A 46,433-nucleotide genomic window follows, 5' to 3' on the forward strand; every position below is an offset into this window, starting at 1 on the left:
CACCTGCAGCCCATTGCGGCCGATACCCGCGACGATGCCGAACTCGGCGAGATGAGCGCGGACGGCGTTGATGGTCATCGTGCGTTGGCGAATGAACAGCATACGGGTACGATGAAGCATCAGGATTGACTGCTGATCCACTGTTTTGATCGGGACAAACCGCATGTTCGGGCGCGTCACCGCTTCGCAAATGGCCTCGGCATCAGCAGCATCGTTCTTGTTGCGCTTGACGTAAGGTTTCACATAGCCTGGCGGCATCAGCCGAACCTCGTGGCCAAGTTTTGCCAGCTCCCGCCCCCAGTGATGGGCTGTTGCGCAGGCTTCTATGCCCACCAGGCAGGGGTTGAGGCCCGCGAAGAACTGAACAACATAGCGGCGCTTCAGTTGTCGGCGAACGACCACCGTGCCAGTTGCGGAAACGGCGTGCACCTGGAACACCGACTTGGCAATGTCGAGTCCAATCGTGGTAATCTCTTCCATGGATGGCTCCTCCCATGCGGTCCCTAACAACACCGCAAATATGGCACATCGCGATGCCGGCGGAGGAGCCGTCCACAGCATCAAGAGCAGCCACGAACACAGATCGGGGGATGAATTTTACTACCGATTGACGGTCCGGCGAAGACACGGATAGAATGATCTCTCGAGTTTGCTCGCTAGCTTTGATTATTGCGCGATTGGCATCGCGCTCTGAACGAATCTTCCTTTCAAAATCGCTATCAGACCCCATGTCTCGGACCGGGGCCTCAATTTTGCTTTGGAAGGACTCGTCACGGCCACCGGCACAGTTAAATGCTTCCAATAAGGACATGGTTTCATCCAACCTGACAAGCACGGCGCCGATGCAGCGATCTCATCGAAGGCCGGAGCTTTACCAACGCCTGCGCGATAAGCGCGGGTAACCATTCCGCACAGCCAAAGAACCGCAGCACGCGGGTGACCGCAGGTGAGTCCAATGCCATCCTCTCGTGGTCATTGCCGCCTCCGCCACAAGATAGATTGAAGGTAGACAATGAAGAGCTTGGACGAAAAACTTCTTATTATTTTGGGTGCCTTCCACAGCGTTCGATATGGAGTGTCGCCATCCGTCTCACGCGGCGCTGCTGAAAATCATTCCAAAAAACATGGTCTCGCGGGAAGTGAATACAGCCAGACCCTCGAAGCCGCCCTTGGCGCTGGACTTATCGGACTCTCGTCTGACTCATCTCTCTCAATTCGGGCCGCGGGGCGAACGAGGCTAGGCAAACGCTAGCCAAAGCTTGAGTGCGAGGTGGAGGAAACCGCTCGAGCGGTCCGAGACCTCAGCCCGTATCGTCGGCAAGACAGGCCGCGCCATGCAGACATAGCCAATGAGATAAACGTTGAGCGTCTGCGCCCAGACTTCGTCCGAAACCTCTAAGACGGGGACCTCGCGGAGCGTCAGGGCTTCGAGCCGCACGAAGCAATAAACCGGCTTTCGAGAATTCCAAGGAAAGCACTTCTCAGCGAAAATCCCGCGTCTTCACCTTGATCGCATCGAGATGCAGGTAGGGATCGACGATGTCGCGCGGCCGCGGCCCCTTCGGCAGCCCGCGCGGGTCGGGCGCCTGCGACCCATCATGGAACTCGTCCCCTCGCCCGTGCGGCACCGGAAAGCCGGCATCGCGGTCACCGACGCTTGCGAGTTCGGCTGACAGGTCGGTCAAGCGATGGGCGACGAGATGCACGACCTCGCCTTCCCGTTGAATACAGCCATAGACGCCGAGCATGCCAGCGCCGAGAACCACGCGGCGGTACTTCTCGAAGGTCTTGGCCCAGACAACGAGATTGGCAATGCCGGTCTCGTCCTCGATGGTGATGAACATCACGCCCTTGGCCGAGCCCGGCCGCTGGCGGACGAGCACCAAGCCCGCAGCTTCCAACCATTTTCCGTCGCGCGTCAGCATCGCGTCGCGGCAGTTGACGATGCGACGCTTCGAAAGATCAGCGCGCAGGAACGAGAGCGGATGGTTGCGCAGCGTCAGCCCGACATGCCCATAGTCCTCCACCACCTCCCCACCCGAAGTCATGGGCCTCAGCGCCACAAAGGGTTCATCGAGTTCGGCGACAGTCCGGCTTTCACGGGCCGAAGCGGCGGCAAAGAGCGGCAGCGGCTCGTCGCGCAATGCCTTGATCGCCCAGAGCGCCTCGCGCCGCGCCAGCCTGAGCGAAGGCTGAAACGCATCGGCTTCGGCGAGCTCCACGAGAGAAGCGGCCGGCACGCCTGCCCGACGCCAGAGATCATCTACGGTTTCGAAAGGTCGTTCGTCCCGCGCGGCAACGACCGCCGCAGCGTCGCCATTCGCCAGCCCCTTGACCATGCGAAGCCCGAGACGGACGGCAAAGCGACTTTCGTCTCCTGTTGTTTCGAACGTGCAATCCCAGCGGCTTGCGTTCACACAGACCGGCCGGACTTCGACGCCATGGTCGCGCGCATCCCGCACGATCTGTGCCGCGGCGTAAAATCCCATCGGCTGAGCGTTGAGGAGAGCCGCACAGAAGACGTCCGGATGCCAGCATTTCAGCCAGGAAGAAGCATAGGCAATCAGCGCAAAGGAGGCGGCGTGGCTTTCCGGGAACCCGTAGCTGCCGAAACCTTCGAGCTGCTTGAAGGTCTTTATGGCAAAGTCCGGCTCATAGCCGTTGGCAACCATGCCCCGGACAAGCTTCTCGCCGAACTTCGAGACACCACCGGTATGCTTGAAGGTCGCCATGGCGCGCCTGAGCTGATCGGCTTCTCCGGGCGTGAAGCCGGCGCACTCGATCGCGACCCGCATCGCCTGTTCCTGGAAGAGCGGCACGCCGAGCGTCTTGCCAAGCACCTGCTCCAGTTCCGGCTTCGGGTAGACGACCGCCTCCTTGCCCTCGCGCCGGCGAAGATAGGGATGGACCATGTCGCCCTGGATCGGCCCGGGCCGAACGATCGCCACCTCGATGACGAGGTCATAGAAGGTGCGCGGCTTGATCCTCGGCAGCATCGACATCTGCGCGCGGCTCTCGATCTGGAAGGTGCCGAGCGTGTCGGCACGCCTGATCATCGCATAGGTGCGCGGGTCTTCGGCCGGGATGCTCGCGAGATCGAGATTGATGCCCTTGTGCAGAGCGAGAAGATCAAAGCCACGCTTCATGCACGAGAGCATGCCGAGCGCCAGGCAATCGACCTTCATGAACTTCAAGATGTCGATATCGTCCTTGTCCCATTCGATCACCTGCCGGTCGGCCATTGCCGCAGGCTCGATCGGGACGAGTTCGTCGAGGCGGTCATGGGTCAAAACGAAGCCGCCCGGATGCTGCGACAGGTGGCGAGGTGCTCCCATCAGCTGCCGTGCCAGGTCCAGCGTCAGGCGCAATCGCCGGTCAGAAGGGTTGAGATTGAGCTCCTCGGCATGTTTCTCGCCGACGTCCTCGCCCCAGCCCCAGACCTGTGACGACAGCGTCTTCGTCAAGTCCTCAGGCAGCCCAAGCGCCTTGCCGACATCCCGAATGGCGCCCTTCGAGCGGTAGCGGATAACCGTCGAGCAAAGGGCCGCATGATCGCGGCCATAGGTGTCGAACACCCATTGCATGACGATCTCGCGGCGCTCGTGCTCGAAGTCGACGTCGATGTCAGGCGGCTCGCGCCGCTCCTCGGAAACGAAGCGCTCGAAGAGAAGGTCGTTTATGTCAGGGTCAATCGAGGTGATGCCGAGCACATAGCAGACGGAAGAATTGGCAGCCGATCCCCTGCCCTGGCATAAAATGTCCCTTGAGCGGGCAAAACGCACGATAGAGTTCACGGTCAGGAAATAGGGCGCATATTGAAGCTTCTCGATCAGCCGTAGCTCATGTTCGAGGTTCTTTCGGACTTTGGCCGGCAACCCCTCCGGATAGCGCCAGGCGGCACCCTCCCAGGTAAGTTGCGCCAGCGTCTCTTGTGCCGTCAGCTCCGGGTTTGAACGCTCCTCCGGATATTGATAGGCAAGCTCGTCGAGCGAAAATCGGCACCGCTCCATGATCTCGATGGTGCGGGCAAGCGCATCGGGGTGGCGCGCAAAGAGCCGCGCCATTTCCTCGGGCGGCTTCAGGTAGCGGTCGGCGTGCCGCTCACGGCGGAAACCGGCCTCATCGATGGTGATGTTGTGTCTTATGCAAGTAACGACATCCTGCAGGATGCGCCGCTCCGGCGCATGAAAAATCACGTCGTTGGTGACGACCGTCGGCACGCCGATCGACGCTGCCAGGTTGGAAAGCTGGTGAAGACGCCGCTGGTCATTCGGCCGGCGTCGGAGCGTCAGCGCCAGGTAGGCGCGATCGCCGAACGCTTGCCTCAGACGACGCAGCTGCCGCGCGCAGTCCTCATCAGCGGCATCGGGAAGGACGATCGCAATCAGGCCTTCGCCATAGGCAACGAGATCGGACCAGTCGAGCCGGCATTTCGCCTTGCCGCCGCGTTTCTTGCCGAGTGACAGCAGCCGGCAAAGCCGCGCATAGGCCGGCCGGTCGGTCGGATAGACGAGAACCGAGAGATCGCCTTCAAGATCAAGGCGGCAGCCGACGACCAGCCGAACACCGACATCCTTAGCCGCCTGATGGGCGCGCACGATGCCGGCGAGACTGTTGCGGTCGGCCACAGCCAGCGCTTCGATGCCGAGCTTAACGGCTCGCTGAAACAGTTCTTCGCAGGACGACGCACCGCGCAAGAAGGAGAAATGCGAGGTTACCTGCAGTTCGGCATAACGTGGCGTCGTCATCCGAAGATCCCGTGCAGGAACCATTGGAGGCTGCCGGTCTCGCTGTGTTCGCCGTCGCCTGCGCGATAAATCCAGTAGCGCTCGCCGGCGTCGTCTTCGACCTGGAAATAGTCGCGCACGGCGACGAGCTCGGCGTCGCGCTTCCACCACTCGCCGAAGACGCGCTCCGGCCCATCGGCTCGTCTCACCCGCCGGCGCACGCCGCGCCAGGTGAAACTGACCGGCGGATGATCGGGAAGCAGCGCCATCGTCTCGATCGGTTCGGGATGGACAAGCAGGCGCACCGGTCTTGGCCATTGGCCGGGCCAGGTCTGGCCTTCGTCCGGCGCCATCGGCGCGATGCGGTTGATGGAGCGCTCGGGCACGTCGCTTGCAACCGGTGCAAAGCGAAAGAGCCGACTTGCGCCGATACGGTTTCCCAAGATGTCGATCAGGCCGGAAACATCGGCTTCCGGCTCCTCGACCAGCGAGGAAATGACCTGGCTTGCCACAAGCGGCTCGGCATGACTTGCCGTCAGCGACATGATTTCGATCCCGAAGCCCGGATCGATGGTTTCGATCCGATCGGTGATGAGCCGTGTCAGGCGCTTGGTGTCGCGAACAGGGGTCGCGGTGCCTGCGCGGATCGCCTGATAGGTGTTGTCGACACGGTGGAAGAGAAGATCGACGCGCCGCGCGCCGAGCCCCTTTTCCTCCAGTATCCGACAGAGCATGAGTACCAACTTGGCGACATAGCGGGCGATGGTCTCGGCAGCCGCAATCGGTTCACCAAAGGAGCGGCGAACCTCGATGAGATCGGGCGTGCGCACAGGGTCGATGGGCTCTGCAATCTTCCCCAAGGCCTGGTCGAGACGACGGCCAAGCTCGGGTCCAAATCTAAGGGCAAGCGGCGCCCGCGGGACGCCGGCCACCTCGCCCAGCGTGTTGAAGCCCAGCACGCGAAGGCCATTGACGATCGCGGGGTCGAGGCGCAGCGCTGAGATTGGCAGGTTGCGGATGATGTCCTCCTGCGCCCTCGGCGCGACGACAAGCGTCGGACAAGCGACAAACCGGGCGCCGGCATGGGCCGCCCCCCAGGTGTCTGCAACTGCAGCCCGCGCTTCGATGCCGGATCCGAAGAACCGGTTGACCATGCCCGACAGCATCAGGTCTTCGCCGCCATGCAGATGATCGGCACCGGTCGTATCGATCACCAAGCCATCAGGCGGATCCGCGGCAACGATCGGTGCGTAGCGCTGCAGCGCCCAGAGCGCCAGGCGTTCGAGCGCTTCTGCATCAGCCGCCGGATCGGCGTCCATGACGACAAGATTTGTGACGAGCGCCTGGGCCTTCGTGGCAGCCATGCCGGGCCTCAGGTTAGCGGCTATCGCCGCAGCATTCGCCGAGAGCACCACGCGCCGGCGTTTTTCGCGACCGACGAGGACGAGAGGCGTCTCAGCCGGTGGCGCTGCGTCGCCGAGCTTGCGTCTCAGGCGATCCGTGGACCAGCTCGGAAGGAAGAGCGATACGACCCTTGGCATCTGGGGCCTCCACTTCGAAATCTGCACTTTCGCCGGCGCGGCAGCGGATAAGTTCGACGAGCCAACGCGCGCGGCCAACGCCTGGAACCGGCAAGGGGGCAGACGGCAAGACGGACACCCGCCAACGCGTGACCGATGCCGTCGGCTGCCCAAAATCCGAGGCCTCGGCCTGGCGCCGCCAGCGGCGGATCGCAATGCCCATTGTGCCAGACCCTTCGGCCGCAAGCTGCAAGCGGCGCGAGGCGGTCATCGGAAGACGTGCGAGCTCGCCGACGACGGCTCCGAGGCCACCGTGGCGAAGCCCCTCTTCCATGCAGGAGAGAAGCGCCTTTTCGTCGCCAGCCTCCACATAGATGACGCGACTCGGCGCCAGCCCCACCTGGGCCAGCGCCGGTGCGAAGAGATCGGGCCGCGTCACGCACCAGAGCACCTTGCCCTTCGAGCGGGCGGCGATACCAGCCGAAAAGAGTGCCGCCGCGGCGCCGTCGATTGCACCGTTGCCGCCGCCGGCGACCTCATGCAACGAACCGAGTGTGAGCCCACCGCCCGGCAAGCGCCGATCGATCTCGACGACACCAAACGGCAGCACCTGCCGTCCACGGCCGCTTGTGCCCTCGAGGCTCTGGATGCGCTCGCGAAGTGCTGAGACGACGATATTGTCGACTGGACGGGACATTTTGGAAGGAACTCTCCTCAGGGCTATGCATTAGCGCTTCCTGTTGATATGTTCTCTATTTGTTCCTATTTGAGTTGCGAGTCAACGAAGTTCAGAAAAGAGCCTGTTGATTGCGATCCGGACGGCCAGCACGGAGACGCGGCCTCGCGCAGACGGATGCGTCGGCCGCCGGGAACGGCGACAGAGGCGCGCGGGCGCTGGTCTGAAAGACGGATAAGAAAAGCGGAGGACCGGAGCCGATGTGCAATCTCTACAACATCACGACGACACGCGATGCCGTGATCGCATTCACCAAGGCCTTTCGCGACAAGGCCGGCTGGAACCAGCCGTCCTATGATGTTTATCCAGGCTATCAGGCGCCGGTTGTTCGCGTCGGCGACGACGGTCAACGCGAGATCACGCGGGTCACCTGGGGCATGCCCTCGCCGCCGGCTTTCGTGAAGAACTACGATCCAGGCGTCACCAACATCCGAAACGTCACCTCTCCGCACTGGAGACGCTGGCTCGGGCCGACCAGCCGCTGCGTCGTGCCCTTTACCTCCTTTGCCGAGCCGGATCCGGCAGCTAAGGTTCCCGGCGGAAAAGTCCCGAACTCCTGGTTTGCCGGCAACAAGGAGCGGCCGCTGATGTTCTTCGCGGGCTTCTGGACACCATGGAAGGGTGTGAGGCGTGTGCGCGATGGTGAGCGCGAATACGAGCTCTTCGGCTTCCTCACCACATCCCCGAACGAGATCGTCGCTCCGATCCATCTCAAGGCCATGCCGGTGATCCTGACCACCCCTGAAGAGGTCGACCTTTGGCTCACCGGATCCTGGGACGAGGTGAAGCACCTGCAGCGTTCGCTTCCCGGCAATATGCTCGTTGTCGTCGAGCCGCCTGCGCCATCGCCGGGCGAGGAACTATTGCTGTGAGCGAGCCGTGACAGAGACACTCAGGCAACTGCGCAAGGTCATCCACGTCGATATGGATGCCTTCTACGCATCGGTGGAGCAACGGGACAATCCCGAGCTTCGCGGGCTCCCGATCGCCGTTGGCTTTGGCGAGGCCCGCGGCGTGGTGGCAGCCGCAAGCTACGAGGCGCGCAAATACGGCGTCCATTCGGCCATGCCGTCCGTCACGGCCAAGCGGAAATGCCCGGAGCTGATTTTCGTGAGGCCGCGCTTTGATGCCTATCGCGCGGTTTCACAGCAGATCCATGCAATCTTCGCGGAATATACGCCCCTGATCGAACCGCTCTCGCTCGACGAGGCCTACTTGGATGTCACCGAGAACCTCAAGGGAATGGAGGTTGCGACCGAGATTGCAGAGGAGATCCGCGCAAAGATCAGGGCAAGGACCGGGCTTACAGCGTCGGCCGGCGTTTCCTACAACAAGTTCCTCGCCAAGATGGCTTCCGACCAACGCAAACCCGATGGCCTCTTCGTCATTACACCGAAGAATGGTCCGGCATTCGTCGAGGCACTGCCCGTCAAGAAATTCCATGGCGTCGGCCCGGCAACCGCCGAGCGCATGCACAAGCTCGGCATCGAAACGGGCGCCGACCTGAAGGCTCACGATATCGCCTTCCTGCAGCAACACTTCGGAAAATCTGGCCCCTATTTCTACTGGATCGCCCGCGGCATCGACGAACGCCAAGTGAAGGCCGACCGGGTGCGCAAGTCCATCGGTGCGGAAGACACGTTCTCCGTGGACGTCCATGATTTTGAAACCGCGCGAGCCGGTCTCGAACCGCTGATCGAAAAGGTCTGGCGCTATTGCGAGGCGAGCGGCATTCGCGCCAAGACCGCGACGCTGAAGGTGAAATGGGCGGATTTCATGCAGATCACGCGAAGCAAGACAACAGCGGCACCGATCGAGAATGCCGCCGAGCTTGCCGCGGTCATGACACTACTGTTGTCTCCGCTTTTCCCTGCTCCAAAAGGCATCCGGTTGCTGGGTGTGACCCTGTCGTCGCTTGAACCAGCCAGACTCGAAAGCGCGCCGCAGTTCTCATTCGCGCTTTGAGGAAGACGCAAAAGGCCGGCCGCGCCAGCGACCGCGGGGCCCAACATGCTTGGGTACTCTCAGCGAACCATCAGCTGCCGGACACCATGAGCGGTATCGGCAATGCCGTCTCAGCCTCGTCGAGGATTTCGAAGGTGTATCTGCCTGATGCATCGACCCCCACCGAGTAGCTGAGGCGATCTTGCACGTGGTTGTTTTCGTCGAAAGTCAGGATCTTCGGCTTCAAGGAAGTAAGCCGGCTTTCGTCGAGGTAGACCGAGTTGCACATGATGATCTGGTCACCGGGCTGGCAGGTCCGTGCGGCCGCTCCATTGAGGATGCAGCACCTGGACCCGCGTTCACCGAGGATGACGTAGGTGGAGATGCGCGCCCCGGAATTCTTGTTCCAGATCTCGACGAACTCCATCGGCAAGATGCCGGCCTCCTCACAGTGGTCCGGGTCAAGGGTGATCGACCCATGATAGTTGAGGTTCGCCTCGGTGACATAAATGCCATGGAGCTTCCCTGCCACCAGCTTTCTCATGCTTTGTCACGCCTCGCGGTTCTCGCGCCTTGGCGCTGCCGACCGAGGCGGAAATCTTCGCGCTCCGACAATCGCCAAGCGGAAAGATTGGAAAGAAAGCCCCGCCGAGGAAGGCGGGGCAAGGTTCGCACCCAGATGGCTCTCTGAACGCGGGGAAGAAAAACTACATCGGCCAAGCCGATGCACTCAGATACGAACAAAGTCCCCTGCAAGGAAGGTCGCTTTCGGCAATTCCGGTACGGCTTTGCTAATATATCAAACCTGCTCAATGACGACCCCGGATCTCGTGACACTCGGTGCCCGCCACAAACGCGCCGAGTATTCTGATCGCTGCTTACCTGCAGTTTCGAGACGCTTTGCGCGGCAGCGATCAGACAAGCTCTATCGTCCTTCCTAAGTCCGCCGCGGACACCTCGCGATACCTATGGCTGGAGGCCGGCACTAGGTTCCCTCACCGCGTTCTCGCAATCCGTACGGCGAATGTACTAGCCCTGCCCCCCGAGATGACTACTGTATCAACGTTGAAGGGCGGGGCTTCTCGCTGTATAGTTTCCCTTATAATTTATTTTAATTTTTTCAAACCATTAGCCTGCGGAAGGAGGACATTATGCGCCTTCCTGAGATACTTTGGGCGGTTCCGTTATCTGTTCGTTTACAGTCAGGAGCCAACCGCATTTTCGCATCCGTCTACGACGCGCTGGATTTTCTAGAACATGAATGGCCGTTACGGCACGGACAAGGCTATGAACGAGCCGTGATGACGTGCCGGGGCGCATTGAACCATTCGGTTCCATCTGCAGTCGCGCGCGAGGCCTTCATCGGCGCGTGCTTGGAGGCTGGCATGGCAACGTCAGCGGTTGCTGCCCACTACCGTGCGCGCTCGGGACCTCACGGCAACAAGCCATTGGCCTGACAACGCCAATTTGCGCACGAAAACCGCAGGCACCGACGGGCAAGAAAGCCGGGCTCCAAGTCATCGAGTCCCCGGCATTGGAGGTCGTTGTACCACATGTCCGCTCTGCCCCGGTTACGGCGTGCCAGTTCTTCCGACCTCGTGCACGTGTTCCTGCTCTTCGCGGTAGGCTTGTTCCAGGCGGTCGATCTTCGTCAGACGTGCGCTGCTTGTTCGTGCCGCCCGACGGCGTTTGAATCCGATCGATGTCAGTCGACCTTCAGGCCTTGAAGCGATCAAAGGCGGTGAGATACCTGGTCGGAGGGTCAGCATCCCAGCGATAGATTTCGGAGCGAAGATAGCGCAGTTCATCGTCCAGCGCATCTTCCTGAAGCTCGATCCACCACGACTTCGGACGGCCGTCGCTTCCGTCCGACCAACGGTAGCCGCGGGCTTTTAGATGATCTTTCATGTCGAACGGGCTGTTTTCGGCAAAGATGCGCACGCGCGATTGCTGGCTCGCTTCGTAGAGTTCGGCAAACGGCGTACGCGCGTCCTCGGTGCGCGCTTGCGCAAGCACCTCCAGCAAGGCGAAGCAATCGTCGACCGCCCGATGCCCTTCATGAAAATAGCCAGTCTGGCCGATCAGATATCCGAGCTTGGTGCCTTCAAAGCCGCGCCCCGACCAATCGATCTCAGAGACCGAGCAGGCCCATGCCTTTCCGGTGAAAACGGGAGAAAGTGCCTCACAAAATGGCCGATCGAAACCGGCGTTGTGCGCGATCACAAGATCGGCGTCCTCGACGATGGTCCGAAGCTGCGCCAGATCGATCATTTGTCCGGCCACCATCTCATCCGTGATACCGGTCAGCCGCGTGACCTCGGCCGGAATTGGGATGCTTGGTTGCTGCAGACCGCCGTAGACGCCCGTGACAGCGCCGACAGCGCCGGTATCGTCAAATGTGAACGCGACGACACCAATTTCGATGACCTCGTCCTTGCGATGGTTGAGGCCAGTCGTCTCGGTATCGACGATTACGCCTCTTAACAGAAACCCGGGGTGCGGCGAGATCGTCACGGGACGCGGTTCAAGCTTTTTCAGGATGCGGTAGCGCCCGGTTTCACGAAGCACGCGCACCATATCCTCTTCGCTGAGCGCGGTTGGAGGATGTTGCTTCGCCGGCGAACCAACCGCCTTCTGATTTGTCGCATCGTTCGCGACGAACAGATCGAACTGCTGCGTCATTCGTTTAACTCGGAACCACCATAGATCGACTCACCGGCTGCAATACCGGCGCATTCCGCTATAAGCCATCCATCTGAACAATTCAGGAGGAATCACGGAACGGTCGAAATCCTCACCGCTCCTTCATCGCGCTCGACGAGACCTCGGCGAGCGGTACCACGACGGTTCCAAAGCGTTATTCGAGATCTCGCTCCCAGGCCTTAACAAGGTATATGATCCTGGCAAATCCGCTGGTGTCGCCGAACAGAGAACGCCTTGCCCTAGAAGGGCGATACGCTCCTTAGATGCTGTCGAAAGAACGTTTTGAGATCGCGAAAATTGTCGAAGCCGAGGACAGTCGCAAGGCGTGTAACCGTCGTCGCCGAAACCGAACAAGCGGTTGCAACTGAACGGGCGCTGCCGAAAGCGACGAGATCAGGCTTTGCCAATGCCATCCGGGCGACTCGTTCAAGCTGTTTTGGAAGCATAACATCCTTGGATGCGAACATACCCCTAAGCTCGGTCACATCACCAGGGCGTCTTGTTGCCTCATTCGTTTTCATGCCGATTCTCCATTGCCTATCACCGCCACAACGCGGCCGATGCCTATCTCAACGGCACGACTTCGCGAAAGGAGCGAGTGTGCCTTCCCGCTACGCCTACCCGCCCGATCATACCCAAGCCACACAAGTGTCGATGAACGCGAATGAACGGGAGACTTCTGCGGCGAGCCCCGCGCTTTCTCGAACGAGTGGATCGGTGCACTCGAAAGAAAACGCACCACGATATCCAGCCTCTAGAAACACATTAATCTGCCGACACGTGCCACCGCGATCCGGTCGTCGACGAGCACGCGGTGTGCATCGAGGCGCTCGTCAAGCGGCAATGCGGGATCCGAAATCCCTGAGATGTGTACCAGGGCCGTATAGTCGGGGAAAATTGGCCCGCCACCGGCGATCGCATGCTGGGGTGCGGCGTTCCGCAGGCTTGGTAGCGGCCGCGCGCGCCGACGCATCCCTTGCTGCAGCCGACGCGATCCGGGAATGGCCAGACCCTTGAACCTTTGAACTTAGACTGCAGAACGGGGGGCCGTCCCTCCAAGACCAGGAACTTGCGGAGCTTGTCGACGTTTTGAGATGGCAACCGAAAGGCGACAGAAATGGCGATCGAGCAGACGCGTGTTGATTTCGACCACAGTCGGTTTGCCAAGGGCCTGGCGCGCGGATTGGCTGGCGCTCTGCTCTTTGCGCTGCCTATGTTCCTGACGATGGAGATGTGGGAACTTGGGCTCTATATCGATCGATCGAGGCTCCTTCTGGTGCTCCTGGTCAACATCCCCTTGCTCATCCTTCTTGCGCGCCAGATCGGGTTTGAAAACATTTCGACCTGGCATGAGGCAGTGCGCGATGCCAGCATTGCCTATTTCCTGGGACTGTTGGCCAGCGCTAGCGTGCTGTCTGCCATAGGCGTTCTAAGTGTCGAGCAGACTTTGCCCGAGGCGACAGGCATGATCGCCATTCAGACGGTTCCGGCCAGTATCGGTGCATTGCTTGGTCGCAGCGAGCTGGGCAGACGCGACGATGATGACGAGGACGCACAGGACCCGATCGACGATGACACGCAAATTGGCTATGGCGGCGAACTCTTCATGATGGCCGTGGGCGCCTTGTTTCTCGGATTGAATGTCGCCCCGACCGAGGAAATGATCCTGATTTCCTTCAAGATGTCACCCTGGCACGCAATCGCACTCACCGTTTCTTCCATTGTGCTGATGCATGGTTTTGTCTACGCGCTGTCGTTTTCGGGCGGGCACGAATTGGAAGAAGGCACACCCGTTTGGCATGCCCTTGTCCGCTTCACCCTCCCCGGCTACGCCGTTGCCTTTGCGATCAGCTTCTACTGTCTCTGGACGTTTCATCGGCTGGACGGGATCGAACTGACTCAGGCGATCATGAGTACGGTAGTACTTGCATTTCCATGCGCGATCGGCGCTGCAGCCGCGCGGCTCATTCTCTAGGTGACCTATGGCGAAACCGTCGAAATCCCGCTCGATTGAAAGTGGCGAAGGTCACTGGATCGAATGGCTCACAGGGTCGGTCTCAACCATCGGTGTGATAGCCCTGATCGGGTGGGTCGGCTTCGAAGCTGCGACGCAGAGCGATGGAGCTCCCGACCTGTCGGTCAAGACGATCAGCAGCGCGAGCCGGGACGGCGAATATCAGGTCATGTTCGACGTTGAGAACGCGGCCGACCGGACTGCCGCCGACGTCGTCGTGCGTGGCGAGATCACCGCCGGAAACACTGTCATCGAGACGGTCGAGATTACACTCGACTACGTCCCAATGCATTCAAGGACGCGTGCTGGATTGATTTTTCGCAACGATCCCGCCGGGCGATCCCGGATTTTTGCCACCGGCTTCAGCGAGCCGTAGCTTATGGCGACATTGTTCGGGCCGCCAGGAACCTCTTTGAACGGGCAGGGTTAAGGCCGGCAATCGCTAGGGATACCTCGAAGGAGCTGAAGAGCATCGATTTTGGAATGCTCGCGACAAAGAATGCGGATGGCGCGATCTGCAGCCGACCGATGAGCAACAATGGCGACTTGGAGTATGATGGAGCCTCATGGTTCTTCTACTACGGGGACTCGCGCAAGATTGCCGACATCAATGCCGGCCCTCAGGTTGGCGTCACCTATACTACTCAGCAAGCCCGGCATATTCATTGCAATTGAAGGGAACGCCTCTCTCGTCAAGGACAGGGAGATGCTCAAGAAGCACTGGGTGAGCGATCTCGAAAGCGGGAACGTCACGATCCCGTAGGACGGCATGCCTGTTAGTCTCGTTTCGTCGCAGCGTCCCATTGCCTCCGGTTAGGCGCGACCGTTTTGAAGGCGCGCTTCTGCAATCAGCCGATTGATGAAATCGAGTTTGGCTATGACCGGTGGCGAAAGAACGAACGGATACATGTCCCGTTCGCCCATGGATCGCTGGAAGGTGTTAAGTGCAAGGCTGATCGGAACCCAGGCATCCACCAGTTGCTGAGCATTCTGCGCCCGATAAGGGTCAAAATCGACCTCCGCCCCAAGGGCGTGGTGACGGAACGGTTCTATCGATAGCCCGAAGGATCTGGCCGTCTCCAGCGTATCCACAATGTGAAACAGGTGGGCCCAGCATTCGGCAAAATCTTCAGATGGGTGGCTGCTTGCGTAAGCGGAAATGAAGGTATCCTGCCAGTCCGCAACTGGACCGTTGTCGTAGCTTTTCTGGAGCGCGGCCGCGTAGTCGTCGCGCTCGTCACCAAAGAGAGCGCGTGCCTCCTCGAGCAATGCGCCCTTTCGCACCAATTGCTGAAAATAGAAGTGGCCGATCTCGTGGCGAAAGTGTCCAAGCAGGGTTCGGTAGGGCTCCCCCATCGAAACACGAACGGTCTCGCGAACGATGTCATCAGCCTCTGCCGCTCGAAGACTGATCAACCCATTCTGGTGCCCGGTCATCGCAGGGCTGACGTCGCCGCCTTCATCGACTGGATCTTCCAGAAAGTCGAACACCAGCCCGTCTTCCGGGTCGACGTCTCTTCCGGGACACGGAAGGCCAAAGCGTAGAATGGAATAGAACAGGTGGCGCTGGGCAGCGCCAATTCTATGAAACCTTGCGAGGCCCTCCGGGGTATTGGTGTTGGGAATGAGCCGATTGTAACGTGCAGGAATTGCCAGACGAATTGGATCGTCGGCCGCAACTAACCAGTTGCTCCCATCTATGCCTGCGTTGGCACAGAACCGCCAGGTTTCGCCAGGCCGTGAGGGGATGCTCCACAAACCGTCGCCTGCTTCCAAGAGAGTGTGCAGTGTCAATGTGTCTGCAACAAACCCGACCGGGGCATTGTTGGCCCCGACGCTGAAATGATTGTCGAAATAGAGCGGAAACCCGCTGATATCGCATTGGTAAAGCCGCATGCCAAACACCCTTTGCAACGTCGCCGCATCGCTTAACGCGCGAAAAACGAGATCGGGCGAGGCAACTCATCAGATTTTTCCCGTTCGCCTCGCCCGATTTGCAAAGGCTCAGGTGGGGAGCCTTAAGTCGGAGCCCTGCCGGGTTCGACCGGCGAGCGTTGGACCGAGCACCTTGACTAGTCGACCACCCCACCCATGTCCTTCTCATGTCTCCCTATCTGACGCGGCATGGGGAGCTGATCTTGGCCGCTTGTTGCCCACAGTACGACGCATATGGGAGTACGAATGGAGACAATTACGCGCAAGCGCAAACTGCGGTCCTTCCAGCCATTGTGGGCAACCACTCGGAAGATCCAGGTCGCAGCTCAACAGCGCATCCCTGCCAACGTCGTCGACGTGCTGATTGTCGGCGCCGGCATTGGAGGGGCGCTGATGGCCCTGTCCCTTGCCAAGCGAAACATGACAATCCTCGTTGTCGATCGACGGCAACCGGTGCAAGGTAGCACTCTGGCCAGCACCGCGATGATCCAGCATGAGATCGACATGCCGTTGCATAGGCTCACGGCGATGCTTGGGCAAACAAAAGCCCGGCGCGCTTGGCAACGCTCCGCCAAGGCCGTGGAAACGCTAACTTCGCTTGTCGATAATCTTGGGATCGACTGCCATCTCGAGCGGAAGTATTCGCTCTACCTCGCTGGAAATGCCTATGGTGCAAGAGCGCTCGCCACAGAGGCGGAAGCACGCGAAAAGGCTGGCATTTCAGCAGTGTTTTTCAATGCCGCGCAACTGCGCGAAAAGTTTGGGCTGGAGCGAACTGCTGCGATCGCGTCCGCCATCTCCGCGTCCGCAAATCCCGCACAATTAACCGCCGGCCTGTGGCGCGAGGCGCAGGCAGACGGTGTGGCGATTGTAGGAGATACTGAGATCACCGACGTTCGCAGCCTCGATGACTGGAACGCCGCCGCGACATCAAAAGGAGAAATCATACAGGCCAGGCATGTCGTCTTTTGCACGGGCTACGAGTTCCTCGATGTCGCGGCCAACCAAGAGCATCGGATCTTCTCCACCTGGGCGCTTGCAACCAGACCGCATCATCCGAGGCCCCGTTGGCTCAAGGATTATGTGCTATGGGAGGGATCGGATCCCTACCTCTATTTTCGCTCGACTGCGGATGGCCGCCTCATGGTTGGAGGTGAGGACGAAGAAAGCCCCACAGCATTTCAGGACCCCATCAAACTCAAGTCAAAATCCAAAACCTTGCGGGCGAAGCTGTCGGCGCTCCTGAAAATACCGATCGCCGAGCCCGCCTATCAATGGGCAGCGGCCTTCGGCGCGACCGCCGACGGGCTTCCGATAATCGGTTCGGTTCCAGGGCTCAACAATGTTTATGCTGTGATGGGATATGGCGGAAACGGCATCACCTACAGCCAGATCGCCGCGGAGATCGTGTCGTCAGCAATATTGGGGCAGCAGGATCCGGACAGCGAACTTTTTGCGTTTCGCTGAGATCGCGCGGCTTTGTCTTGCACGCGGGTCACCTTCGCAATCGTCTTGTGACTGATCGCAGCGGAGGAGGCCTCTCTCAGACCGAGGCCAACAGAAAGCTGCTTCATCAATGGAACCGTTTACCGCTGAGCCGGTTCTTTCAGTCCGACTTAACCGGAGACTAAAGAGATGGACCATACCAATCACGTGCGCCTTGATCCTTCTGAACTGATACCAGCAAACCTCGAAGGCGCGACGGTTTACGGCGCGGACGATGACAAGGTCGGAACGGTGGATCACCTTCACGGCGTCGGCGCCAACAGCACTGCGATTATAGATGTTGGCGGCTTCCTCGGGATTGGCGCGAAACCGGTCGCCGTGCCGTTGGCGGATCTCGACTTCATGCGTGACGATGACGGCGACGTTCACGCGATCACCACCTGGACGAAGGATCAGCTCAAGGAAATGCCAGAGCACCTCGACTCATGACCCGAGCGCAGTCGCTAGAGCTGCATCATGGAATGTGGCCATACGGTGCAACATGAACATGGCTTCCACCCTCAAAAAAGAAACGGCCTACCCGTCGTCAGGCAGACGACGGGTTGGTTTCGTCAGTGCGCTGGCGGCGCGTCCACCGGCCACCTAAGTGCGGCATATTCCCATGTGGCGGCAACAAGCAGGCTGATTGTCGCGCCAAGAATCAGGGCGTAGGTGGGCAGAAACGAGAACGCTGCCATCAGCAATCCGAGCGCCACTAGGCCGGCTATGTGAGACACAGGCAATCGGCTCACCGCCGACAGCTTCACCCATATGTTCCCAAAGAGGAAGAGTGCCGGACCACCAACCACGACCGACGCTGTCTTCAGGCTGGCATCCTCCTCCGCGTGCGACAGGGAAAAGTCCTGCCCGACCGCCGTCAGAATAATTCCGACGACGATCGGGAGATGCCCATAGGTGAAAAGATTGTGGGCCACAGATTCCGGTCGTGACGCCTTTTCCGCTTTTTCTGCCGCGACCTCCTGTCCGCGATGAAATAGATCCACCACATTGCGACGGTGCTTACAAAGGCGCTGCAGAAGACCGGGAACGTCAGATCGGCATCCATATGCTCGACGGTGTTACGGCCCGTGGTAAGAATGGTTTCGCCCAGACAGATAAGGACGAAAAGGGCGCACCTCTCCGCCAGATGCTCTCCGGAAAGGATGAGAGTTTCCCGGGCCGCAGGCCCAAGACCGGGAACGTTGTAGCGAACGAGAGGGCCTGCATATTCAATTGAGACCGCCGCCGCCCAGGCAACCACCCTTGCCTCGAAGCTCAGGAATGCACCCGCAATCCAGAGAATACCGGAACTGGCCGCCCAGAGAGTAATGCGAAGAAACGTCATCGCGGTCTCTTCGTCCTCGTGGCGGAAGGCGAGCCAGGTGAAGGCTGACCTCCCGACTTGAGTGGCAGCATAGACGCCAGCGAAGGCAAGAGCGTACTCCCCGAAAGCTTCCGGGAGCGCGATCGCCATGAGGATGCCGGCAAACATCAGTGCGAAGAGCATGTAGCGAACCGGCAAGCTGTCCGGCTCCAGCAGGTTCGTCACCCACGTCGTGGTGATCCAGAGCCACCAGATCGCAAGCATGAGCAGAAACGCCTCGCCGACTGTGGCCGAGGTGAAATCGGCAGCGAGTGCGTGGGAAAGCACACAAAAACCAGATCGAAGAACAGTTCGGGAAAACTTGCCTTCGAGTTGTCGCTATCGCGGTCTCGGATCCAACGTTGTTGCGTAGCCTGCCTGCCCATGTCGCGGCTCCTCGATTATCCGAAATGCAATCGGCGCAGATCACTCCGAACCGTTCTATTTTCCGGCAAGGCTCTCGAGAACGTTGGCCCATCTCTTAAAAGGGGCGCCGACCCCGACAAGCGATTATAAGAGCGCAGAATACGCGCACCTCAAACGCTCCTAATCCCTGAAAGTTCCTTGAAAAAACTTCGATTTCCGGCTCCGGTTTGAGGGAACAGATCCGTTGTTGTGCCGTTCAGTCAGCGTGGAAGCCGGTGCCTTGCCGGCCATAGGAGAAACAACCATGATCTTGAAATCTGTCGCTAGCCTCGTCGCCATCGCGGCGTTCACTGCACCTGCCGTTGCACAGACGAATGTCATCTGTGACGAAGCCTCGATTGCCAAGGCCGAACAGCAGATCGGGCAAATCTCCGACGGCGCAAAGAAAATCGAATCCACCAAGGAACTGGCCATGGCGAAAGAAGCCATGACTGCCAATGACGTGGAAAAGTGCAAGTCGCATCTCGAGAATGCGATCAAGGGCATGGATGCCATGTAGGCGCGGCTTCAAGGCGTCTGTTGCCCACCGCCGCAACGCCAATTTCGGAGCCTCCCTACCCCGAATTCGAGGAGGTCGACACGTATTTTTCGAGAAATCGAAATCACTGCGTGAACGGCAAAAAAACTCGGGAACCAAAAAACTCTAGCAAAGTTTGACCGGTAGTGCCTTCCACGGGCTGAAAACAAGGATGTAGACATCATGAAAAAACTGCTGCTCGCCGCGGTATTCCTCGGCGCAACGACCTTTGGCGCGCTCGCGCAGACTTCGACGCCTCCGGCCACTACGAACGGTGACACGCCGGCCGTCGCGACGCCGGACTCCACCAATCCCACCGCCCCGGTCGCCGGGGCAAACAGCTTCACCGAAGAACAGGCCAAGAAACGCATCGTTGAAGCCGGTTATACCGACGTTGCCGGTCTCAAACTCGATAGCGAGGGCGTCTGGCGAGGCAGCGCCATGAAGGACGGAAAATCTGTCCAGATCGCACTCGACTACCAGGGCAACGTGGTCGCCAACTAATCCCAGCAGCGAGGAACCCACATGAAAACCGTTAGTGGACTTTTTGACGATTACTCCGATGCACGCGCGGCGGTGAGCGCACTGGAAGATCGCGGCGTGCCGTCTGACGATATCAGTATCGTTTCTAACAATGTCGGTGACCGGTACTCCAAAGACAGCAATGCCGCGGAGGGCGCAGGCACAGGCGCAGGTCTAGGTGCTGCAGTTGGCGGCATCGGGGGTCTCTTGACCGGGCTTGGCGTCATGGCCATTCCCGGTGTCGGACCTGTGGTGGCGGCGGGCTGGCTTGCCGCAACGGCAGCAGGTGCAGCAGCAGGCGCAGTCGCCGGTGGCGCTGCGGGGGGACTGATCGGCGCGATGACCGAATCCGGCGTTCCCGAAGAACATGCCCATGTCTATGCCGAAGGCGTGCGCCGCGGCGGAGCTGTTGTCACCGCCCGGGTTGATGAGAGCCTCTACGCGGACGCCCAGGCCATCCTACGCCGGGGCAGCTGGGTAGATCCCGAACAACGCCGCGCGGCTTACCTCGAGCAAGGCTGGACAAGCTTCGACGAAAAGCTCGATCCCTACACTCCCGAGGAGATCGAGAAAGAGCGTCTCCGCTACAGGCTTTGACGGGAACCGGGAGGGCTGCAAAAGCGTTTATTACCCAGCCCTTAGAACTCGATTTCGGCCCCGCTCGGGGCCGATTTTTTATTGCTAACTACTGCGCGATCACAATCGCAACGTCAGTCTCGTCCTCTCAACGTGCGACCTCATCGGCCAGCGAGACGACGGGTGGTGCTTGCAGGCGGCCCTCCCGCACCGTTTGCAGCTCTCGGTCGGCGGAGACGGTCGCAGGCCGCATGGCTAGGACTGCGGCGTTCATACGGTCCGTCGCTCTTTTGCGATGTCGGCGCGGTTCATGGCGCCTCGATCACCGTCGCACCGGGTTTCAGTCACTCCGTATTCACCATCTCCGGACCGGCGGTTCGCTATCCATCAAAGACGGACTGCGGCGACTGGCGCGAACTCTCGACAACTCTTTACGTAAGAAACGGCGTCGTATCGTCTAGCTTTGGGTTTTCGGGAAAAGTCTCCAGCAACGGAGCCGTCAATATTGCCCACACCTTCATCCATAAGGGGAGGAAAGGAGGTAACACCCTGACGGGAATGATAAAGGGAGGTAAAGGGACCGGCAGGTTTAGAGGGACCGGGGCAGGCAGCGGCTGTTCGGGAACTATTACTATGAGTAGGATGTAGCGTTGTCAGTGCAGCTGCGAAATGCGGCCGGTAGTTAGAGCCGCGGCGCGGCCAACCGTCCGCCTTGCCAAGCATCGGCAGCCTCGGCCGGGAGACCGACGGCGATACCTGCTTACCATGTGGTGATCGGGACAAAATTCGGCTTCAAAAAGCCGGCCCTCGCCCACGCTTCGCATAGGGGCGAGGACATGCTGGCAGCACTGCAAACGGTACTTTCGACCGAGTCTCATGACTTCAGCCGGCGTCCCGGGGTGGAGAAATTCCTCAAGGACCTTGCAGAGTTCTGCCGGAGGCAGAAAAGCGCGGGGCCGAAACGGAGAAATTGCGCCAGCCCATCATACGCGCCCTCGACCTGGGCGTCGACATCGTCGGCGGCATCCCGCATTTCGAGCGGACCATGTCCGAGAGCATGCGGTCCGTTACCGAACTTTGCGAGATCGCGGCCAAGCGTGGCCTGATGGTCGACCTACATTGCGACGAAACTGACGACCCGCTTTCGCGCCATATCGAACACCTTGCCTATGAAACTAAGAGGCTCGGCCTGCAGGGTGCGCCTTGCCAATGAACTGCTGTCTGTCCAAAGGAGAAGTTTCGGAACCCTATGAGTATCTGCCCGTTTTTCGTTTGTCCTTCGGGCCACATTGATGGCGCGGGGCACTAGTCCGAATTAATGCCGAGTGGATCCAATGGTCGATAAACTGGACGAGCGCGGCGAGCCGCTGTCAGTAACGCATGATGCCGAAAGGACTACTTTCTCTGCCAGGGAAACACGCCAGGCGAGAATGGGCAGGCGCGTGTTTGTGGTGCTTGCGGCGAGCCTAGCCCTCGTCCTGCTTGCGTGGGGGGCGGTAGAACTGACAAGCCGTGGCACCGGAGACCAGTCTAGAAGCGAAGGCAGTGTCACTGCGCTGCAGGCACAACCCAAGTAATCGAGCCGCAGGCGCCAGGTTAGAATTTCACAAAGTGGTGGCCAAGCAAGCGCGCGATCCGGGACAACCGACGCCGCGTTTCTCGTTGCCGAAGATGGAGAAGCAGCTCGAGAATGAGAATGCGCGGCTTATAAAGATTGTCGTGGACCTGACCCTGGACCGCTAGATGCCGCAGGACGCCATTCGGCTCGAAGGCATGAAACAGAACGAAAATTCCACCGAAAAGCAGCAGGGAATTCGCCATTCCATTTTCTCTTGCAGGTTCGTTCCCGTTCGTTTTTAATCCGCCTACTTTCGCCACGAAAGTCAGTCGCGTTTGATCGAGGAGGGTCGACGCGATCAAGACAGACATTGTCGTCTTAATAATCGGAGGAACCACCATGTCAGCTTTCAAATGGACTCTTGCGGCCACATCCACGCTTTCAATCCTTGCTGCTTCCAATGTCTTCGCGGCGACGGAACTTCAATGGTGGCATGCCATGACGGGCGCTAACAACGAAACGGTTGAAAGGCTTGCAAAGGAATTCAACGAGAGCCAATCGGAGTACAAGGTCGTTCCAGTGTTCAAGGGTACCTATGCTGAAACATTGAACGCGGGCATCGCTGCTTTCCGTTCCAAGCAGGCGCCTGCAATCCTGCAGGTGTTCGATGCGGGCAGCGGCGTGATGCTGGGCGCCGAGGGCGCTGTGGTGCCGGTGGCGGACGTTCTTCAGAAGGGCGGCTACGAGTTCAACAAGGATCAGTACCTGCCAGGCATCGTCGCGTACTATTCCAAGGCTGACGGGACCATGCTGTCCTTCCCATTCAACTCGTCCTCGCCGATCCTCTATTACAACAAAGACGCCTTCACGAAGGCCGGCATCGATACCGCAAAGCCACCGGCCACATGGCCCGAGGTCTTCGAGGCGGCCAAGAAGATCAAGGCGAGTGGGGCGGCAAATTGCGGCTTCACATCGACCTGGCTGACCTGGATCCAGACCGAGAACTTCTCCGCCTGGAACAACGTGCCCTACGGCACGAACGAGAACGGCCTTTCTGGCCTCGAAGTCGAACTGAAAATCGACGCTGCGCTCTTCGTCGAGCATTTCCAGTCGATTGCTGACCTCGCCAAGGATGGAACGTTCCGCTATGGCGGCCGCACATCGGAAGCAAAGCAGCTGTTCATGTCAGGCGAATGCGCCATCCTGACCGAATCATCCGGCGGTCTCGGCGACATCGTGAAGTCGGGGATCAACTATGGCGTCGGCCAGCTTCCCTACTATGAAGGCCATGGTCCGCAGAACACCATCCCCGGTGGCGCAAGTCTCTGGGTCTTCGCCGGCAAGAGCGACGGCGAATACAAGGGCGTGGCCGAATTCTTCCACTTCCTCTCGAAAACGGAAACCCAGGCCCAGCTTCACCAGGTTTCGGGCTACCTGCCCGTGACGCTGGCAGCCTATGAAGAAACCAAGAAGTCCGGCTTCTACGAAAAGAATCCGGGCCGGGAAACGCCGATCAAGCAGATGATGGGCAAGGCTCCCACCGAAAATTCGAAGGGTGTTCGCCTCGTCAACCTCCCGCAGGTTCGAGACATCCTTAACGAAGAGTTCGAAGCGATGCTTGCTGGCCAGAAGGATGCAAAGACGGCCCTCAGTGAAGGTGTAACGAAGGCAAACGCTGCAATCAAAGCAGCGATCGGAAACTGAACCTCTAAACGAAATGTCCGCACCGCAAAGCGGTGCGGACTGGTATTCCATGGAGGGGACGTTTCATGCAGTCCGTCGTGTTTCCCAACAAGGTGCTGCCGTATCTTCTGCTTGCGCCTCAGATCGTCCTGACGATCGTCTTCTTCTTTTGGCCCGCAAGCCAGGCTCTCTACCAGTCGGTCCTGCGCGAGGATCCGTTCGGCCTGAAATCCGGTTTCGTCGGACTCGCCAACTTCCAGGCGATCCTGTCCAATCCGGACTACCTGCATTCGCTGAAGGTCACGGTGGTCTTCAGTCTCGCGACGGCCCTGTTGTCTATGGCTCTCGCGCTCCTGCTGGCCACCTCGGCAGACCGCGTGGTGCGGGGACGCAACATCTATCGTACGCTTCTGATCTGGCCCTATGCGGTCGCCCCCGCCGTTGCCGGCATGCTCTGGCTCTTCATGTTCAATCCGGCGATGGGAACGTTCGCCTACATTCTGCGCCGGAACGGGTTTGTTTGGGATCCGCTCCTCAATGGCAACCAGGCGATGTGGCTGGTCATCGTTGCGGCGGCCTGGAAGCAGATTAGCTACAATTTCCTGTTCTTCGTCGCCGGCCTGCAAGCGATCCCGAAATCGCTGATCGAGGCCGCCGCGATCGACGGCGCCCGCGGCAGCAAGCGGTTCTGGACTATCGTCTTTCCGCTTCTTGCGCCCACGACGTTCTTCCTGCTGGTCGTCAACACCGTCTACGCCTTCTTTGATACCTTTGGCATCATTCATGCCGTCACCGGCGGGGGACCGGCAAAGGCCACCGAAACGCTCGTCTACAAGGTTTACAACGACGGTTTCGTCAATCTGGACCTCGGCAGTTCGGCGGCCCAATCAGTGATCCTGATGATCATCGTCGTTGCGCTGACGGCCTTCCAGTTCCGCTTCGTCGAGAAGCGGGTCCATTACTCGTGAGACGCCGATGATCGAAAATCGCCCTATTTCCACCCTGATCAGCCACCTGGTGCTCGTGATCGGGATCCTCATCGTTGCGCTTCCGATCTACTACACGTTCGTCGCGTCGACGCATACGTCGATCGAGATCGTGCGCCCGCCGATGTCGCTCGCGATCGGCGACCATCTGGTGGAAAATTACAAGGAAGCAGTCGGTGGCGGCGTCGAGCGCGTCGTCGGCGTCAGCCTCGAACGGCTGCTTTTCAACTCGACGGTCGTGGCGATCGCAATCGCGGTCGGCAAGATCGTGATTTCCTTTCTCTCCGCCTTCGCGATCGTCTTTTTCCGCTTTCCGCTGAAGATGCTGTTCTTCTGGATGATTTTCATCACGCTGATGCTTCCGGTCGAGGTGCGCATCCTGCCGACCTACAAGGTGATCGTGGACCTAGGCCTGATCGACACCTATGCGGGCCTGACGCTGCCGCTGATGGCTTCGGCGACGGCGACCTTCCTCTTTCGCCAGTTCTTCCTGACGATACCGGGAGAACTGGTGGAAGCCGCGCGCATCGACAATGCCGGGCCGTTTCGCTTTATGCGAGACATCCTGCTGCCACTCTCTGCAACGAACATCGCCGCGCTCTTCGTCATCCTCTTCATCTACGGCTGGACCCAGTACCTCTGGCCCCTGCTCGTCACCAACGACGCCAAGATGAATACGATCATCATTGGGCTCAGGCGGATGATCGACTTCACCGACGCCTCGACCCCCTGGAACTATGTCATGGTGACCGCGATCCTGGCGATCATCCCCCCTATCCTCGTCGTGGTGCTAATGCAGCGCTGGTTCGTCAAAGGTCTTGTGGAGACAGAAAAGTAATGGCTGAGATTACCCTCAAAGACGTCCGCAAGACCTATGGCACGGTGGAAGCGATCAAGGGCGTCTCGCTCGACATCACGGATGGCGAATTTGTCGTGCTGGTCGGTCCGTCGGGCTGCGGCAAGTCCACGCTCCTGCGCATGATCGCCGGGCTCGAAAGCATCACCGGCGGCGATATCCTCATCGGCACGCGCCGGGTCAACGATGTGGAACCGGCCGAACGCGATATTGCCATGGTCTTCCAGAACTATGCGCTCTACCCGCACATGAGCGTACGCCAGAACCTCGCCTACGGGCTGAAGAACCGCAATACGCCGGCCGCTGAGATCGACCGGCGGATAGCGACCGCCGCCAGGACGTTGGAGATCGAACCCTACCTGGACCGCAAGCCGCGCCAGCTTTCGGGCGGCCAGCGCCAGCGCGTCGCGATGGGGCGGGCCATTGTCCGGCAACCGGCCGCCTTCCTCTTCGACGAACCGCTCTCCAATCTGGACGCAAAGCTGCGCGGACAGATGCGTATAGAGATCAAGCGGCTGCAGCGGTCGCTCGGAACGACGAGCGTGTATGTCACGCACGATCAGATGGAAGCGATGACGCTCGCCGATCGGCTGGTCGTCGTGAATGCCGGCCGGATTGAACAAGTCGGTACACCGCTGGAGCTCTACGAGAAACCCGCGACAACGTTCGTCGCCACTTTTATAGGCTCGCCCTCGATGAATCTCTTGCAAGGCAAGGACATGTCGGCGGGGTGGTCGCTATCCCCGGATGTGGTGCGCCCGAATGCCGACTATACGCTCGGCATCCGCCCCGAGGATCTTTCCCCGATACTCGCCGATTCACCCGGTTCGCCATTCGTGGCCACGGTCCGGATCGACGGTATCGAACTAGTCGGGGCCGAGAGCCTCCTGCATGGTCGGCTCAAAAACGGCAGCGAATTGATCTTCCGAGTTTCCGGGCGAGCGCGCAACGAGATCGGCGACGAGGTGAAAGTTGGGGCCGGTGCGGAAGCTCTCCATATGTTCAGTGCAAACGGCCACCGACATGGATAAGTCGTCTCGCAGATTGCAATCGAGCCTGACCACCGCCCCCGATCATCTCGCTCGCTTGGTCGGGCGAAAATCCCGGCCCGACATTCTGCGACTATCGAAAGCGCAATGCTGAAACATCAACTGCTCATCTGGGCCCCTTGATAGGAAATTCGACGCGGTATCCGCACTCTTGCAACTCGGCTTGCCGCACGAAGCTCCGCCGGCGTAATTCGCCTTGTCCGGATGATGGAGGCAGCGTGAGCGAGATAGACGACCTCCTTCGCGAAGAAATTGCCGAACTCGATGCCCAGATCCTCCGCATCAAGAACAGCATGAACAGGGCCGATAGAAGCTGCAGAAGCTCGCAGTGATCACCCGCCTTCGTGACCGGTATAATCGGTCTCTGGGTGCCCTCGAAAAGCGCGGGGCGGCAGCATAAGACCGATCAAGTTCCCCGGTCCCGGCGAAAGCCGCATGAAGTCAATGCAGCTTTGTAACCCTAGCCTCGGCAATGGCCTCCATGAACGCATCTCGCGCTTGCTCCCACGGGTAGGTGCCAAGCATGGCATCCGTGCATTTGTTCAGGGCGTCCAAATAAGCGACGCCATAGTCGACAGGCCAACTCTCGCTAAGCAGCGTAGCTGCCTTGGCGGGAGTCCACACTATTTGAACTCCGTCGAGTCCCGGAAGCTGGATGATCACGCATTCTTTCCAAGTTTCGATCATCGGCGCCTCCGTTTCCTTACTGAATTAACCGCGGCATGCAACCTTCGTTAGCTTCGGTGGCTTGTCATTCTCATCCGGGTTCGGATTGGGAACCTCGTCCGGAAGGACGTCGGGCTCTGGTTCCTCGATGGGGGGCTGCGGCACGTCCGGCGGCATTCCTGGCGGAAATTCGGGATCGGGGGGCCTCGGGATCGGTTCAGTAGGCATCGTTCTCGGCTCCTGTTTAGGAGGTCAACCAATACCGGACTGTGTTTGTTCCCAGATTTGATCGACGTGGCCGCGTGATTAATCTCCATCTCCCATACCCGTCGTCAGGCTGGGAACAGAGAGGCCCCGAGCGCAGCCTCTTACTCACGATCAGCACTTTATGGGGATACTCGATCGCCGCTCGACCTACCCTTGATCATTCACGGCAGAACCGCGGGAGCTTTGACGAGTATTCCCTTCCTCTTCGCGAAGGAGCGGAGTGCGCCGCGCGCCACCCGAACCGGCTTGCGTCGATCATTTGCCAGGTAACACGTCTTTAGGCACCCGCTATTCCGTATTAAACAGGAGCTCATGAAGGCGTGCCACGGCTTCTGGCGCTCTTCAGATAGGTTCGTGCCGACTGGGTCAGCGCGACCACCCAAGGACCGCTGCCTATGCGCAGGGTGGTCGCGACCCTAAAAAGCTCTATTGAGCAGGCGTCGTAGTTGAAGGTTGCGTCGTAGACGGCTGAGTAGTCGACGGTGTCGTCGTTGACGGCTCCGTAGTGGACGGTGTGGTCGTCGACGGTTGGGTGGTTGACGGCTCAGCAGTCGTTGGAGTGGTTGTCGACGGTTGAGATGTCGTCGGCTCAGTCGTGGTCGCCGGCGGTGTCGCAGTTTCCGTAGCCGTCTCCTTCTTCGGCATTAGAAGGACGACGAGGATGATGACCACCACGGCAAGAATTATTCCAATGACGGTATTACGGCTCATGCTTGGCTCCTCTTGGATGCATCCGACTCGCGAATTGTATCACGGCAACCAGAACCGGAGATGAACAGGTCAATCGGGCGAGGGCGAAGTCCGCGCCGAAAGCGATCGCTTCGGCCTTTTTGCTGGGCGTTTAATCTTCCGAAAGTTGCTCTGCCGTAGCTGCGACCTCGGAGTTGCCGAACGTGCCGTCGACGTACTTGAAAACAAGTATGCTCATGATTGAGGCGACTATTGCAATCACGACCATACGCATGTGGCTGACGGGTGGTCGTTGCGATCTACGGCAACACCCTCGACGTCTCGTTGTTCCGTCGTGGGACCGGGAATGTGAGAGGCTCTAGTAGCCAGGAACGATTGCCGGCGCCTCCGGTGGTGCCGGCTCCACTTCCGGTCGGAGCGCCAGAATGCTTAATACCAGGGCGACGAGGATGCAGATGAGTACGAGGAAGGCGATGCCGGCTTTGTCCATGTCCTACCTCAGCCCTTGAATGTGGGCATTACGAGGCACCGGCGCGAAGTACGGCGACCGCGATCCCTTGTGGCAGGAGATCCCCACCTGCTTGCGGTCGATCGACCGATACGTTGAAATTGCATCCGAAACCGAGCTCCTGCAATGATCTCCGCCATCCCCAAATGGGGACAGCTCTTAAAATGGGGGAGCCTCCTCCGAAAGGGTGGAGGTACCCTGGGGCTGCGTGCGGCTACTAGAGGTGAATGCAGCCGCTTATCCCATGCTACCTCAGCGGTCAGCCTACAACTCATCCATTCTGGGTAAAAAAAGGCCCCGCTGAAGCGGGACCTGAGGTGAACCAGCGACCGGCTTTCGCGAGCCGGTCGAGAATTGCGCGCATTGACGACCTCGGTGGGCCCCACATCTAACGGGGACACTAAAAGCAGGCGGGGCCCAGAGGCGCCTCGATCGGGTCGAGGATCGAGACCTATCCAAACCTAGGGCGGCGCAAAAGGTTCCGCCATGGGACCTCAGTCCCAGACCGCAAGCGCAAAGGTCGTAGCTTCGTTGTCGCACCCTACCGTCGCATTAGTTTTCTTCTTAGCCCAAGCAGCACAGCCCTTAACTGCCTTGGGCGAGCAACGGCGCCGGAGCGCCCCCTTGCAGTCAGCAGGGAGCAGCTTTGATGTCGTTGCTCAATTGAAGGATTGAGGATTTGCGAATGTACGAACGACACACCTACGGAACGCCAGAGAGGAAGTTTACGACGGCCCTCCCAATCGGAGTAATGCTTCTATCAATGGCGGTAATCGCTGCTTACCTGCTGATCGGGGGCGCTTTGAGCGACGGCGGCCGTCCGATCGCCACTGTCCTTCCGAAGCTCTCCGTGGCCACTTCGCTATAGCAGCCGGTCCGGCAAAGCCCCTGGGCGGGGTGGCGTCCCCATCCACCTACCCCGCAGCTTAAGCGTCTGGAACATCAAAGAGCGGTCGGTTGTGCATACCACGACACTTTCACATCCCCTCCGCTCTCTATGGGAGAGGTTCTGGCGGGAAGAGATGATGACCTTCGAAGCGAAGATCATCAATGGCTCAGTTTGTTCCGAACCGTTCAAGCATCTTTCGCAACTGGACGTTCTCTTGTTGAAGCCGCTGCGCGAGCAGCCCTTTCAGCCGACGGTTCTCTACCTCGAGCACGGCAAGCTCGTCGTAAAGTACTTCGGGAGCAGCGGTAGTAGTCCTGCTACCAAGGGGACGACCACGGCGCGTTGGCCCTTGGCGCTTCGGCTTATTTTCTGGTGGAATCGTCTTCGTGCGGTTTGCTTCCATCGGCGAGAGGAAAGCAGGACCGGAAACATCCTCGGCGCGAATGTTCTCTTCTGTCGGGGCCGCCGGATCTGAGGTCAGTTCAACGGCGTCGGTCCCAGCGCTCTCGTTCGGGCAAACCTCCGCACTTTGCCCCGGAGAAGGCTCGTCGGGGCGCTGAGCCGGTTCGAACAGTTGCGGCGCTTCGGTCTCCGCCTGGCGCACGAGGGCTTTCAGGTCCGTATCGCCCCAGATGGAAGATGGATTGGTCGTCGTCCGCCGCCGGGCCGATTTGACTTCAACGATAAACTTGCGCTGCTGCCGTTTCATAGGGATCCAACGTTGAAGGCGCGCCATCAGCTTACGACGCGTCAAAGCGCTCAAGCATTTTCTTGAGCTGCATGTTCTGCAACAGCAACTTCTCTGCCAGCCGGCGTCTAAGTTGCCTGATGTCCTCGTCCAGTGCGGTCATCTCATCGACGAATGTCATCGGCGGCTGAGGAGCACTGGAGTCGCCATCTCCATACTCGACGGCATCGGCCACGGCAACATCGCTGGCGCTCGTTTTCCGGCTGCGCCTTTGCTTTTTCATCGGCGGTGGTCGCGGTGGTCCGGCGGGTTCCGGAAGCGCCATGTGATCATCGTCACTTGACCGGTCGACCGTTGGGGTCGGCGCCCGTTCACCGCCGACAGTCGCGGCGTCGAGATTGCCTGCAACCTCGTTCGGGGCTTCCACTATTGGATCGTCAACTTCGCCGACCGGTTCCTCGGTCGCGATTTCACGCGGACTTTCCGGCTCCTTGGCCGTTCGCCGCAAAGACGCCAGTTGGACCAAATATTTCCATGGTGATTTCATATGTGCCGCCACCTTGAGCAATGGCACCGGAATCCTCCGCTGCAGCTCTCGACGAACGGCAGCGAGAATGTGATGAGGAGGGCCGATCGCTTAAATCCAATTCAGCCCCTCACCGATGATCAGGCAAGACCCAGTCGCTTGCGCAGATCGGCGTTCTCAGCTCGGAGTTTTTCGGCCAGCGCCTTGCGGAGCCGAGCGTTCTCTTCTTCAAGCTGACGAAGATCAGCAATGTCGTCGAGGACTGGGACCGGAGCCGGCGTTTCGATCGTTTGCTTTGCCCCACGGGTTTTTCCGGTGCCCTTGGCGACCTTCTTTCCCCTGGTTTTGGCAACGGCCGGCGCCTCTGCCGACCTGTCTGCGCGCTTCCTGCGTCCTCTCACGGGCTGGGCAGCAACTGCCTCCGGTGTTTCAGCAGTTGCGTCCGAAACGACATTTTTCGGCCGCGGTCCTCGGCGCTTCCTTGGCGGCGCTGCTTCCGCCGGTGGCGCCGTCTCTGTGATCTCGGTATTGCTCTCGTCTGCCATGAGTGTTTTCCCTCTCGAACTGATAATCTTTTCCAATGAGCAGCGAGCAGAGTCAACAATCACACCTAGCGAGGTCATCCCTGCTTTTAGCGTGAAGCCGTCGCCAGCAGCGGGAAAGCGTACCAGGTACCGGCCGCGAATGCGGCCAGGGGCGGTCCGCGCTGCACCGCTAGCAACCCATTTTTTGCGGCAACGTACCGGAATCGGGGAAGCAGACCGTCCCTCCCTCGAGCTTGGCGGTTAGCGTACATGAGCAATTTATGTTGGATTGCGATCCCTGCCCGCGCCCAGTGAACCATCTGGCTGCGCTATTCGCCGCGCCTACAAGAGGGGCCTTTCTTCCGGCACATTGGATTAGCAAGCCAAACGTACACAGTGACCCGTAATCTGTGGTATGACTTCCTGCGCCTCCCGACCGCGCGCGGCCGCCATTCTCAGCTTGCTTATTGCAATGCATTGCACTCCTTGAGCGCCGGATCGCCCTAGCGATACGGCAGACGTGTCGAAAGGAGGCCGAAAGCAATGCCAATGAGTAGGAAAAGAGCCCCTTGAGAAACCATCTCAGAGGAGAAGTCCTCAAACACCTGGCCCTCCCGTCGCTTTCGGGACTTCGACTGCGCAAGCGTCTGAATTGTCCCGGTTTGGCGTTCGCGAAGTCGTCGCGAGGATCGTTAGGCGTTTGATTTCGCTCGAATGTCTGCCAGCAATATATTCGCGAGATCGACGAACTGGCCCTGCGGAAACTTTGACAAATACGCTTCAATCATCTCGACGTTACCGGTGTCTCGAACGGTTTCCCAGAATGAAACCTCGATACCAGGGTCGGCGTCGCCAGCCCCCCTTTGGGCAACGCGTGCGGCTGCCAGTTCGGCGAACTGACCCGCCGGGAACCGCTTCAGGTAAAGGAGATACTCAGCCGGGTCGTCGCTCTCCTGTACCGCCTCCCAAAAGGCCAACTCGACTCGACGCACCTCGTCGCTTTTGTCGTCTACTGAGAAGGGCTCTTCGGCAGACGAGGATAGCTCGGGGGTGTCGACGGACGATAGCTCCACATTCAGGCTTGGTTCGGCCTGCGGGTCGAACAGGACGCGGAAGACCCGGAGCGGGCGCGCAATGTTCTTGACCTGGTGCTCACCCAAATCCTCGAAGGTGGTATCCACGCGATCGCGCAGATGATCTCGTACCCCTCTTGTCACGCAGATGCCGCCGGCATCAGCGAGGCCTTCGAGCCGGGCGGCGATATTGACGCCATCGCCGAAGATATCGCCGTCTTTCACCAGAACGTCGCCGATATTGATCCCGATGCGGAAGTTCATCTTCCGGTCGTCGGCAAGCGCCTGGTTGGCACGCCACATCGCCTGCTGAATGGCGATTGCGCAGTTGAAGGCATGGACGATCGATGGAAATTCCGCCAACACGCTGTCGCCGGCGGTCCCGAAAATCTGACCATGGGCGCTTTCGATAAGACCGTCGACAATAGTGCGATGCGACGTCAAAGTCGCAAGCGTCTGCTCTTCGTCGGCATTCATTAAGCGGGAATAACCTTCGATATCGGCCGCAAGGATCGCTGCAAGCTTTCTTTCAAGTGGTGGCGCCTCCATGTGAACGGTCCAATCCAACGCCTTCGTTTCCACTGTGCAGTCGAACCATCAACCGATGGGAATGCAGCTTTGTTCCCTTCCGCAGGCGCTGGGAGCCGGCTATGTTAGGCATGAACCCGATCCGAATGACACGCGCCGCCAGACGCTCGCGCTTACCGCCAAGGCCGACGAAGTGCTGTGGCGATCGAGCACCATTCACCAGACCGAAATCCGTGACATGGCCCCGCGCCAACCCGTCGCGGAGAGCTCGATACCGAAATCGGGGTCGGCGGCCTATTGGAGATTTACAATGGTGACTAAGCGCAAGTTCGAGAGCGATGCCTTCGAAGCGATCCACACCGCCGTCGAAGGTATGTATGCTGCAGGCACCATCAAGGAGACGATGCGGACCTTCGATGAGGCCTGCCTGTTTCGTCCGGCAAGAGCTGACCCCAGGCGAGATCAAGACGCTGCGCGAAAACAATCCCGTTAGCCAGCCGGTCTCGGCGCGCTACCTCAATACCAACGAGTCGACCGTACAAAAATGGGATACCGGCGCGAAGCGGCCGAGCGGACCCGCAATGAGCTGCTCTCGATCGTTCGGAAACAGGTCTTGAGACGCTGTCCTAGAAGGATACTGCCGCGGAAGGCTCAGCGCGCACAGTTGCAGTCGATAGCGGAGCTTGTCGCCCGCACGGTCGGCAAAACGGATGTCAACTACACAATCCGCTCCTGAAGCAAGGGCGCTACGTCGAGTGCGGAACATATCGCGGCACACGACCTCATCAATGCCAACGATTATGCGGCTTTCGAACTCCCAGATGATCCTTCTGTGGCAATGTCAATCGCCCCTCCCTCGTCTCCAAAATCCGCTATTTCGTAGATAAGGAGTTCGACGGTACGTTCTCGCCACGACATAGCCCGCTCGCAGTGCCTGCGTGCTGGCGTTCACGCTATGGGTGCAGATGTCATTGGTTCGTGGTGCCGAATGGCATATCCTGGAATGGACATTCCTGGATTGGCACGGACTGCGATGCGTCAGAAGTCACCGACGACAAAATCTCCGCGAGATAACTCCAGCCCGGTTCTCGCCCGTGAACGAGAGGTCGCCAAGACCGAGGCCATCAATGCTCTTCTCACTCGGCCGATTGCAGTTCTTCCAGCCAAGATTGGCGACCCGATCCGACCCTTTGCACTCGGGCTCTGGGAAGAAATCCGCCCTCTCCTGAAACCGGAATTCAGCGTCATGGCTCTGCGCAAGGCGATGGCAATCTATGTGCATTCGCGGAGCTATCAGAGGGCGGTCGCGCGACCCGGATCCGTCCGCCACGACATCAATGGTACACCGGTCGGTCCTGTATCGGACGCCGACAGGTTGGATGCAAACCAGAAGTACGAGGGTTTCAAGGCGAGCGATGGATCACGCAATCCAAAGTCGGCACCTCCCCTCCCCACCCCGGCGTCAAAGTCGGACGTGATCCGCGCTGGCATCCTCAAGCGGAAGGACACCCCGCGCTAGGACGCGGCCAATGTCGACCCCCCTGTGGACCCGTCTTGCCTTCTCTGGGGCTTCCCGCCGCAACCGCAGAAACTGCGAAGTTGAAACCGTTGACTACGACAAGTCCGCACATTGGATGACTCGCGTTTTCCTCGCCTTGAGCGTTAACTGTGTTGTTCTGGCGGAGGAGGCAAATCATGGCCATTTATCTCACGCGCTTCAGCTACACGCCCGAAACGTGGGCGCGAATGATCGAAAACCCCGAGGATCGCCGAGAGGCGGCACGCACTTACATTGAATCCGTTGGCGGAAAGCTCCATGGGTTCTGGTACGCCTTTGGCGAGCATGATGGTTGGAATCTGTGGGAGGCGCCTGATAATATATCGATGGCGGCAGTCGCTCTTGCTATTGGCGCAGGAGGCGCGCTCAGTTCTATTGAGACCACCGTTCTCCTCAGTGTCGACGATACGATCGAAGCCTTGGAAAAGGCAAAGTCAATTCGGTATCGTCCACCGGGAGCCTAGGGGCGACCCACTGCTTGTCATCACTGAGGAGGGTGGATAGCGACCGGCTCTGTGGCAGGGTGAGGTTGCTTAACCACAAACACCCTACCTTGGAGGCAAGCATGCCTGTTGAAGCTCACCAATCCCAAGGGCCGGCCGCTATCCGGACTGATCTTGGCGCAATCTTCGTCTCGGTTGCCTCTTACAATGCCACCGGCATAAGGATCCGCCGATCTCGCTCGACAAGCTGATTAGTGAACTTCCCAAGGTCAGCGGTCCGCTCGTCTCGGCGCACGACAGCGTGCCGTGCCGTCACGATTGAGAGGCTTCCTCGCCATTTGGGTTTGGCACCGGCGCCTCTCTCGTGTCCCGCGGCGGATGTATCCGTTCATCGGACTTGGGCGTCGAGTCCCGAGGTTCGGGACGGCGGGCGGGCCATGGTTTGGAAGCGCCCTTCTTGGGCGGAGGAATAATTTTCTCAGTCATAAGCTCGTTGCTCGCGCTTTCACTGCAAAAACGAATAGACATAAGTAAAGTTCCGCTCGAATTGAACCTCTCAGCCTTGAAGGGCGTCGACGCAGTGGCTCTGCTACGGGCCTCGATCAACCGCCCTGACATTCGTTTGATCCTGGAAAACGCCGGCATAGCTTTCAGCGATGGCGACTACGCGGGTAGTAGCGAGCCTGGCGTGCGACTGACCAAATGCCCCCGGCGCGAAATTCATCGCCACCTTTTGAGCAGCGCGCGTTAGGAGGATTCATCGAGATCGGCGATTTGGCCGGAAAAAACGTCCCCGCTAAAGCAGGACCGGTAGCCCAATGACCTCGATAGGCCCCCTAACGCGGACACTGATGGGGCCCAGAGGCGCCTCGATCGAGTCGAGGAACGAGAGTATAACCTGGGGCGGCGGAAAAGGATCCACCATCGGACTTCCGTCCCACACGGCCGCGCAAAGGCCCCAGAGTTGCCTGCGCGGCCATTCTTTAGGGCTGCCTCAACCCGTCACATTGGGTCATTTCCCTTCATTGCGTTCGACATATGCGTCTTGCATTTGTCGTTGTCGTTTGAGGCAAGTGCTTCCTTCGCCATCGCCAATTCCTTATTGGCGTAGTCCTTCTTCATCTCGTCTGTCATAGCCTTGACGTCAGTTTCGAGCTTCGACATGTTCGCTTGATCACACACGATATCGGACAAGGCAAAGGCAGAAGGCCCAGCAAGCGCGAGTAACACTGTCGCCGTCAGTAATGTCCTCAGCATCGTTACTTCCTCTTTGACGCGTTGAATGTCGGGCCCAACCATCGAGCGAAAGTGACGTTCCTCGGGGCGAGAACATATCATCGTGATCTGACCTGCCGCCGGTCTCCTTCCTGCTACGTCCGATGTGGCCGACACCGTCGAAGCCCAGCCAATCGCAGACGGTAGGTGGATCGTTGGCGTTCGGTGCGACGCCGTTGGCAGCGAGGTTGATGGGGGTCGATCTTGCTTTCAAATGTGGCCTCGCAGGACACGGAAACAAGTGGTTGACGCAGAGTTTCCCGCCGCTCTCGGCCGTGATAGTTAATTCCTTCGGATTCCGGATAGCCACTTCGGGTTAAAAAGCTACTCTGTGACCACCCATTTGCTGTAACGACCTAAGTCCCAGCCGGTCCGCCAATGGTCTGAGGTCAATTGTCGCGCATTTCGATTACGGCGTATTCTGATTTCAGCCAGGGCGTCTTCGCTTCAGCGCCAAGGTCTAATAACCGGCTCCAGAGCCGCCCGTTCGTCCGGGCCGCTGTGGGCCACTGAAAATTAACGAGGCCGCCTGGGTGAAGCAATGAAGCAGGTAACCCTACCGATAATCGCCCCTCCAACCCGCCAAACCAAATACGAGCAGAGCAGCGATGAATGCCAAGAAGCCCTCAGAGAGGCGTTCGGGGTGTTCGTCGACTATTGTACGGCAACGGGCTGGTCTGATGATGACGTCGCCATAGCGTTGATCCAAATCGCTGACGAGCACCTCTGCTCTCTTGCTATCTTGGCTGACTTCTCCGCTGTTGTGGAACGGACCACAGGATCTGACCTGGCAAAATTCTAGCAAGCCCCAGTCCCAATCAACTCCGCGCTCCAGCGTCCATCCCACACGTGGCCCATGCCCCGAAATCACCGAGCGCCTGATGAGCGAGGACGAAATTCCTGCATTCGTCGGACGTGATCGAGGCTGGGTGTGACACCAGCGCTGTGGGACACGATAAGTATGTGAATGGCGATGACGACGAACAGGACGTCGCGATCGAAGAGCTCAACTGCATTGGAGAGAAGTACGGCAACCGCAATCCACTGAAACTGGAGATTGACGCCCATTTGCGGTCGATCGGCAGGTTTGTAGATACCACTTGGTCGAAAACGCGACACTCGCGCGTACTCGAGCAGCCCCGCCGTCGACGAACTGGCGCGCCACAATAACGACCGCTCCGATCCGTTATGAGCGACCTCAATCACCCTTTTTGGCTATCTTGTCGGATTGATTAGCCGATATTATTTTTTCTTCACACTCGATTTTCGAACTACGGGGCTCCGGCGGAGGGGAACCTCGCGCCCCCCCTGGGAAAGGAGGCCGCGCATGCATTCCCTGCCTAGATCGATGGCGCTTCTCCCTCACGAAATGAACGAGATCGATCGGATCTTCCAAGACATCCTGCGCGAACGCGGGCTGTCGCGAGATTGTGAGACGGCAGAAGTGATCGCAAGACGCATTCTCAGTTGTTACCAGAGAGGCATCCGAGAGAGCGGCGCCCTGAAATACATGACCGGTTTCGACAAAAGATCGGTGGCGCCAGCGAAAGCTGAAGCGCTCATCCATGGTAATCCGGAAGTCTCGATGCAGGAGATCGCAGGAGAGCCATCCGTCCAGATAAGTCCGGACGATGTTGATTTGCTTCAACGAACATTCGATCGGGTGTGCATCTGGTGCAGCATTCCACGCTACGGAAAGCGCGCTCAAATGTTGGCCCGGAATATCATCGAGCAATTCCGCAACGGGGTGAGCGATGAGGCTGCGCTGTTCGAGAGCGCCATGTGGCAGGAGCAGCACTCCGACGTTGCTCAGTATCGGCCGGACGCATAGGGAACATTCCGCATCGGTGACCGTTCTTTGCTTTGCCGATGATCCACGACGCCGGATGATCGACCGGGATCCGAGGAGCAGCCTATGTCCACGGAGCCTGCCAGGTACACGCTTGCTTGGCCCCGTCGTCGCCTTTCGGGGCCATTCTTTTTGGCTCGCTCCCTGCCGGCAGGAACCTTTCCGCCATATCCGCGTTTCTCGCGTGTCTTGGTCCCGACCCCCCACTCGGGATCACATGGCAGGCTTCACCAAATCCCCGGAGTGAAGTCCGAAGGTAGCCTCTGGCCTCGTCACCCCGACGGGGCCATTTCTTTTAAGGAACCAATCCGAGAACACGCGCGTCGTTAGGCTCGTTAATGATCCAAAATCCCTCCGGATCAAGGTAGAGCTCCATCGACGTTCGGGCGGAGGTGGGGCTCTTCTATTGCAACTTGCGGGAACACATCCCAGCGGCGCTCCGAATAACTACAACTTCTGAAATATGCGCGAACGGTTGTGAAACGCCGCGGCACGAAAGAGGTCGACGCAGCTCGCCCTACCAAGTGGATGAGGAACATAGGCGAACGCCCAGCTGAGGTCCTGCGGGGTGGGTCACTACAACTCATCCATGCTGGGTAAGGTCGAGAACTGCGAGCATCAGTGACCTCGGTAGGCCCCACCTCTAGAGGGGACACTGATGGCAGGTGGGCCCTAGGCCGTAAACTCATAAAATTGCTTGGTGTTTTTCGCGTGTCGTGATTCAAGGCTTCCGGATAAGGGAGCCTCTATGACGCGTCGCCGCTACGAACTTACCGATCACGAATGGTCGATCCTGTCACCACTGTTGCCCAACAAACCCCGCGGCGTTCCTCGGGTCGATGACCGGCGGGTGCTGAATGGCATCCTTTGGCGGTTCCGGACTGGTTCACCTTGGGCGGAAATCCCGGAGCGCTACGGTCCGCCGACCACCTGCTACAACCGCTTCGTCCGTTGGCGGAAGGCCGGTGTCTGGGACAAGCTTCTTGAGGCGGTTTCCGAGGCTTACGATGGCGATATCGTCATGATCGACTCGACCTGTGTCCGCGTTCACCAGCATGCGGCCACGGGAAAAAAGGGGATGGAGACGATGGAGGCATGGGACGTTCCCGCGGCGGGCTTACAAGCAAAATCCACGCGCTCGTCGACGCGGAAGGGCGTCCCGTTACCCTCCGTCTGACCGGCGGCCAAGTCGCCGACTGCACCGAGGCTGACGCGCTGACGGACGAGCTCGACGAGGGAAATATCCTGCTGGCCGACAAGGGCTATGATACCAACGCCATTCGGGCCAAGGCTGCCGAACGAAAGGCTTGGGCCAACATCCCGCCGAAGACAAACCGCAAGGGCACCTTCGTCTTCTCGCAGTGGGTTTACCGGCAGCGCAACCTCGTAGAGCGTTTCTTCAATAGGATCAAACAGTTCCGTGGCATCGCAACCCGATACGACAAGCGCCCCGAAAACTACCTCGCCGCTGTAAAACTCGTCGCCACGAGAATTTGGTGTCAAAGTTTATGAGTCGACGGCCTAGAGGCGTCTCGATCACGGGGACCCTGCTTCCCGCGCTACGCTCCACTGCACGGTGGTGGTAGCTGGTCGCCTCGAATCTTCGACGACTGCGGTTTGCCGGCGGAACCGGAAGGCACTAAAAGCCAGCGCACGCTGTGCAGTCAGGGCCGGCGCTATACCGCACAGTGTTTGACGAAAACCCGCGTGCCCGCTTTGAAACCACCGGTGGCTAGGACACCTATGATGGAGACAACGATCGAGAGTCGCGGGATTCCGGTATTCATCCGGTATTCATCGGATGTCCTCCCAACGGAATGCATTTTCCGCTTGTAACTCAGACACGAACCTCGCCGGTATTATTCCGTGGTTTTAGGATCCGCGAGGTTCGCGCCCTGCGCGGCCAATCCACCCTACCCTTGCGGAGCAAGGCTCGTTCTGATGCCAGCCGCTGCAAAGCGGGTGAGCTGAATCTGGGTTGCATCCTCGGTGTAAAGGACGTGAACCGCGCGGCCGCTCGCCGTGAGCTTTTCAGCTTCCTTGAAGGCGTCTTCAAAACTGACAGGTATTGCATCGCTGGGCGTAGAGGGATCGTTGTGTTCCAACACGTAGAACGTGGCGTTTCGGATGTCTGTCATCGGCGCGCTCCTTTCGCGAAACAATAGCTGGCGAGCGCGATAGTTCCGGATCATAGGAGATTTGGCGGTCGCTGCATCATCGATGGCAGACCAAAACAGGCTCAGTCCGGTGATACGGCAGGGCGGCAAGGAACCGGCAGACACGCCGGCTACCGAAACATCCGCCGCCACGGCTGCGCCGTCGATATTCGCATCGTCCGCGTCGGAATCCGCCGAGCCACAACAGGGGGCACATCCAGCGCCGGAGGCGGTTCGGTCGGATGAGGACATCTTCGACAAGATCGAACGCCTCGCGGCACTTCATGCGAAAGGCATTCTCACGGATCAGGAATTCGAGGCCACGAAGTCGGAGTTGCTCAGCCGACTATAGTATCCGATGAACGGGGCTTGCCACGGAGGTCAATGGAAGGCTTTCCATCGAGCCGCGCCGGGCGATGACGACCGTCAATGAACTGCAACCGGGTCAAGGCCTCGCCGACCAAAGTCCCGATTGTGGTAGGGAATAAGGATCACGACAGTCCCTACCAAAGAAATGAGCCGTTCCACCTTACCGCACCCCCTGCCCTTCTTCGATGGCAGGCTTATGAGGCGAAGGCCAGAACGATTGCGATAACGAGGAGCAAGGGGCCCATCCACTTGAAGTGGCGGGCCAACGGCAGTTGGTTTGCCGGGTTTCTTGACAAAGTCACATACCCAAAGCCCACAGACGTCATCCACAGGCCGGCGCAAAACATGATGAATTCGTCAATATAGTCTGCGACCATGACTCTCCTGCTTTCTTCGAGGCATTGCCATCAGTCCTCCTCAACCTCGCCAGTGTCTTCGCAGTGGCAATGCGCATATCCCTCACGTCGGCGGCGCACCGTCGCTTTGGGGATTGTCGGGCTACTCGAGAGGCTTCACTCGGGTGATACCCCAAAGGCCGTCACCATAATGCCGATCATACCAACAAGAACGAGACCATTAGCAAATTATAGAAGGTCATGGATATAGTTCGCTCTTGCCTTACGAAAGCACATATGTGCTCCACTCGGTGTTGCAAGCGGATAGTACTGTCCGGATTGCGGCGCCAGAACCCGCTTAGGCGCTTGCTTGAAGGTAGGGACCGCACCTCAGCTGCCGGGCGAAATGAAAATGCAGAAAGCTGGGAAGCATGCTGACAACCAAGCAAGCGAGCAAGGTTGACGCCCAGAAACAGGCGTAGCCGCAGTCCGTGCTCTACGCCAAAGCCGCCACCCTTCCGGGGGACGGCCTTTGATCACCAGCAATTCACAAAGATTACTGTGCAGCCTCTTCTATGAGGTCCGCGACGGCTTGGGACTGCGACACCATCACAACATGGGATGCACCTTTGATCACGACAGTGTGCTTTGAGCCTGCCCGTTCGGCCATGAAGCCGAGTGCCTTCGCTGGGATGTTCTTGTCGCCGTCCCCATAGATGAAGTAGGAGGGCAGCGTCTTCCAGGCCGGCAAACCGGACTTTTCCGTCAAGGCAGCTTCGGTGATCGGGCGCTGGCCGGCGGCCATCAATGCCGCATCCTCAATTGAAACGTCGTGGGCGAACTGGTCGTGAAACCTCGCCTGGTCGATGGAAAGATCGACGCCGCCATCTACCAGCTTGACCGGAGCGGCGAGCGCTTGGCCAAGTGTTCCGCCCGCGAACTTACCGGCGAGATCGGCAGCTGCTTCCCCTGCTTCCGGAGCGAACGCTGCCACATAGACCAGCGACTTGACATTGTCCTTGCCATTGGCAGCGGTCGAGATCACCTGGCCTCCGTAGGAATGCCCGACCAGGACGACGGATCCTTTGATGCTCGAGATGATGTCTGAAACATAGGCCGCATCACCGGCGACACTGCGCAGGGGATTGGCGGCGGCAACGACCGTGTAACCGTCCTTCTGAAGGATCTTCGTCACACCATTCCAGCTCGACGAGTCGGCGAAAGCGCCGTGGACGAGAATGACTGTGGGCTTTGCGGGCTGGGCAATTGCACTGCCGGACAGGAGAGCGGCGGCAAAGGCAACGGTGGCGGCGAGTTTGAACATGACGATATCCTTCATGGCTCGGGATCTAGGTTCAGGCGTGAGTGGTTATCTAATGTGTGCGATTTGATTGTGCACAATACATATGTTTCCGACATGACCATGTCAACCGCTTGCAAACAGATCGTGTGCGAATTATTTGTGCGGAAAGGAGATCGCCATGACGAAGCCAGACGACCATCGCGGTGTCGCCGGAATGCTCTGCTTTTCCCTCTATTCCGCGAGCCACGCATTCACCCAACTTTACCGGCCATTACTGGACAAGCTGGGCCTGACGTACCCGCAGTACCTGGTCATGGTGTCGCTCTCGAACCGCGACGGCCAGAACGTCAAGGAGCTAGGTAACAATCTCTTCCTTGATTCCAGCACGCTTACGCCGTTGCTCAAGCGCCTGAACGTTGCCGGGTTAATCACGAGAACGCGCAACCCCCAGGACGAGCGCGAGGTGCTTCTGCACCTGACGGAGAAAGGCCGCGCCCTGCAGGGTCAGGCCGATGATGTCATGCATTGCATCGGCGATGCGGTTGCGCTGGAAGCGGACGCTCTCGATACCCTCCGCGCCACAATCGACGGTCTACGCAACAGGCTTCAGGCAGAGGCGAGATAGTTCGAAACCTCTCGTTCTCCAGGTATTTTGAAGGTCTCGCGATAGCGAGCCGGTGGCGGCCCACCTCGTACCAAACAGCGGCGTGCTCACCAACGTTCCGGTCGCTTCGTGGGCACTGCAGGCAGAATTCGCCGCCTTGAAGGGATTCTCACCCGCTTCCCTGATCTTTGTTAACTAAGCGAGTGAGGTTATTTAACAAAATAGCTGTTTCGTTTATTAAAATCGAAGAGACCGGGGGCGGCTTTGCACCGAGCTCGTGGTCATGGACCAACCGAACCGATTGCGTTGCGGTCCGCTTCGACAACACCGCGCCGAGCTCTTCATCGATGGCAGGCGGCTCGCGGAGCAGCGGAGCAAGGCCATCCTGCGTGATCTCGTAGACGACCACGAAGGTCAGCGCCTCAATCGTTCCGCGCCGCGCGACGCAACACCGCTCGTTGTGGGCCCATCGGCCACGGTGGCTATCAAGCCTTGAGAGATCGAACTGCCGGGCTGGTGCAGCTATCGGATGAGCGTAACCCAATTAAACCTGCTCGGGCTCAGGCCGCCGCCAGGCCTCCAAATTCAAGATTTCAATGAGATGTGCCCACCTCGATGAGCTTGCCCTCCATCGTGAAACGCTGCGCACTGGGCCACTTACTGCGGCTGGTTTTGCCGGAAGAGGAAACCCGGACTGGAAGCAATGGAGCGCGACGCTGCTGCGGCCGGCCCGCGGGCTCGCGTCGGACAATCGGGATCTCGGCCGAGCAGTTCGAAACCATGTGGACGGAAGCGGAGAAGCTCTAGTTGCCTGCCGCCGTCGACAGCCAGATACGCATCCGCCCAACAATAGCAGCGCGCATCCTGGCCAGCTTGGCAACCCTGCGAGCCAGTCAAAAAACCGACCACGGGCGGCGATTTGCTCAGCGGGAAGTTCTCGCTTCTGGTCGAGGTTGCGTAGAGCGATTTCAGCGAAGGGAATTCTGGTCAGCCAAAATAGCCCTGCTATCAGAACGACCGCACCAAAAGTATCCATCGCCTCTTCCCGTCTAGATCGCTCGCGTGACCACCTCGGTCGCTACTGACACCAGCAAAGCCGCCAGCGCGACGGCCGTTCCATATCGCGCGATTTTCATGCGGTGCCCGCGTGCGCCATTCCAGTCGTAGCCCATCATGCTCCCCCAGCCGGCGTCATACCGTGCGGGAATGGTGGCCTGTTTTTCTAACCAAGAGGTAAATGCACATGGCTGTCCCGTCGCCTAGGCGTCGTTGCCTACCATCCCCACCCACGACCATGAGGCGAGGTTTCAAATGTCTATTCATATGCGAGATATCGGCGTTTATTACGCCCAGGCTTCGATTTCGCCCCGATATCATTGCTCGCCCGCGTTACCCACGCGGGCGCCCAGGCTCCACCGGTCGGCCGCGACCGCTCTTATTCACTGCAGAACAACCTCCACTTGGTGGGCCTGAAGGCGATTCGGCTTCTGTGTGCAAAAGACGCGCGCTCCGGCGGCAGCTCGATTTCGACTGCCGCATGCGTATTGCCCAGATCTAGCTCGAGATGGCGCGTACCGGCAACCCGCCGGCTCCCGATGATGAAGCCTTCAAGGCTGCTCCGAGAGCCATCGACGAGTTCTATGTCGTGCGGGCGGAAATACAGCAAAGCCTCACCATCGCCTTCGGTTGCAGCACGCAGCCCTGTGGGCAGATCTTCGAACCGGATTTCGCCGTTTGAAAGCATGACCTTTAAGCAATTCGACTGGCCGATGAACCCGTAGACGAAAGTAGAGATTGGCTGATCATAGATTTCGTCCGGCGTACCGGATTGCTCGATCGTACCTTTGTTCAGCACCACCACGCGATCAGCCAGTTCGAGCGCTTCCTCCTGGTCGTGGGTGACAAATACAGTCGTGTATCCGGTGCGATCATGGATCTCACGCAGCCACTGGCGCAATTCCTTGCGCACTTGAGCGTCAAGCGCACCGAAGGGCTCGTCTAGCAACAACACGGTCGGTTTAACTGCCATGGCCCGGGCAAGCGCCACGCGCTGGCGTTGACCGCCGGAGAGCTGAGCGGGGTAGCGGTTTTCAAATCCTGACAGCTGTACGAGCTCGAGTAACTCGAGTGCCATCTTGTGAATCTCTGCCGGTGGTGGCCGCCGATTGGAGCGGCGAACCTTTAGACCGAAAGCCACGTTCTCGAGTACGGTCATATGCCGAAAGAGGGCGTAGTGCTGAAAGACGAAGCCGATATTTCTTTCCTGCACCGTCTTCATCGACGCGTCCTCGGCATCGAAGAAGATCGTGCCATCGGTCGGGCTATCGAGGCCGGCAATCAACCGAAGCAACGTCGTCTTTCCGGAGCCGGAGGGGCCAAGCAAAGCGATCAGCTCACCAGAGTGGATGTCAAGAGAAACGTCGGCGAGCGCAGGGATGCGGTCAAATTCTTTGCGTAGGCCTTGGATTCGTACTTCCATATACCCAGGTCCAAGTGAGTGCCATCCATTGCATCATTTGAACGCGCCAGCACAGAGTTGGTTCGTAAGCGCCGTCTCTGCCCCATTGGATTGGCTGTATTTTGAGGCTTGCTGGATGTGCGAGAAGGTTTCCAGGACTATCTGGAGATTTGCATGGCAGATGATGGATTTGTTGGGCGCTACGAAGTTGTCGAGCCGCGCCGCGGAAACCGGCGTTGGCCAGATGATGTGAAGGCGCGGATCGTGGCGGAAAGCCTTGAGCCTGGTGTTCGTGTTGTTGATGTCGCGCGCCGTCATGACGTTGTTCCGCACCAGCTTTCCTTGTGGCGCCGGCAAGTGCGCGCGGGCATTCTGGCGCTGCCTTTTGAGTCTATGCCGGGCCTGTCGGAGAGCGGCGATGCCGAGCCTGCATTTGTGCCTTTGGCGATTGCGGCAGAGCCGAGCGAGGCGGTGAATGTTTTGGCGCCGCCGAAACTGCGGGAGGCGGCTTCGTCAGTCTTGACGCTCACGATCGGCCCGGACGTTGTGATGCGGGTTCCCGGCGATGTGCCGGTTGAACGTGTGGCCGCTCTGGTGCGCGCCCTGCGAGGGACGTCATGATCGTCGCGGGCCAACGACTGCCGATCCTGATTGCAACACGGCCGGTGGACTTCCGCTGTGGGCATCAGGCGCTGGCTCTGATGGTGCAGACCGAGTTGAAGCTCGACCCGCATTCCGGGGTGACGGTGATCTTCCGGTCGAAGCGCGGTGATCGTCTGAAAATCCTGGTATGGGATGGCACCGGAATGGTTCTAACCTACAAAATTCTTGAACATGGAAGCTTTGCCTGGCCCAAGGTGCAGGATGGGACGATGCGTCTTTCCAGGGGGCAATACGAAGCGTTATTCGAGGGGCTCGACTGGCGACGGGTCATGGCGCAACGGGTGATCGCGCCGTCGGCGGCAGGGTGAATATCCGGCTGTCTTTGCATTGTTTTGTTTGGATTTTTTGTGCTGCCTTGCTATAAGATCGCATGTCGTCGCCCCTTGATCTCAGCCTGTTTCCGGACCTTCCGCCAGAGGTGGTGAAGGCGTTTGCGGCGATGCAGTTCGAACTGTCGGTCG

Annotated in this window: 48 protein-coding genes and 3 pseudogenes; 27 read left to right on the forward strand and 24 right to left on the reverse strand. The window is 59.1% G+C overall.

Going from position 1 to position 46,433, the window contains the following annotated elements; all coding sequences use genetic code 11:
- The 4 genes from BLU35_RS31595 to BLU35_RS31615 form a co-directional block, all read right to left on the reverse strand.
- Nucleotides 1–480: IS110 family RNA-guided transposase (locus BLU35_RS31595; protein WP_143033003.1), on the reverse strand; the 480-nt coding region annotated here is incomplete at its 3' end.
- Between the two features lie 1,001 nt (nt 481–1,481).
- Nucleotides 1,482–4,748, reverse strand: a complete 3,267-nt coding sequence (locus tag BLU35_RS31605; protein ID WP_093236079.1) for an error-prone DNA polymerase — start codon at nt 4,746–4,748, stop codon at nt 1,482–1,484.
- Nucleotides 4,745–6,268 (reverse strand): Y-family DNA polymerase, encoded by a 1,524-nt coding sequence (locus tag BLU35_RS31610; RefSeq protein ID WP_093236080.1) that lies wholly within the window; start codon nt 6,266–6,268, stop codon nt 4,745–4,747. The genes BLU35_RS31605 and BLU35_RS31610 overlap by 4 nt, the downstream gene beginning before the upstream one ends.
- On the reverse strand, nt 6,183–6,944 hold the full coding sequence (locus tag BLU35_RS31615) for an ImuA family protein (protein ID WP_093236081.1): 762 nt from the start codon (nt 6,942–6,944) through the stop codon (nt 6,183–6,185). The genes BLU35_RS31610 and BLU35_RS31615 overlap by 86 nt, the downstream gene beginning before the upstream one ends.
- Before the next feature lie 239 nt (nt 6,945–7,183).
- Between BLU35_RS31615 and BLU35_RS31620 the strand changes: the two genes are divergently transcribed.
- Both BLU35_RS31620 and dinB read left to right on the forward strand, forming a co-directional pair.
- Nucleotides 7,184–7,855 (forward strand): SOS response-associated peptidase, encoded by a 672-nt coding sequence (locus BLU35_RS31620; RefSeq protein ID WP_093236082.1) that lies wholly within the window; start codon nt 7,184–7,186, stop codon nt 7,853–7,855.
- 7 nt (nt 7,856–7,862) lie between these two features.
- Complete coding sequence (gene dinB / locus BLU35_RS31625) at nt 7,863–8,948, forward strand: DNA polymerase IV (RefSeq protein ID WP_286161686.1); 1,086 nt, start codon at nt 7,863–7,865, stop codon at nt 8,946–8,948.
- 70 nt (nt 8,949–9,018) lie between these two features.
- Here dinB and panD read toward each other — a convergent pair whose 3' ends face one another.
- Complete coding sequence (panD, locus tag BLU35_RS31630) at nt 9,019–9,471, reverse strand: aspartate 1-decarboxylase (protein WP_093236083.1); 453 nt, start codon at nt 9,469–9,471, stop codon at nt 9,019–9,021.
- 607 nt (nt 9,472–10,078) lie between these two features.
- Between panD and BLU35_RS31635 the strand changes: the two genes are divergently transcribed.
- Nucleotides 10,079–10,384, forward strand: coding sequence for a DUF982 domain-containing protein (locus tag BLU35_RS31635; protein ID WP_093236084.1), 306 nt, complete (start codon nt 10,079–10,081; stop codon nt 10,382–10,384).
- A 259-nt stretch (nt 10,385–10,643) separates the two neighbouring features.
- On the opposite strand, the gene BLU35_RS31640 is transcribed toward BLU35_RS31635, so the two are convergent.
- On the reverse strand, nt 10,644–11,609 hold the full coding sequence (locus BLU35_RS31640) for a 3'-5' exonuclease (RefSeq protein WP_093236085.1): 966 nt from the start codon (nt 11,607–11,609) through the stop codon (nt 10,644–10,646).
- 260 nt (nt 11,610–11,869) lie between these two features.
- Nucleotides 11,870–12,151, reverse strand: a complete 282-nt coding sequence (locus BLU35_RS31645) for a MurR/RpiR family transcriptional regulator (RefSeq protein ID WP_286161687.1) — start codon at nt 12,149–12,151, stop codon at nt 11,870–11,872.
- 596 nt (nt 12,152–12,747) lie between these two features.
- Between BLU35_RS31645 and BLU35_RS31655 the strand changes: the two genes are divergently transcribed.
- The 3 genes from BLU35_RS31655 to BLU35_RS31665 all read left to right on the forward strand — a co-directional run bounded on the left by BLU35_RS31655 (nt 12,748) and on the right by BLU35_RS31665 (nt 14,319).
- Entirely contained in the window at nt 12,748–13,605 is an 858-nt protein-coding gene (locus BLU35_RS31655; protein WP_093236086.1) for a TIGR02587 family membrane protein, read from the forward strand.
- Nucleotides 13,606–13,612: 7 nt separating this feature from the next.
- The gene (locus BLU35_RS31660; RefSeq protein ID WP_093236087.1) at nt 13,613–14,020 is read left to right on the forward strand and encodes a hypothetical protein; all 408 of its coding nucleotides are present in this window, start codon (nt 13,613–13,615) and stop codon (nt 14,018–14,020) included.
- A gap of 107 nt (nt 14,021–14,127) precedes the next feature.
- On the forward strand, nt 14,128–14,319 hold the full coding sequence (locus BLU35_RS31665) for a pyridoxamine 5'-phosphate oxidase family protein (protein WP_286161688.1): 192 nt from the start codon (nt 14,128–14,130) through the stop codon (nt 14,317–14,319).
- Between the two features lie 138 nt (nt 14,320–14,457).
- On the opposite strand, the gene BLU35_RS31670 is transcribed toward BLU35_RS31665, so the two are convergent.
- The gene (locus BLU35_RS31670) at nt 14,458–15,540 is read right to left on the reverse strand and encodes a zinc-binding metallopeptidase family protein (protein WP_093236088.1); all 1,083 of its coding nucleotides are present in this window, start codon (nt 15,538–15,540) and stop codon (nt 14,458–14,460) included.
- Nucleotides 15,541–15,825: 285 nt separating this feature from the next.
- Here BLU35_RS31670 and BLU35_RS31675 point away from each other — a divergent pair, with 285 nt between their 5' ends.
- Both BLU35_RS31675 and BLU35_RS31680 read left to right on the forward strand, forming a co-directional pair.
- Complete coding sequence (locus BLU35_RS31675) at nt 15,826–17,046, forward strand: NAD(P)/FAD-dependent oxidoreductase (protein ID WP_286161689.1); 1,221 nt, start codon at nt 15,826–15,828, stop codon at nt 17,044–17,046.
- A gap of 168 nt (nt 17,047–17,214) precedes the next feature.
- A complete protein-coding gene (locus BLU35_RS31680; protein ID WP_057250048.1) occupies nt 17,215–17,514 on the forward strand; it encodes a PRC-barrel domain-containing protein in 300 nt (99 codons plus the stop codon).
- 122 nt (nt 17,515–17,636) lie between these two features.
- Here BLU35_RS31680 and BLU35_RS36460 read toward each other — a convergent pair whose 3' ends face one another.
- Nucleotides 17,637–17,999 carry a low temperature requirement protein A gene (locus BLU35_RS36460; protein WP_286161690.1) on the reverse strand — a complete coding sequence of 121 codons (363 nt, stop codon included), beginning with the start codon at nt 17,997–17,999 and terminating at the stop codon, nt 17,637–17,639.
- Nucleotides 17,942–18,715: a low temperature requirement protein A gene (locus BLU35_RS31685; protein WP_286161691.1), complete on the reverse strand. Its 774-nt coding sequence runs from the start codon at nt 18,713–18,715 to the stop codon at nt 17,942–17,944. The genes BLU35_RS36460 and BLU35_RS31685 overlap by 58 nt, the downstream gene beginning before the upstream one ends.
- Before the next feature lie 382 nt (nt 18,716–19,097).
- On the opposite strand from BLU35_RS31685, the gene BLU35_RS31690 reads away from it, so the two are divergent.
- The 4 genes and pseudogenes from BLU35_RS31690 to BLU35_RS31705 all read left to right on the forward strand — a co-directional run.
- On the forward strand, nt 19,098–19,352 hold the full coding sequence (locus BLU35_RS31690) for a hypothetical protein (protein WP_093236090.1): 255 nt from the start codon (nt 19,098–19,100) through the stop codon (nt 19,350–19,352).
- Nucleotides 19,353–19,553: 201 nt separating this feature from the next.
- Nucleotides 19,554–19,874 (forward strand): PepSY domain-containing protein, encoded by a 321-nt coding sequence (locus BLU35_RS31695; protein ID WP_057250042.1) that lies wholly within the window; start codon nt 19,554–19,556, stop codon nt 19,872–19,874.
- Between the two features lie 21 nt (nt 19,875–19,895).
- On the forward strand, nt 19,896–20,489 hold the full coding sequence (locus BLU35_RS31700) for a general stress protein (protein ID WP_093236091.1): 594 nt from the start codon (nt 19,896–19,898) through the stop codon (nt 20,487–20,489).
- A 952-nt stretch (nt 20,490–21,441) separates the two neighbouring features.
- Nucleotides 21,442–21,666: pseudogene (locus tag BLU35_RS31705) on the forward strand (amidohydrolase family protein); the annotation flags it as partial.
- Nucleotides 21,667–22,064: 398 nt separating this feature from the next.
- Here BLU35_RS31705 and BLU35_RS31715 read toward each other — a convergent pair.
- Nucleotides 22,065–22,397, reverse strand: a complete 333-nt coding sequence (locus tag BLU35_RS31715; protein ID WP_143033030.1) for a hypothetical protein — start codon at nt 22,395–22,397, stop codon at nt 22,065–22,067.
- A 28-nt stretch (nt 22,398–22,425) separates the two neighbouring features.
- Here BLU35_RS31715 and ugpB point away from each other — a divergent pair, with 28 nt between their 5' ends.
- From ugpB to BLU35_RS31735, 4 genes are all read left to right on the forward strand, one after another.
- Nucleotides 22,426–23,730 carry a sn-glycerol-3-phosphate ABC transporter substrate-binding protein UgpB gene (ugpB, locus tag BLU35_RS31720; RefSeq protein ID WP_093236094.1) on the forward strand — a complete coding sequence of 435 codons (1,305 nt, stop codon included), beginning with the start codon at nt 22,426–22,428 and terminating at the stop codon, nt 23,728–23,730.
- Between the two features lie 65 nt (nt 23,731–23,795).
- Nucleotides 23,796–24,677: a sn-glycerol-3-phosphate ABC transporter permease UgpA gene (gene ugpA, locus BLU35_RS31725; RefSeq protein ID WP_057251362.1), complete on the forward strand. Its 882-nt coding sequence runs from the start codon at nt 23,796–23,798 to the stop codon at nt 24,675–24,677.
- A 7-nt stretch (nt 24,678–24,684) separates the two neighbouring features.
- Complete coding sequence (gene ugpE, locus BLU35_RS31730) at nt 24,685–25,533, forward strand: sn-glycerol-3-phosphate ABC transporter permease UgpE (RefSeq protein WP_058323802.1); 849 nt, start codon at nt 24,685–24,687, stop codon at nt 25,531–25,533.
- Complete coding sequence (locus BLU35_RS31735; protein ID WP_093236095.1) at nt 25,533–26,582, forward strand: sn-glycerol-3-phosphate import ATP-binding protein UgpC; 1,050 nt, start codon at nt 25,533–25,535, stop codon at nt 26,580–26,582. Before ugpE ends, BLU35_RS31735 begins: the two co-directional genes overlap by 1 nt.
- 459 nt (nt 26,583–27,041) lie before the next feature.
- On the opposite strand, the gene BLU35_RS31745 is transcribed toward BLU35_RS31735, so the two are convergent.
- The 7 genes from BLU35_RS31745 to BLU35_RS31785 all read right to left on the reverse strand — a co-directional run bounded on the left by BLU35_RS31745 (nt 27,042) and on the right by BLU35_RS31785 (nt 32,980).
- Nucleotides 27,042–27,287: a DUF982 domain-containing protein gene (locus tag BLU35_RS31745; RefSeq protein WP_093236096.1), complete on the reverse strand. Its 246-nt coding sequence runs from the start codon at nt 27,285–27,287 to the stop codon at nt 27,042–27,044.
- A 24-nt stretch (nt 27,288–27,311) separates the two neighbouring features.
- On the reverse strand, nt 27,312–27,494 hold the full coding sequence (locus tag BLU35_RS36465; protein ID WP_093236097.1) for a hypothetical protein: 183 nt from the start codon (nt 27,492–27,494) through the stop codon (nt 27,312–27,314).
- Nucleotides 27,495–28,581: 1,087 nt separating this feature from the next.
- Nucleotides 28,582–28,713: a hypothetical protein gene (locus BLU35_RS36470; protein ID WP_268753081.1), complete on the reverse strand. Its 132-nt coding sequence runs from the start codon at nt 28,711–28,713 to the stop codon at nt 28,582–28,584.
- Nucleotides 28,714–29,786: 1,073 nt separating this feature from the next.
- Nucleotides 29,787–30,383, reverse strand: coding sequence for a hypothetical protein (locus BLU35_RS35395; RefSeq protein WP_143033031.1), 597 nt, complete (start codon nt 30,381–30,383; stop codon nt 29,787–29,789).
- Nucleotides 30,361–30,882, reverse strand: a complete 522-nt coding sequence (locus BLU35_RS31775; RefSeq protein ID WP_143033032.1) for a hypothetical protein — start codon at nt 30,880–30,882, stop codon at nt 30,361–30,363. Before BLU35_RS31775 ends, BLU35_RS35395 begins: the two co-directional genes overlap by 23 nt.
- 92 nt (nt 30,883–30,974) lie before the next feature.
- Nucleotides 30,975–31,457: a SyrB-like regulator gene (locus BLU35_RS31780; protein WP_286161692.1), complete on the reverse strand. Its 483-nt coding sequence runs from the start codon at nt 31,455–31,457 to the stop codon at nt 30,975–30,977.
- A 593-nt stretch (nt 31,458–32,050) separates the two neighbouring features.
- Complete coding sequence (locus BLU35_RS31785; RefSeq protein ID WP_093236103.1) at nt 32,051–32,980, reverse strand: adenylate/guanylate cyclase domain-containing protein; 930 nt, start codon at nt 32,978–32,980, stop codon at nt 32,051–32,053.
- Nucleotides 32,981–33,269: 289 nt separating this feature from the next.
- Here BLU35_RS31785 and BLU35_RS31795 point away from each other — a divergent pair.
- The 3 genes and pseudogenes from BLU35_RS31795 to BLU35_RS31805 all read left to right on the forward strand — a co-directional run bounded on the left by BLU35_RS31795 (nt 33,270) and on the right by BLU35_RS31805 (nt 34,981).
- Nucleotides 33,270–33,589 (forward strand): annotated as a pseudogene (locus BLU35_RS31795) (helix-turn-helix domain-containing protein).
- Between the two features lie 373 nt (nt 33,590–33,962).
- The gene (locus BLU35_RS31800; RefSeq protein WP_286161694.1) at nt 33,963–34,478 is read left to right on the forward strand and encodes a ProQ/FINO family protein; all 516 of its coding nucleotides are present in this window, start codon (nt 33,963–33,965) and stop codon (nt 34,476–34,478) included.
- A 176-nt stretch (nt 34,479–34,654) separates the two neighbouring features.
- On the forward strand, nt 34,655–34,981 hold the full coding sequence (locus BLU35_RS31805; protein WP_058320649.1) for a GYD domain-containing protein: 327 nt from the start codon (nt 34,655–34,657) through the stop codon (nt 34,979–34,981).
- A gap of 981 nt (nt 34,982–35,962) precedes the next feature.
- Here the strand turns inward: BLU35_RS31805 and BLU35_RS31810 are convergent.
- On the reverse strand, nt 35,963–36,217 hold the full coding sequence (locus BLU35_RS31810) for a hypothetical protein (RefSeq protein WP_058320650.1): 255 nt from the start codon (nt 36,215–36,217) through the stop codon (nt 35,963–35,965).
- A gap of 559 nt (nt 36,218–36,776) precedes the next feature.
- Here BLU35_RS31810 and BLU35_RS31815 point away from each other — a divergent pair.
- The 4 genes from BLU35_RS31815 to BLU35_RS31830 all read left to right on the forward strand — a co-directional run bounded on the left by BLU35_RS31815 (nt 36,777) and on the right by BLU35_RS31830 (nt 39,596).
- Nucleotides 36,777–37,037, forward strand: a complete 261-nt coding sequence (locus tag BLU35_RS31815) for a hypothetical protein (RefSeq protein ID WP_093236105.1) — start codon at nt 36,777–36,779, stop codon at nt 37,035–37,037.
- A 161-nt stretch (nt 37,038–37,198) separates the two neighbouring features.
- On the forward strand, nt 37,199–37,405 hold the full coding sequence (locus tag BLU35_RS36920) for a Y4lK-related protein (RefSeq protein WP_502688198.1): 207 nt from the start codon (nt 37,199–37,201) through the stop codon (nt 37,403–37,405).
- 157 nt (nt 37,406–37,562) lie between these two features.
- Complete coding sequence (locus BLU35_RS35810) at nt 37,563–38,066, forward strand: hypothetical protein (protein WP_176907523.1); 504 nt, start codon at nt 37,563–37,565, stop codon at nt 38,064–38,066.
- Between the two features lie 766 nt (nt 38,067–38,832).
- Nucleotides 38,833–39,596 (forward strand): IS5 family transposase gene (locus tag BLU35_RS31830; protein WP_093236106.1). Its coding sequence is split into 2 segments (ribosomal slippage): nt 38,833–39,148 and nt 39,148–39,596, totalling 765 coding nucleotides; the frame shifts between segments, so codons are not numbered across the junction.
- Nucleotides 39,597–39,997: 401 nt separating this feature from the next.
- On the opposite strand, the gene BLU35_RS36485 is transcribed toward BLU35_RS31830, so the two are convergent.
- Complete coding sequence (locus BLU35_RS36485; RefSeq protein ID WP_286161696.1) at nt 39,998–40,501, reverse strand: hypothetical protein; 504 nt, start codon at nt 40,499–40,501, stop codon at nt 39,998–40,000.
- Nucleotides 40,502–40,535: 34 nt separating this feature from the next.
- On the opposite strand from BLU35_RS36485, the gene BLU35_RS36490 reads away from it, so the two are divergent.
- Entirely contained in the window at nt 40,536–40,592 is a 57-nt protein-coding gene (locus BLU35_RS36490) for a hypothetical protein (RefSeq protein ID WP_286161695.1), read from the forward strand.
- A 211-nt stretch (nt 40,593–40,803) separates the two neighbouring features.
- Here BLU35_RS36490 and BLU35_RS36495 read toward each other — a convergent pair whose 3' ends face one another.
- Both BLU35_RS36495 and BLU35_RS31850 read right to left on the reverse strand, forming a co-directional pair.
- The gene (locus tag BLU35_RS36495; RefSeq protein WP_058328914.1) at nt 40,804–40,986 is read right to left on the reverse strand and encodes a hypothetical protein; all 183 of its coding nucleotides are present in this window, start codon (nt 40,984–40,986) and stop codon (nt 40,804–40,806) included.
- Between the two features lie 514 nt (nt 40,987–41,500).
- The gene (locus BLU35_RS31850; protein ID WP_093236116.1) at nt 41,501–42,268 is read right to left on the reverse strand and encodes an alpha/beta fold hydrolase; all 768 of its coding nucleotides are present in this window, start codon (nt 42,266–42,268) and stop codon (nt 41,501–41,503) included.
- A 169-nt stretch (nt 42,269–42,437) separates the two neighbouring features.
- Here BLU35_RS31850 and BLU35_RS31855 point away from each other — a divergent pair.
- Nucleotides 42,438–42,872 (forward strand): annotated as a pseudogene (locus tag BLU35_RS31855) (MarR family winged helix-turn-helix transcriptional regulator); the annotation flags it as partial.
- 148 nt (nt 42,873–43,020) lie between these two features.
- Here BLU35_RS31855 and BLU35_RS35975 read toward each other — a convergent pair.
- Complete coding sequence (locus BLU35_RS35975; RefSeq protein WP_093236110.1) at nt 43,021–43,395, reverse strand: hypothetical protein; 375 nt, start codon at nt 43,393–43,395, stop codon at nt 43,021–43,023.
- Between the two features lie 891 nt (nt 43,396–44,286).
- Nucleotides 44,287–45,330: a sulfate/molybdate ABC transporter ATP-binding protein gene (locus BLU35_RS31865; protein WP_093236111.1), complete on the reverse strand. Its 1,044-nt coding sequence runs from the start codon at nt 45,328–45,330 to the stop codon at nt 44,287–44,289.
- A 153-nt stretch (nt 45,331–45,483) separates the two neighbouring features.
- On the opposite strand from BLU35_RS31865, the gene tnpA reads away from it, so the two are divergent.
- Both tnpA and tnpB read left to right on the forward strand, forming a co-directional pair.
- Nucleotides 45,484–45,930, forward strand: a complete 447-nt coding sequence (tnpA, locus tag BLU35_RS31875) for an IS66-like element accessory protein TnpA (protein ID WP_093236113.1) — start codon at nt 45,484–45,486, stop codon at nt 45,928–45,930.
- Entirely contained in the window at nt 45,927–46,280 is a 354-nt protein-coding gene (tnpB, locus tag BLU35_RS31880) for an IS66 family insertion sequence element accessory protein TnpB (RefSeq protein ID WP_047637286.1), read from the forward strand. The genes tnpA and tnpB overlap by 4 nt, the downstream gene beginning before the upstream one ends.
- Nucleotides 46,281–46,433: the final 153 nt, after the last annotated feature.

The sequence above is a fragment of the Sinorhizobium sp. NFACC03 genome (assembly GCF_900103435.1).
Lineage (GTDB): Bacteria > Pseudomonadota > Alphaproteobacteria > Rhizobiales > Rhizobiaceae > Ensifer.

Bases quoted from the DNA above. Each gene is read 5' to 3' on its own strand.
- BLU35_RS31605 (WP_093236079.1), bottom strand. From the start codon at position 4,748: ATGACGACGCCACGTTATGCCGAACTGCAGGTAACCTCGCATTTCTCC.
- BLU35_RS31610 (WP_093236080.1), bottom strand. From the start codon at position 6,268: ATGCCAAGGGTCGTATCGCTCTTCCTTCCGAGCTGGTCCACGGATCGC.
- BLU35_RS31615 (WP_093236081.1), bottom strand. From the start codon at position 6,944: ATGTCCCGTCCAGTCGACAATATCGTCGTCTCAGCACTTCGCGAGCGC.
- BLU35_RS31620 (WP_093236082.1), top strand. From the start codon at position 7,184: ATGTGCAATCTCTACAACATCACGACGACACGCGATGCCGTGATCGCA.
- panD (WP_093236083.1), bottom strand. From the start codon at position 9,471: ATGAGAAAGCTGGTGGCAGGGAAGCTCCATGGCATTTATGTCACCGAG.
- BLU35_RS31635 (WP_093236084.1), top strand. From the start codon at position 10,079: ATGCGCCTTCCTGAGATACTTTGGGCGGTTCCGTTATCTGTTCGTTTA.
- BLU35_RS31640 (WP_093236085.1), bottom strand. From the start codon at position 11,609: ATGACGCAGCAGTTCGATCTGTTCGTCGCGAACGATGCGACAAATCAG.
- BLU35_RS31645 (WP_286161687.1), bottom strand. From the start codon at position 12,151: ATGAAAACGAATGAGGCAACAAGACGCCCTGGTGATGTGACCGAGCTT.
- BLU35_RS31655 (WP_093236086.1), top strand. From the start codon at position 12,748: ATGGCGATCGAGCAGACGCGTGTTGATTTCGACCACAGTCGGTTTGCC.
- BLU35_RS31660 (WP_093236087.1), top strand. From the start codon at position 13,613: ATGGCGAAACCGTCGAAATCCCGCTCGATTGAAAGTGGCGAAGGTCAC.
- BLU35_RS31665 (WP_286161688.1), top strand. From the start codon at position 14,128: ATGCTCGCGACAAAGAATGCGGATGGCGCGATCTGCAGCCGACCGATG.
- BLU35_RS31670 (WP_093236088.1), bottom strand. From the start codon at position 15,540: ATGCGGCTTTACCAATGCGATATCAGCGGGTTTCCGCTCTATTTCGAC.
- BLU35_RS31675 (WP_286161689.1), top strand. From the start codon at position 15,826: ATGGAGACAATTACGCGCAAGCGCAAACTGCGGTCCTTCCAGCCATTG.
- BLU35_RS31680 (WP_057250048.1), top strand. From the start codon at position 17,215: ATGGACCATACCAATCACGTGCGCCTTGATCCTTCTGAACTGATACCA.
- BLU35_RS31690 (WP_093236090.1), top strand. From the start codon at position 19,098: ATGATCTTGAAATCTGTCGCTAGCCTCGTCGCCATCGCGGCGTTCACT.
- BLU35_RS31695 (WP_057250042.1), top strand. From the start codon at position 19,554: ATGAAAAAACTGCTGCTCGCCGCGGTATTCCTCGGCGCAACGACCTTT.
- BLU35_RS31700 (WP_093236091.1), top strand. From the start codon at position 19,896: ATGAAAACCGTTAGTGGACTTTTTGACGATTACTCCGATGCACGCGCG.
- BLU35_RS31715 (WP_143033030.1), bottom strand. From the start codon at position 22,397: ATGTCTGTCTTGATCGCGTCGACCCTCCTCGATCAAACGCGACTGACT.
- ugpB (WP_093236094.1), top strand. From the start codon at position 22,426: ATGTCAGCTTTCAAATGGACTCTTGCGGCCACATCCACGCTTTCAATC.
- ugpA (WP_057251362.1), top strand. From the start codon at position 23,796: ATGCAGTCCGTCGTGTTTCCCAACAAGGTGCTGCCGTATCTTCTGCTT.
- ugpE (WP_058323802.1), top strand. From the start codon at position 24,685: ATGATCGAAAATCGCCCTATTTCCACCCTGATCAGCCACCTGGTGCTC.
- BLU35_RS31735 (WP_093236095.1), top strand. From the start codon at position 25,533: ATGGCTGAGATTACCCTCAAAGACGTCCGCAAGACCTATGGCACGGTG.
- BLU35_RS31745 (WP_093236096.1), bottom strand. From the start codon at position 27,287: ATGATCGAAACTTGGAAAGAATGCGTGATCATCCAGCTTCCGGGACTC.
- BLU35_RS36465 (WP_093236097.1), bottom strand. From the start codon at position 27,494: ATGCCTACTGAACCGATCCCGAGGCCCCCCGATCCCGAATTTCCGCCA.
- BLU35_RS36470 (WP_268753081.1), bottom strand. From the start codon at position 28,713: ATGGACAAAGCCGGCATCGCCTTCCTCGTACTCATCTGCATCCTCGTC.
- BLU35_RS31780 (WP_286161692.1), bottom strand. From the start codon at position 31,457: ATGACCTCGCTAGGTGTGATTGTTGACTCTGCTCGCTGCTCATTGGAA.
- BLU35_RS31785 (WP_093236103.1), bottom strand. From the start codon at position 32,980: ATGGAGGCGCCACCACTTGAAAGAAAGCTTGCAGCGATCCTTGCGGCC.
- BLU35_RS31800 (WP_286161694.1), top strand. From the start codon at position 33,963: ATGGACATTCCTGGATTGGCACGGACTGCGATGCGTCAGAAGTCACCG.
- BLU35_RS31805 (WP_058320649.1), top strand. From the start codon at position 34,655: ATGGCCATTTATCTCACGCGCTTCAGCTACACGCCCGAAACGTGGGCG.
- BLU35_RS31810 (WP_058320650.1), bottom strand. From the start codon at position 36,217: ATGCTGAGGACATTACTGACGGCGACAGTGTTACTCGCGCTTGCTGGG.
- BLU35_RS31815 (WP_093236105.1), top strand. From the start codon at position 36,777: ATGAAGCAGGTAACCCTACCGATAATCGCCCCTCCAACCCGCCAAACC.
- BLU35_RS35810 (WP_176907523.1), top strand. From the start codon at position 37,563: ATGCATTCCCTGCCTAGATCGATGGCGCTTCTCCCTCACGAAATGAAC.
- BLU35_RS36495 (WP_058328914.1), bottom strand. From the start codon at position 40,986: ATGGTCGCAGACTATATTGACGAATTCATCATGTTTTGCGCCGGCCTG.
- BLU35_RS31850 (WP_093236116.1), bottom strand. From the start codon at position 42,268: ATGTTCAAACTCGCCGCCACCGTTGCCTTTGCCGCCGCTCTCCTGTCC.
- BLU35_RS31865 (WP_093236111.1), bottom strand. From the start codon at position 45,330: ATGGAAGTACGAATCCAAGGCCTACGCAAAGAATTTGACCGCATCCCT.
- tnpA (WP_093236113.1), top strand. From the start codon at position 45,484: ATGGCAGATGATGGATTTGTTGGGCGCTACGAAGTTGTCGAGCCGCGC.
- tnpB (WP_047637286.1), top strand. From the start codon at position 45,927: ATGATCGTCGCGGGCCAACGACTGCCGATCCTGATTGCAACACGGCCG.